This is a genomic window from Vibrio sp. vnigr-6D03 (assembly GCF_002835515.1).
GTDB classification, from domain to species: domain Bacteria; phylum Pseudomonadota; class Gammaproteobacteria; order Enterobacterales; family Vibrionaceae; genus Vibrio; species Vibrio penaeicida.
On sequence record NZ_PIZL01000024.1, the window covers coordinates 96,758 to 154,428 of the forward strand.

Genomic DNA, 57,671 nt, shown 5'->3' on the forward strand with positions numbered 1-57,671 from the left:
AATATCGAGCTTAACGAGCAAGGGTGCCTAACCACACTCACAAACGGTGACACTATTCAGTCTCGATACCTCATTGGTGCTGATGGTTCACAATCTTACGTACGTCGCTTTTTCGATGTGCCTTTCGAAATCATCAGACCACAAATTGTGTGGGCGGTTATCGATGGGATTTTGGATACCGATTTCCCGAAAGTGCCTGAAATTATTGTCTTTCAAGCCGAAACGTCCGACGTGGCTTGGATCCCAAGAGAGGGGGATATTGACCGATTCTACATCCGTATGGATACCCAAGATTTTACCATGGAAGAAGCCATCGAAAAAATCAATCGGGCAATGCACCCACATACGTTGAGTTTCAAAGAAGTGGAGTGGTTCTCGCAGTTCTCCGTTAAAGAGTCGGTAGCTGAAAATTTCTTTGTACAAGACAGAGTTTTCCTTGCTGGCGACGCAAGCCATATTCATTCTGTAAACGGGGGGCAGGGGCTTAATACCGGTCTTGCGGATGCATTTAACTTAATGTGGAAGCTTAATATGGTGGTCAACCATGATGCTGACGAAAGCCTATTGAAAGCGTATGAAGACGAGCGACAACCTGTGGCAAGAAGTGTGATTGACAGTTCAGGGGAGTTGGTGCGCTCTACTAAGTATTCTGAAACGGGTACACACGCACAAGACTACGTAAAGATTGTCGAGAAGCGAGCAGGCAATATTACAGGGATGGGAATTCGATATAGCGAAGAAGGGCTTGTGGGTTCGCGCGTATTTGATTTCGGTATTCATCATGCTGGTGCTGATACACGCCTGTACAGCCTTTTGGACTACACCAAGTTTACGCTACTGATTGTCGGTGAATGTGAGCCTCCAAAAGCGTTGCCTGATTTTGTACAACTGCTTCACTTACACAAAAATGGCTCGCAAGGTATGCCTTGTGAAGATGACTCTCCATATGAGAATCGAGTGGTACTCATTCGCCCAGATGCGTACATCGAAGAAATAGTATCACTAGAAAACATTCATTCTGTGTTGGGTAAATTTAAACACTAGAGAATGAATTCTTCATTCTGTTCTTATTATACAGTCAATATTCAAGATGAACCTTTTTGTTTGAACTTATTTATTATTACAAAATTGAGATATTGGTGCATGTTCACTATTTGAAATTGTAATAATGGATTCGATATTTTTAATGATTTAAACATAGTCGGTTTTATCTTTATTAATTCAATTAAATTCTCTTTTAAGAGTATCTAATAAATAATTGAAGGGATAATCATGCTCGATATTCAACGTGAACAATGTGTAGAGAATATTTCTTTTATATTGCTCAACCAACTTCTTGCTCAAACGAACGCCAGTTTTGATGGTTTAGTAAAGCTAAAAAATCAGATACGCAATTTTGTTTCTAATGAAAGCCAAATTCAGCTCTTACTGCCTGCTTTCCCATGCAAAACCAATAATCTGGATAAAGTCTTGGGTCATAAGCCTGATATGGGGGAGTACTTAGTATTAAGAAAATTCGTGAAAGCCATTCGGGATATCCAAGCGGTCTATGAGCCTGGTGTGACCTTCTATGTCTTTTCGGATTATCACACATTCTCCGATTACATTTCTGTCGATTTAGAGCATCACTACGACTACTCCGATGATTTGAGGAAAATGGTCGAGAATATGAACTGTAGCGACAGCTTGAAAGTCGTGAACTTTGAGCATTTTCCTGCATTCGATGACTTGAGTGATGAGCAATATTTCCAAGGGCTGAAACACAAGTTCGGGGATAGCCACTACGAGGATAATTTCTCAGAACTGAAAAAACGCAATAACAAGATGAACAGTACCTATCTAGGCTTAAAGAAGTTTATGAATCAGGATCAGAAGCATATCTTGTCTTCGTTTTCTTACAAAGATAGGCGCAAACGCCTAGCGGACATCGCCAAGGGAATGATGGTTCAGGGAAAAGCGCTGGATAACTTTTTGCAGCAGAATTTTGGTGAATGTATCCGTCTGAGTATTCACGAGCACCCTATGGTCGGGAAAAAATATTCACTGTTTCTCTTTGATGAGCGCCAGTTCAAAACGCCTTGGCACAGTACTCTCATGTTTGATGCACTTAGCGGAAAATACGTGATCGACTCGCGAGAAAATCATCTCAACGGTAAAGGTGCGGTTTTGTCGGTAACTTACGAGGGTACTCCATGGTGCTACATTAAGCTAACGGCTCGAACAGACGCGACAGAACAAGCACTGAGACAGATGAAAGCAACATTAAGCCGAGAGAAATCAGGGCTCATTTTAGAGTGCATTAATGGCAGTTGCTCAGTGTCAGATCTTTTAAATAAAGAGCTGAATAACTTGGTGAAGGAGTTTGGTACTGTCACGCTTAAAGGCTTTACACAATTTAATGAGCCGGCGGAAATGGAAAACTGGTATTGCGAACGAGGCGCCGTTATTCCATGGCAATTTGGTAACGTGCAGATTATGACGTCGCTTCAAAAAGCGCAAACCACCTTGCCTTTACACTGGAATCTAATGTGTCCCCCTGCCTACATGAAAGTGAGCCAGACTAAATACAATTATGAAGACTATACGCCAAATGAATTTGCGCTGTATTGCCATCAGAACACGGCAACTAAAGATTCAATGATTGCCGTTGATGCAGCCCTGGCGACACTCACTATCGATGGAAAGGAACGTGAGGCACTGAGAAATACTCATCTTGGGTATACGCCTGAGGCTCATTATTCAAACGGTGAAAAGATGGTTCACCCAGTCGTTTTCCGGTGTCCGGCAAGCCAGCAAGATATTGTTCGTTGGGCGCAAAATGGCGAGCATACGATGTCGGAGGTACTTGCTCCTATCAATGCAACCATTGAGTCGTCTAAGTCTTATGACTGCGTTGATGAACTCAGCGAAAGGTTGAACCAAATCTGTTTTGATTCGCGGATTCTTACCGAGATTGAAATGGACAAAGGCGATATCGTGCTGGTTAATAATCACTCCACGTTGATTAGTGTGCCAGCGACAAGTGGTAAGCGAGAACTGTGGCGAATGCAGCAGCAGCCCAGATCGGTCAATTCACCATGGCAGCCACACAACATGGCAACGCTCAACCAAGCGAGCTAGTAAAGTTAGGCATAAAGTCAGCGCAATGCTGGCTTTATGCTTTCTATCTAAGCACCTTGAGGTCACTTGGGGATATACCACTTTTCATTCTTACCAATCTATTTCCTGCAAACATAATTAAAAACAAAGAAATACGTTTCGAATTCGTTAACGCTGACGTTAAATTTGTTCTATTTCAGAGTATTTTGTTTATAGGATTTCTAGTACATATACAAAAGAGTGATATGCCTCAGAATCTTATGAATTGCCATTCTCTCCTAATACATCCGTTCAGAATTATAAGATAGCATAAGCGCATTGGTTGGTATGCGTGCTGACTTATATATCAATATCACTGCCGTTCCCATCTTTATATTTATAAACAACGTTTGAGACTCGTCTCAATAATTTTTCAGTGGATAGCTTCTGAGTGAACCGAAAGGCACTTGCCATTCATCGAAGTTTGTTAACAGCGTACATAGGTTTAGAAATGAAACATAAGTTATTACTAGCACTGACATTATCTGTATTTGGAAATGCTTCATTTGCGCAAAGTCTTCCTCCGGTACTCATTCAAAGCTTAGGGTGCGACCAAGCAACAGACAGCTGTTCCCTAACGATTGCCAATGAGCAATTTGGTTCTTCAGAGTGTGCATCCAACAAAATTGGCTGGGATTCGAGCAGTGACCAAGGAAAGCTGGCATTAGCACTGCTTTCATCTGCAATGATGACAGAGCATCAGGTTGAACTGACCGTTACCGAAGGCTGCTATAACTCTTTGCCTGAACTTGCTTCGTTTAGCGTGCTGTCGCGTTCAGCTAAGAAATAGGAGCAGCACAATGACATTCAAAACTTTATTTGGATTGGCCTTTGTTTCATTAGGAGCAAGCGCAGGTGGCACACATGTCAGTGAAATCCACAATATTCAATGTTCGATGGACAGCGATTTTTGTCAGGTAGTCCTACCAAGCACGATTAATACCGAAAGCGACTGCACTGGGAATCAAGTCTTAGTTGATGTATCTCAGCAGCAAACACTGTCTGTACTCGCGTCGGCAATGTTTACTAAAACCAAAGTGAAATTCCATGTCTCTGAGAAGTGCGAACAAGGAAGTCCTGTCGTTCAGAGTTATCAAATGCTTAAGGGGTAAGCTAGGAAATGAAACTATCTAACATATACCTTGCCGTCGGTGCGGTACTATCAGCAGTGTCTTTCACTAGCGCTGCCAATACCTGTTCGCTCACGTCTAATGAATATCCTGCCCACGCCCAGTGGTCTTGTAGTTTGGAAGATTGGGTGAGTGGTCATACGTTACCTACCAAGCGTAAAACATTGTCTTCGAGTCAAACTTCCGTTGTTTTATACCCAGAAGGGTTAGAGTTAGCGGGTGACCTAAGTGTTAGGCAAAACAGAGCAACATTTTCTGTCAGTAAAAAGCTTCAAAACTGTTCGGCTGTTTACGAATCCTTCAATGGTCAAATTGGAAAATTTGCCAATGTGGTGACATGTGAAAGTGGACCGTATCAATTTGAAAAGGCAACGTATTATCACAGAAACGCGCATTGTAGCGTCTCTGGTAATATCGAAACCTGCGTAAGTAATAATTTAGTGGTTACTCCGTTTCAAGCAGACCTAAATTACAAAGTGCCGAAAGCTCATTATCAAGGTGAACTGAAAGAAGTTATTAAGAAAAATCGTATTTCTAAAAACCTAGGATTGGTGCCGATCCGAGTTGGCGATATCACAACGTTTATTCCTGCAGAGGTAACAAACTTGTCACCGTTCCCTCCGGTTGTGAATCACAAGTGGTCTGGGCAATTTAAATCGGATGTTAAACCGTCTACCTACTACGAAATGAGTTGTGTTGAAAACACAACAGTGCCATCGGTTAAAATTCCACTGCTATACAAAGATGCGCAATTGTCTCAAATCGGAGTTGCATCCGATTCAGGTGTCGGTGGTTTTGAGCCTAAAGTGCTTGATACCTTCATGAAGCGATGTGCAGCAAGCCCAGTAAGGTTTGCTGTGGTTAATAGCCAAGATCTGAATGAACCGTATTGGAGAGTAAACCTCGATATCACAGGGGGTACTGATTACATCGGTGAACTAGAGAAACTTGCCGACGTATTGGTAGCAGAAGCTAACGGTCTCATCGTGGAAAGGCAATCTCTAAACACGTTGTTACGTAACAGTAACGATTTGAATAATCAGATAAACACTGAGCTTTCAGTTATCTGGGATATTATCGCCAATTCTGTCTATGTATCCGACTTCTTTACCGCAGGCTATGTGCCAGCAGAGTTTGATGTGGGCGGACTGGAATACATCTTAGTCAGTGAAACCGCGCTCCATGACTCCGTTAACTCAAAACCTAATTTCAATAAGCTTCGTCAATTAGCCCAAGAAACGGGTGTCGAAGGTATCGAAAACTTGTTTAACTTTGATTTCGACTATCTCTATGACGAATGGGGATACAAGAAATATGAAACGGTTCATTACGCGCATTGGAATTTCTTGGTGTCTTTGGCTCAAATTACAGGGGATATCAGCTATTCAGACAACGCAACAACAGATTTAAAACCTATTATTGTGAACATGAAAAATGCCAATGATAAAAAGGTATTAGCTCTTATTAGCGTTATCGAGCACACGCTAAACGTTGCCAGAAATGCGAGCAGTATTGAGCGCGATAAAATCAAGGCACTTCAAGCTAAGTTAACGCAACTATAAGCAACTCAGCCACCTATACGAACGTTAGGTGGCTTTTTTATTTCTTATAAATCACTTCTTACTGGGTATAACATGAAAGTTAGGCTAGTTGGAGTCGCTCTGCTATTGGCTTTATTTCAGAGTAATGTTGGCGCGTCGAATATTACCTCCGAGCAATTAGATAATCAGCAGAAGTCACTCAATCAAATTAATTACCGTATAGACGAATTATTACAATCATTAAGCCAATATAAATTGGCAAGAGACGAACATTATCTTGGGCAGCAAGGCGTAGCAGATCGCGTAGGGAAGTGGTATAGCAACCATAATACGTGGATGAATCAGATGAACGAACTGCGCCGTCAGTTAAGTGACTATCAAACGTTAGCTAAATCAGATGCTGGTGCATTTAAAAGCAAAATGTCGTCACTGCTTACTGAGTTATATCGTTCGATGGATGAAGCAACCGTCATTCGCCAACGTGCACTTAGAGGGATGAGCCTACTCACGAACATACCAGAGTATCCTAACAACTATGTTCAAGAATTCAGTGCCGCCATTCCTGCATTGAATAGCAATGTCGTGATGACCCACGGTGCATTTGAAGATATACATCAAAATTTCACACACGAAAAAATGCAAAGAATCGAAAGCGCTCTGTTACTGAGCAGTGACGTCTTGCAGTCCATTATCAATCTATCAAAGCTAGAATTTCCTGAACTGGTTCAATCGCTCACGAACTTAAAGCAGTTGTTTGCTGTTGAAGCCCTAGTGTCTGAGCCTGTGGATAGAGCATCTAAATACGCTTCTTTGGTGCTATCCAAATCGCGTAGAGATTGGTTCTTAGCAGACGCTTATTTCACAGAGTTTGAAAAAAAATATCAGTTAGACAGAAGTCGCATTTTAAGCAGCCCATTAGAAGCATCGCTGAAACAACCAAGTTTGAACTTCATGGACAAAAAGTATCAGGATGCAAAGCGTGCATTGGCAACCAGTAAGCGCCGCAATTACATTACTTTGTATGATGTCTATCGCCGCACGGCTTCCACATACGCACCAAGATGTAAGGTGTCGGATAACCACCGTAAATACAATTGTGCGTTATTAAAAACGCTTATCGGTTTAGACCGTACCGCCATTCAAAAAATGACGCTTGATCAGCAGCGTTATCTGCACGCGCAGCTTTCTCGTGTTCCACAAGCACCTTTCTCGGAGGTGACGCAATGATTCCCTTAATGAAGAAATTATTCGGCGCACTGATTCTATTCTCCCTGTTTAGCTCAGTGAATGTGTACGCCCAAAATGCAGGTGAGTCGCCGGGGCAAGAAATCATTAAGTTGATTCTTGGTGATAGAACACCAAAAGAGTTTATCCCGTTTACCGAAAGCGAAATTAAGGAGTTAGCTGAAAAAGATCCGAACGATGCATTGGAGCTCGATGTTCAAAGTGGTAAAACGTACCTGCTGCTGGATATTGTTTCTCAAGCTGAGCCAGAACGTATCGAAATTAACGAATACATTGGCATGGCGAATGAGCTAGAAGCACAGATTACTCCTTATGGTTATAGCATGAGGGATGATTCTTTTGAGCAACTGCCCGTCGATATTTATGAGCTGTTTAACGATCCAGAAATGATGCAAAAAAGGCTTCTGGATGCGTTAGAAGTTTATGCTCAACGCGAGTTAATGCGTCGTCTCGATGCCATCGACCCTGGCATGTGTCCGCAAATCAATGTCGACAGAATAGTTGAAAAGGTTAATGGACACATTGCTGATAAGGTCGACGATAAAGTTAGCGAGTTCACCGATAAGCCTCTTCGCCTAAAATCCGGTGATTTGGCTAAATTTGATGAATACATTCGTGCGGCAAACAACACCAACAAGATATTGTGTGCACTAGGCTACAGCATCTATGAAGCCATGGGTTTACCAATGAAAACGGTGAACGGTGTTACCGAAGTCGACATAGACAAACTGATTGCTTCTGTTGGCGGCGGTACTGGAAATGGCACCGCTCAGGCTGTGATTTCATACATTGAAGACAGAATCAATCAAGCGTTGGTGAGCATTGGTTTTGATATGCCTGCCATCGATAGCATTCTGACTTGGTCGCCTTTAGTTAAAGCCATGGAGTGGGGCTCTGAGTTTTTAGAGCTGGATGGGTTGAACATAAAACTGACCATGCCATCACCTGAATTCATCAAACAAACGATTGAGGATTTAGGGTTGGCTGTACCGGCGAATTGGGATATCCCAGATATTCCAACCATCAGCTTCAATGAATCCTTTAAGCCGCCGACAAGAGAAGATCTCGTACTCAAAAAGCGTAAAGATTGGGTTGGGTTCGATCTTGGAAAGCGCAGCGTGGCAGGTACGAAAGCTTCTGCTTACTACGAAATTAGGGGGTCTGAAGAAGTTCAATGGGCGATAGCGGTTGGGCGAGCCGACGTGTATATCTTCAATAAAGAAAACAACGCGATCGGAGCGTATGCTCAAGCCGAAGTAGGACCACAAAAACTCGAAGGCAATGTGGATATCCAAGTTCTCGGTATGCAGCTGTATAAAAAACACTGGCTAAAAAATGATGGCATCATCAAAGACAGTATCGAGCTACTTGGCAATGGGGATGGTTACAGTTACTCCTACGATTACACACAACAATTTGCAATAGGGCCTATTCCTGTTTACGTCTCTGTCGGTGTGTATGCCAGTGCGAATGCGAAGTTGAATTGGGGTCTTTACCTCACGCAGGTGTATGCCGAGCTACAACCTATGGCGAAAGCCGGTGCGTTTGGTGAAGGTGCTGTTGGCATTAAGAAAGTGTTGTCAGCCGGTGTTCGTGGAACCATTGACGTGCTTAATTTCTCCGTGCCTCTTCGAGGGAAGGCTGGTGTCTTCTTTGCGCAATCTGGCGAGCCGTACCTCAAATTGGGGCTGACATCGGATGCGATAGTCAGAGCCATGAGTGGTGGCATCAGTGCGTATGTGGAATACCCTTGGATTAAGATCTGTAAAAAGAAAATTGGTTTCATTAAAATCCCTTACCCTTGTATTCGATCTAAGCGTAAATCGAAGAACTTATACAGTTACAGCGGCTATTCGTGGTCTAAATCCATCATGAACTGGCAACTGGTCTACGGCTATCATGGCGTGCATATGACGGGTTCTTTGATTGACCAAACCGACAGACGTGAAGCGGCGGCTTTGAAAGGGCAAGTGAACCTTTACCAAAGACATGTTGCTCTGAATGACTACAGTGCGAAAACACAAGTTAGGGTTCAAAATACGTTTGCCAAACTGAAAGAAGAACTGGAAAGTGCTTCCGTTGCATTGGTTCCACAAAAACGAACCGCCTTGCAATTGAACGCCAATACCGCGGATAAAAACCTGACGCAATACGAATCTTGGTTAGCGGCAACGATAGATCACAACTTGGCGCAATCGCGCAGTCAAAATGTGATGCTGAGAAACTCTGCCGATTGGCGATTGGATGCGGTGAGTTCACCAGCATACGCTTCAAGCCCGTTAGTCTCAGAGGTTGCGGCTGGAACAGATGCTGAGTATTCAGAAGAAGTAGATAACTCAAATGTGCTGCGAAGCCTACACGGGTTCTTGCACTAAAAACGGCTAGGTTGGTAGAAAATGACTAAAAAGGTAACGCTGTATTTTGTCGTATTTTCGGCATTGGTTGCTTTAATTTTACTGGGGTATGTAAAAGGTACCGAAGAGGAATATCGAGTTCGCTATGAACCAGGTGAAACCTATACTTACCAGTTAGAGTACGTCAGTGAGGCATCTGGGCACGCATCAGGCTATGCCGAAGCTGCCAACCTTATCGCCGCACAAGTGAATGTTCATTATGAATTCAAAGGCAAAATGAACATTCACGTGCTGGAGGAGACGATTTCAGGGTACAAGCTTGAATTCACGTTTGACGCTGAATCGTTCAAAGCCAGCCTGAATGAGGAGACCAATTGGGTTTGGCCAAGTGATATTGTGGTGAAAGGCCATCTGAATCGAGCGGGTCAGTTGTCTGACTTGCAGTTTCAAGAACAATATTTTTTGGAATATGCACAAGTTCTGAAAGAGTGGATGAGCCAGTTTCAGGTGTCGCTGTCTAATCGCGGTAAAGTACGTTGGCAAACCAAAGAAGAAGACTTTACGTCACCTTACGATGTGTCGTATTCGATTGCCGCGCACTCTATCCCTTCTGTTGATTTAATGCTGACGAAGCAATTCATTCCAACAAACCCTCAAGTTCGTATGGATCAAACAACAGACATCACCATCAATCGGTTGTTTGAGCGTATTGAAACAATAGAAACTCACCGAGATAGAAGCACATTCTCTGCTAATCGTTTAATGGCGAAAGAAAATATGCATCTGACTTTGCATTTTGTCTCAACGTCTAAAACAGGGCTTTCTAAGCCTGAACTTTTAGGTGCGGTGATTGAGGATACGCTGTCTGGGGAATATCAAAAGCAGGCGTTGAAACAGCAAATGTACGCGAATACGTTGGCAAACACCGATCCAGATGGCTTTAGTGGTCGGCTGCGTTCAACTCCTTCTATGGGGAACCAAGCTCTTTCGAAACTCTTCTTTGAGCTTCGGGCTTGGGTGTCGCTTAACCCTAGCGAGCTAAACCAAATAGAAAGTTGGCTCCGTTTATACAATGCAAATCACCCTTCATTTCAGATGTTGAGTGCACTGTTGGTGAACATTGGCACACCGGAAGCGCAAAACATCTTACTGAGAGTGCTCGATACTTCTTCGATCTCTAAGCAGCAAGCCATCATGCTTAAACTGGCTTTCTTAGCCAATCCAACCAAAGAGAGCGTTGCTGCTGTTTCAGCAATGGCGAACTCGCTATATAAAAGGGAAGATCAAGTTCAGGCAAAATTGGTGCTAGGCAGTATGGCTAACCATCTTCTGGACTCAGACCAAGTCAGAGGGGATGAAATTTACCAAAAGCTAAGCCAAGAACTGGATGGAGCAACCGATGCCAGCCAGATTGCCGAAAGCCTAAGTGTGATAGGGAACATTGGTTCTCCGAAACAAACAGAGAAGGTTAAATCTTATCTAAATCACGAAGAAAAATCGGTCAGGCATGCTGCCGTAAACGCACTTCGATTCGTCAATACACTGGAGGCTCAATCGGTGTTGCTGGATTCTTTAAAAGCAGAAGATGAGAGAGTACGAGAGCTGGCATCCTCTGGTTTGGGATATACAACACCTCAGAAAGAATTCATTAGTGTCTACAGGAAAAGGCTGTTTGAAGAGACGAACCAGCAAGTGATCAAGCAGCTTATGGACCTCCTCGGTAATATGTCCACTCAGTACCCTAGCGCGATTGCGGTACTTGAAGAATATGTGCCCACCATTGGTATCACTAGCTTAAAAAATTATGGGGAAAGCGTTTTAGAGCAAGTTAAAAGCTGACGTTAACTCTGAATTTAATACTCCCCATAAAAAAACAGAAGCGACTTAGCTTCTGTTTTTTTACGCATCGTATGCTCTGGCTATATACCCAAGTAACCTCAAGATGCTTGGTTCAGCGAGAATTAACTGGCTTTCAGGCAAGGCACCGAGATGAAGATCTAGTCATTCTAAATCAAGAATCGGTAACGCAGTATGAAAGCCAGTTAAACTCGCCCTTGGGAGCCCATATTCTGCCTCACTTCCTCGTCATAGAACTTGGAAAGGACTCGTCATTCCACTGCGTTCTTTTCCTTGAATTGAAACAGAATATGAGGCTCTGAATCCTGCACCTTGAGGCCACTTGGGTATATCAATTACTTTTTCTCAGACGCCTCAACTTTTGTTGTCTTTCTCGTCGACTCGATGCATTGTTTTTTGCCGAACGAGCAGGTGTATCAGTATCGTTTCCGAGCAATAAACGGCTTTGCTGGGATACGGTGGGGCACTCAAAAACTGTGATTGTTGAAACTGGAGTAGGGCTTACCTCTGACAACATGGTGGACAGTCGAGTTGCGAGTAAAGAATTCCCGCCCACACTGAAAAAGTTACTTTCAGGATCATCAACGTCGTGGCCAAGCAATTCGCTCCAGATAGCCATGACTTTCTGTTCTTCTTCGCCTGCCGCACGATGGTTTTGCGACCTTTTCCCCAGATCCTTTTGGACATGGATAAGCAATGATTTACGATCGATCTTGCCGTTAGGGTTTAAAGGAAACTCATCCAAAAAGAGGATCACCCCAGGCACAAACGAAGGCAGTAAATGGCTGGACAGCCAGTTTTGCAGGTCGGCTTCGGTCAATGATGGTGTTTGTCGTCGGGCAAACCCCACTAATCGGTCGCCTTTGCTTCCATCGCTTACCACAAGAGCACACGCCATATCGACCTCTGAGTGACGTGTCATCAGTGTTTCAACTTCCCCTAATTCTAAGCGCAGTCCATTGAGTTTAACCTGACCATCAGAGCGCCCAAGAAATTCGATCCAGCCTTTTTCCTTATCCCACCGTCCCCAGTCTCCACTTCGATATAAGCGTTCACCAGAGATGGGATGAGTAATGAAAGTCGCGTCCGTCTTTTCTTTATCATTACAATAACCACGCCCTACCCCAAGACCGCTGATATACATTTCACCCGGTACCCCATCAGGACGAGGATTCAGAGCGTGGTCTAGGATGTGGATTTGGTGATTTGACAGAGGAACTCCGTAAGGAATCGATGTCCACGCGGGATCAATGTCTTTGACCACGTGCTCGACACACCAAATAGATGTTTCGGTCGGTCCTCCCATAGAGACGAGATTGCATTGAGGTGCGTGTGTTTTGACACTTCGACACAGTTCCAGCGGAATGCGATCCCCAGAAAGGAACACATGGCTTAAGCTCGTTAAGTTATTTAACGTATTCTTTCCTTTCAAAAAGTCGACGTAAAGCTGCAATAACGCGGGCACGGAGTTCCACACGGTCACTTCTTTTTGAACAATCAGCTCATGCCAGTGTTCTGGGTCCGTGGCGCGTTCATTGGTAGGAATCACCACGGCTCCGCCGACACCTAAAATGCCAAACACATCGTACACAGAAAGATCAAAAGATAGCGACGAAACCATCAAGCAACGATCGAGTGAGCGCAATTGATTTCGTTCACATACATCTGTAACGGTATTTAGCGCTGAACGATGCTCAATCATGACGCCTTTCGGGGTTCCCGTAGAACCGGAAGTGAACAACACATAAGCCAGATCTTCAGAGGTAGCCGAGTTGACTGGCTTGGCGCTGGGTTTTAATTCCAGCATCGATTTGGTAACGGTGATGGATTCCAGTCCGTGTGTATCAATGTTTGTGTCAGCGACCAGCATTGTTTGGGCAGTGGTCTGCTTGAGAATTTCTGAAACGCGCTGCGGTGGCAGTTTGGGATCCACGGGCACGTAAGTCGCGCCTGTTTTTAGTATCGCCAATACAGCGACTATCTGCTGCCAGCCTTTTGGCATATGGACAACAATAAAGTCACCCGATTTCGCTCCCATTTCTTGCAGCTGTAAACCCAATGCATCACTGGCTCGATCGAGAGCCTGATAACTGATCGACACATCTTCATTAATCACCGCAATGGCATCTGGTGTTCGGGTTGCGCTTTCAATGAATGGTCCGTGTAAATACTGGTGCTGAACGGTAGGTTGCCAGTCGGTCGAGTTCTGTTCAATTCGCTGCCATTTACTTGCGGTTGATGCAAAGAGTTCGGAAGTCTCCCAAGCATCGCTTTCCGCGAGCGCTGTTAACCAACTCAGTTGAACTTGTGTCATGCTCGCAACTTGATCCTCAGAAAAAGCCTGAGAAACATAATCCCAGTTCAATACTAAGTCGCCGTTCTCTTCCAACGCTTGGTGATCGACAAGTAATTGAGGTGTTTGCACGGCAGCATCGACCACCTTGCCAAATTGACCAAAAGCATCCAAATAACTTCGTCCAGTACCGAGGGCACTAGTGAACACAAACGGCGATTCAAGTGCTCGCCCTGGGGTATTTTCTCGTGCTGCTAGCTTGGCTAGCACTTCCACACCGCTTAAGGCTCGATGATCTAAATCACGCCAAAGTTGCGACTGCACGCCCTTGGCTAATTCACTCATGTTTGATGCCGCTGCGCAGTCGATTTCTAGGAGCATCAGGGAAGTAAAATCACCAATCACGCTTAACATGTCTTCACTTGCATGGTCGCGCGAAAACAGGGTTGTTACCAAACAAAAATGAGGCTGTGTTGCCCATACTGCCAGCAACCTACCATACACGGCCATGAGTAGTGCGGAAGCGGTCAAGCCACGTTTGTTTGCTTGTTCCTGCACTTTTAACCAGGTTTCTTTTTGTAATCGAATTTGCTTGCGTTCAAATTGAGGAATACCGAATTCTGCTGGGCTTGCCAGTAACGGAAGTTCGGGACCCACTGGAAAGTTTTTTAATCGCTCTTCCCAGTACGCTTCGGCAGCCTGATATTTTGGACTTTCTCGTAATGCGACTAAGTGCTCGACATGATCGCTGAATTGGGATTGTGTGGTCGGAATGGGTGCCGTCGGATCCTTGTACGCATTCCACCATTGGTCGACCCATATTTCTAGCGACCAAAGGTCGAACACGAGTATGTCGAAACTAATGTGTATCACCCAGCGGTTTTGGGGCATACGGTTGAGCTGGATTTCAAATAGTGGCCAGCGATCAGCGGGCAGCACTTGTTGCCAAAGATCTGCGCGAATATCTTCCCGCTTTTCATGTGCTGTCGCATCATCTAAGTGAGTATGGTCATGTAAAGGAATCTGGTAGGCGTCTACCTGCTCAAGCACTTTTTGTTCACCATCTTCAGTAATGATGGCACGAAGCATCGGGTTCGCTGTAATGACTCTATTGAGCGCATCCTGCAGTGGTTCTGGCGAAATCGACTCAGCCTCAATCTCCAGATAGCCGTGGGCGGCGACACCACCTAATTCAAAGTGAGGGTTTCTACCCAACCAGTAAGCACGCTGTACATGGGTGAGTGGGAAGGTATCGGTGGTCGTCTTTGTTGATGGAACGACAGTGGGTACTTGTTCGGTTTCGTAGGCTTTTTCCAATGATGCTTCGATGACTTTTTGCCAACCTTCAATGGAACCGGCTTCTGCCATTGCACTAAAACTGACGTGAATACCGTCTTGCTCTAGTTGGCTGCATAGGCGCATTAGGGTAAGGGAGCTCAACCCTAATTCGATAAGGTTTTCTGTCGTACTGAACTCGTCGGGTTCCGCTTCCAACACTTCTGCCGCAAAGCCAATCAAGCGATTCTGGCTCCAACTGTGTAATTCCGTTTGGTTAGTCATTTTATTCCTCATACTATTTGTGCCAGAAATGGGTTTGTTGTTGGATAAACCACTGAATGATTTGTGCGTATAAGGGCACGATGAAATCTTCGGACAACTCGGCCTCTTTACTCCAGCATTGGCGAGCCTTCAACATCGCCGCTACTCGCTCTGGAGCGGGTATTGCTTCGGCTGTTTCTTTGAATTGCGCGGCACTTAAAACATACCCTTTACGCATACCAAGCAACTGGATGACTTGTTTGTCTATCGTGTCGATGGCTTGGCGAACATCGCCCAAAGACTTGCAGTCATCAGGAGTCTCTGCGTCAATTCCGATGTCACGTGATGTGAGTTTGATGGTCATGTTCATACCTCTTCGCTTAGCTTTTTACGCAGGACCACTTTGTTTACCTTGCCGACCCCTGTTTCAGGGAATCGTTCGATAAAGCGAAATTCATCAGGCATTTTGAAGGCTGCGACACCTTGTTCTTTGAGGTGGCGTTTTAATTTTAAGGTGCTCAACGCTTCTATTTTTGGGATCACAAAAGCGCAAATCCGCTCACCCAGTAGTGTGTCTGGCAAGCCGACGACAACGGCATCAAGCACACCGTCATGACCGAGCAGGACATTTTCTAACTCTTCACCAGACAACTTTTCTCCGCCTCGGTTAATTTGTTCTTTCTGGCGACCCACAACCGTAATCGCACCATCCTCGCCTTGTTCAACTAAATCACCAGAAACGTAAAAACCGTCTGCCGTGAAGGACTCGGCATTTTTGTCCGGCATGCCAAAATAACCTCGCATGGTATAAGGTCCCCGAACTTGTATTAGCCCCTTCTCTCCAGGTGCAACGAGATTTCCTTCGTTATCTACGACTCTTACTTCATCGCCCGGACTCATCGGGTAGCCTTGTGTTTTACAGATATGATCCGCGCTGCCATCCAGTTTAGTGAAGCACACCAAACCTTCTGCCATGCCAAACACTTGCTGCAAGGTGCACCCAAGCGCAGGCGAAATTCGACGGGCAGCCTCTTCCGCCAATTTAGCGCCACCCACTTGCAATACCTGCAAGCTTTGCAGCTTTTGTGGTTGCGCATTGGCTACCCAGACTTGAGCGAGAGGGGGAACAAGTGAGGTCACAGTGACGTTATGGCGCTGAATCAAATCAAAGCAATGTTCGGGCTCTGGGCTGTTTGTAATGATGACGTGACCACCTTCAAGCAGAGTTGCCATGATGCCCGGACAAGCAAAGGTAAAGTTGTGCGCAATAGGGAGAACGCAAAGGTACACACTGCCTGAGTGGATATTGCTCGCCTTAGCCGCGCAGCGCATGTTGTGCAGATATTCTTGGTGTCGGCGAGGTATCAGCTTTGGAATACCCGTTGTGCCACCGGAAATTTGAAAGACAGCCACTTGATGGGGCGTTGGCGCTTCAGGTAAATCAGTGGGGGTAGTATTGAGCTGACTGAATCCTATTTGATGGCTATCTGGAATTCCGTCAACCACGACATGTGCTAGTTCGGGAAGTTCTGCCTGCAATTCGGCGGCGAGCTTACGAAAGTCAAATCCCCCGAATTGATCGGAAACAATGTAAGCTTTTGCACCAGTAAATCGACAGAATTGCTCAATTTCCAGCTTGCGGTATGCCGTCAGTGCAAGAACCGGTACAACGCCGATTCGAGTAAGCGCGAAAAGGCTTTCCACGAAACGAATACTATTGGGAAGCTGCACGACGACAACATCACCCGGCTGCAAACCTAGCTGGAGGTAACCGTGGGTCAAGCTCTCTACTCGAGCCGACAATTCTGCGTACGATATCGTTACATCGCCTTCAGTGAGCGCTGGTCTGTCACCGTATTTTTTCGCAATCTCTTTGAGAGAAACGTCAAACGTATCGTTTAACCAATATCCTTCAGAGCGATAATGCTCAATTAACTCAGGAGGAAAGTCTGGGCATTTTTGTTCCAGCAATTGACGCTTTTTAGAATACATGATGGTCTACGTCCTCAAATTCAGAGATCTTGATTGGAAAGGCGAGAGTGGATTGGGCTGCTTTTAACACTCCCAGCGGCGGCAAAAACGTGTGTTTATTCATGCGGGCTGACCTAATGAGTGCTGTTCAACTAAGGTTGCGATGTGCGCGTCTAAGGCACTGACCGTCGTATGGGTGAAAAGATCCGTGACCGGTACATCGAACGGCAGCTCTGCATTTAATTGACCATGAGCCTCGACTAAATCGACAGAAGATAAGCCAAGCTCAAAGAAATTCATTTGGGGATCGAGATTTTTAATGCCCAATTTTCTTTTAAGGATTTTTGCAACCAAGCTATCTTTTCGAGAGCGGCTTTTGGCGGGTTTTATCGATTTGGCTGATATCGATTTGGCTGATAGAGCGGGGAGCGCTTTTGTATCCACTTTGCCATTTGCGGAGAGTGGCAGTTTGGTGAGCGTACCGATGCGTTTAGGCAGCATGTAGTTTGGTAATAAACGGGCACAATGTTGCTGAAGTGACGTTTCATTCACGCTGGTCACCGCATAGGCCAACAACGTGCCATCTCGAACAATTGCAATGGCTCGCGAAACGTCAGGGTGACTTTCTAGGGCGTGGATGATTTCACCCAGCTCAATTCGATGCCCTCCAATCTTCACTTGCTGATCGCGGCGCCCAAGGAATTCCAAGGTCACATCTTGCCAGAATCGGCCGTAGTCCCCAGTCTTGTATAGCCGTTCTGATGGATACTCACTGGATGGATTGAGTATGAAAGAAGACGATGTCTTTTCTTCATCTTGCCAATACTCGCGAGCCAATCCTAGACCGCCGATATACAGCGCTCCTGGCACAAGGTTTGGTCTGTCTGCGCCATAGGTATCCAGTACACGATAATATTGCCCAGATAATGGTTGTCCGTAGGGCACCGTTAGCCAGTCTTCTGTTTGCTCAGCCACGTCCTGCCAGTTCGACCAGATGGCGGCTTCAGTGGCACCGCCCAATGCGATTAACTTTGCTTCTGACAGCGCTTTCAGCTCTGCTCCCTGAGTCATTGGAACCCAGTCACCACTAACAAGCGCCAACCTGAGGCTCGGCGGCATTTTGCGGTTAGCGTTACGCAACCAAACGATCAGCATTTGCAACAGCGCGGGAACCGAATTCCAAATGCTAACGCCATATTGGCTCATCATGTCTGCCCAGTGTTCCGGATTCCGCTCTTGGTCAGGAGCAGGCAGCACCAATGCAGCGCCAAAGTTTAAGGTAGCGAAGATGTCGTAAACTGAAAGGTCAAAGCTAAGGTTGGATAACGCAAACACTCGATCTGAGGGCTGAAAACCAAAGCGTTGCTGCATATCATGGAGTGTATTCAACACCGCGCCATGCTGCATACAGACGCCTTTGGGTATGCCTGTCGAGCCTGATGTGAAAATGATATAAGCGGGTTGCTCTGCCTGTAATGGGCAGCGTTGCCTTACCAGATTGTCTAGTGGCTGAGAGGTGTCATCGCTAGGGGGCGACACAACAATTTCTGGGACGGTGTCGAGTTCTAAAGAGGCGCTGCAAAGTACCGCTTTCGGGGCGGATTGTTCGCATATGGCCTGCATACGTGCTCGGGGTTGGTCTGGAGATACGGGCACGTAGACTCCGCCCAGGTAAAGAACGGACAACACGGCGGCGATTTGCTTTGGGCTTTTCTCCATAGCAATAAGTACACGGTCACCTTGTGACACCCCGCAAGCTTTCAATTTCTCGCTGATGGATACCGCCCAGCAAGCCAATTGCTCGTAACTCAACGTACCCTCTGGGCTAAAAATGGCAGGCTGTGTGGCTGTTTTGGGTAAATTCAACCAAAAATCATCAGTGAGTCCACCCGTGGGGAGAACGCCATTTTTAGCGTGGATACGATTTCGCGCCTTTGACTGAGATACTGGCAGAGCTCTGGATAACGGTTGTCGCCAAGATTCTGGTTGATTGGCTAAAGCATCAATCTGCAAACGATAGTGATTGAACGCCTCTTCTGCGGCATCTAAATCAATCGCTGATTCAGCCACATCCCAATTCAGGTTTATCCCACCATGCTCTTCGTATATCTGGTGATCGAGTGTGACTTGTGGTGTTTGGCTGATACCATAAACCTGTTCCCAACCTAGGGATTTTTGTGGTGCGCCATCTTCTCCGATAAGCAAGCTTGTAAAAACAACAGGCATCAGGGATTTACTGTAGTCCGCTCGTTGTCTTGCCAACTCACGAACAATCTCCACACCAGATAAGTCACTGTGTTCAAGACGCTCAAGTAGCTGGTTTTGCGTCCTGCCTACCTGTGCTTCGAAACTAAGGTTCATTTTGTCGAAGCTGAGCAATGTGGTGTTGGTAAACTCACCCAATACGCGATTAATGTCTTCGTCTCCAGGCGGGCGGTTAAACAAGGTGACATTAAGTGTTAGGTCTTCATTGGCACTCCAACAGGACAAGCTGTTCGCAAATACCGTGGCCAGTGCGCTGGTGGGCGTTAATTTGTGCTCGCGGCAAGTTGCTTGAAATGCTGCCCACTCCTTTTCAGGTAGGTGATAATGGAAGCGTTTGAATTGCCCTGTGCTGCGCCTTCCCTTAAAGGGGGCAGGTAGGTTAGGGGCATCTGGCAGGGTGGTCAGCGCTTTTTTCCAATAATGAATTGCGTCACTTTTGTCACTCGCATATTGGCTGACCATCAGATCGCGAAAACGCAGTTTCGGTGCAGGGCTAGGCTCTTGCCCTTCAATACGTTGAAACCATTCTTGGAAGAACAGTTGGCAACTCCACGCATCCAGTACGATTAAGTCAACGCAAGAGTGCAGTCGAATGCCTTGATCAGTGCGGCTAATATGCAGATCGAATAGAGGCCACTGCTCAGGATCTCGGACTTTCTCTGAGAGAGCTTTGCGTATGCGTTGGAGCTCCGCTTCCTGCTGCTCAGGGCTGTGACCAATTAAATCGGTCACTGGAATGCCATAACTCGGTACTTCTTGGAGCACTTTTTGTTGGCGATCGGGAAGGAGTACAGTCCTTAACATGTCATGAGATGCGATGACTTGGTTCAGTGCCGCTTCCGCGAATTCAATATTTAAGTCTGTGCGTTCAAATTCAATGTAGCTGTTTGCGGCAATTCCGCCATGGCTTAACGCGTCGGTCCGACCAATCATATAAGCTTGCTGAATCGGTGTTTGAGGAAACGGTTCGAATCGCTCGGCGTCATTGCCTTTGTCATTGTCGCTAAGTCGCTGCAATAATACGGGTTTCATTTCTATCAAACGAGCGCGAAGGTGCTCATTCAGTGCCCCGGGAGGCGCTCGGAATTTTAGTTGTCCTTCTTCTACCCAAATCTGTATGGCAGCAGCATCCAAATCATCGAGGAGTTGTTCCAGGCTCATAGCGTTTCCTCAGTTAATTCAATATTGAAAGTGGCATTGTTGGCATCACGTTGCGTCAGCATTTCGTCTGTTAAGGTACCGCCCACTAATCCGTGAACGTAAATTTGCTCTTTTTCCAGACCGCATAATTGATTGATTTGCGAAGGAGATAAATCGCCGATATGACAAGTTCCAATCCCTGCGTTTGCCGCATAGTTGTCGACCAACTGCGCCATTGAACCCGCTTCAATGAGCCCAAACGGTAGGCTTGAACCTTCATAAAGCGGTACGATATCTGGCAAATTGAGGGCAAAAGCCAAAACAAAATGCGCGTCTCCAATCCATTCCTTATTGCCAGCGCTGAGGTTTTCTATCTGAGGCAAGGGGGTATTTCCCCGAGGCAGCAATTTATGTGAATGGGGATCGTATAAATACGTGCCTTTTTCTAGCCCCTCGACTTGGTAAGCAAGAAGGTATGTTTGAATTGGATACATTCCGCCAGCAGAAGCATAAGGGCGGTATTGGTTGTTGTTACACCAGTAAACTCGAAGCGCATCGAGCATTTGGGAAAGTGCGAGTTGAGTGACAGGCGTCGAACTAAATGCACGTGCACTGCGTCTTGAAGCGTCAGGTACGTTGCCAGTATCGGGTAGATTGATGGCATGTTTGTCATCGAGAGCGCGATGACGCGTTTTGAACAAGCGACGCTCAAGAGCATCCAAAATGACTGGGGTTTCCTCCAAGTAATCTTGAACCTGCTCTTCACCCGGCCAAATTGATTTCCCTTTTGTATTACCACTGGAAGAAGGCAGCAGCTCAGCAACCAGTTCAATTAGATCCGGTATGGCAACAGTACGAGCTAGTGTGGTTAATTGTGGGCGCGTGCCTGAAAATTTTTGTATTCGGCTGGCTAATGCAATCAGCTCTAGTGATGTCACACCAAGGGCGACAAGGTTGTCATCTGGCAGAACCTGCTCGCGCTTGAGAACTTCCGCCACCATATTGCAGACCTGTTCACTTAGGTCATTGTTTGGTTTGAATGAGCGGTGCGTAGGAGCTTTTTCCGTGAGTGCCAGTAGCGCTTTGTTGTCAATTTTCCCGTTGGAGGTGAGTGGGAAACTTTCGACTTGGTGCCATATGCTCGGCACCATGTAATGGGGCAGGTACTCTGCTAACGTTTCCTTTAATGACTCTAAACAAAGCGTCTCACTTTCTGCTTTCACAAATGCCGCTAAGCTCTTTCGAGTCCCTTCCCCTTTGGGTAACACGCGGCAATCTTGAATGCCATCTAATCCGTTGATCGCCTGACTTACTTCACCTATTTCCAGACGGAACCCGTTAATTTTCAACTGTCCATCGGCTCGACCATGAAACTGAATCACGCCATCTTTATCATAGGCACCAAGATCACCAGTACAGTAAAGAGGAAGCCCACTGCGAGGGTGGTTGAAAAAGGCGGCGGCGGTTTTTTCTGAGTCTTTGAAATACCCATTCGCTAGCCCTTTTCCTGCAATGTATATCCCGCCTATACATCCTGGCTGCGCGATTTCAAGATCTTGTGTCAGTACGAAAACTTGCTGACCACCCAGCCCGTTTCCGTATGGGATACTTTGCCATTCACTATCGACTTCATTAACTTCAAAATAGATAGACCAAATGGACGCTTCGGTGGCACCACCAAGTGAGTAAAAGCGGGCTTTAGGCCAGAAGCTTTTAGCGCGTTGCGGTGACGTAAGACCTATCCAATCACCACTGAGCATAATGTTTTTCAACTCATGTTGTGGCGGCACTTGGTTGGTTTCCAAGTAATCGAGATAAATCTCAAATAAACCGGGTACGGTATTCCAGATTGTGACTTGATGGCGGTGGCATAATTGTGCCCAATGTGACGGGTCGTGCTTACCTGATATTTCCGGTAATACTATCGCGCCACCACACCCTAACGTACCGAAAATGTCTTGAATAGAGAGATCAAAATGAAGCTCTGACAGGGCAAGGACTCGATCAGTCGATGTTATGTTAAAGCGTTGATTGATATCGAGTACGGTGTTCAGTGCCGCATCGTGCTGAATCATGACCCCTTTTGGCATACCCGTGGAGCCAGACGTATAGAGTATGTAGGCAAGAGAATCAGGCTTCGCTCCTGAACAGTGATGAAGAATATCGCTACTGGCGATTTCATGCTGACTGATATCCCAAGATGGATGTTCTGAAAGTACGGCTGGATCGACGCCGCTATGCAAGATCAGAGTTGGCTCCAAATCCTGCAAAATTTGTATCTGACGAGAATTGGGCTGATTACCATCGATTGGTACAAACGTTACCCCATACGTACTGCATGCTAAGGTCGCTGCAATTTGATTGATTGATTTATTAAAAATCAGAGCGACCTTACTGCCTTCTTCGACATATCGAGCCTTCAACCCTTCGATTAATCCAGCTACTTTCTCCGCAAGATCGTGATGGGTAATGCTCTCATTGCCTTGAATAACGGCGGGTTTGGATGCCGTGGAACTTAGGTTCTCCAACCATAAGTCACTCAAACGTTGCGCTTGGCTTACCTTTGGTAAATTGGGCTCTAGATGTGCATCACTTGGATCATTAAATGAAAATGGATTTTTGAGAACTTCCGGATTATCGATGATGACATCAATCTGAGTGCAGTAATCTTGCATCAGTGCATTGGCTACTGACAGAGACATCACATTGACGGAAATATCCCAGTGAATTGCCAATTGGCCGTTTTCTTCAATAAGAAGGTTATCCAATATCACCTGAGGTGTTTGAGCCGTACTTAAAACGGGTCTGCCGGGAAGGTCATCCATTACCGTCATTAGTGAACTGGCGTCTTGTGACAGCGTAGACGTAACTACGACTGGCATCAGAGGAATATCAAGGTGCCCTTGTGCTTGCGCCATCATAGACATGACTTCAACGCCACTCACGGCGTTAAATTCTAGATCACGCCATAACGACTTCTGGATGTCGGTTATTCGGCTCTCTCGAGTTTGGTTATCTGCTGTCATATCCATATCAAACAGCATGGTAGTGGTGAAATCGCCCACGACTCGAGGTACGTCATTGTGTATCGCTTCACGGTTGAAAAGCGTCATATTTAGCGTGAAATGAGAAGATTCACTCCAACGTGCCAAAGATTGACCAAAGCACTCTAGCAACAGGCAGGATATGGTGATCCCACTCTCTTGCGCGATGTTTTTCAGAATGGACCAGCGTTCGTTTGGTATGTATTTAGAGATACGCTCATATTGCGGTACTCCCGCTTCCTCTACACTGTTAATCAGAGGTAATACAGGGGCCGGCGGTAGGTCTTTGGCGCGTGAACGCCAGTGATTTTTCGACGCTTCAAGTTTTTCTGAAGAAGGTGCCGACATCGCCAGGTATTGAGGAAAAGTAAGCTCAGGAGCAGCAATATGTGTATCCGGATCTTCATAGAGCGCGGCGATGTCTTTAAGTACTAAGAGTATGCTTTGTTGGTCAGTATTGATGAGATCAAAACGAAAATGAATGTGGGTTTCCCCAGACGGCATGTGTGTGAACTCTAAGTCGAATAGCGGCCATTTATCCAGTTCTGGCAGATCTCGAGACAGCCTCTGGCGCGTATCTGAAAGGTGTTCCTGCGCAACCTCTTCAGAGGCACTTTTCAGATCGTGCTCGGGTGCGGACAATGCTTCCGTCAGCGGCCGAATAACTTGGCTCTCACTAGAGAGTATTTCAACCCGCATCATGGGATGACGATGAGTAGTGTCTTGCACGGCTTTTATAAATCGCGGTACATCCAATTCGTCGCAAACTCGCTCATAGTAGAACTGACAAGCCGCACCACCGAGGGTGAGTTGTGAGCTTCGACCCATGAAGTAAGCGCGTTGAATATCGGTCAACGGAAAGCTTGTTCCTTCAGGTATGTCTGGAAGCTCAACAAGTTCGTTATCTTCATCCAAAGCCATTAATTCGGCCATTAGATCTGTATCAAAATCATCGTCTAGTGTGTTCATTCGTTTTACTCAGGGTTACAGGCGTTTTTGCAAAGCGTTTCGCTTTTCGGATGACATCGTTTGCACTTTTATATAGGTCCGAGCAATACGTTCCATGTTTGGATAGCTCGTCAGTAAATCTGCGAGTTCTTTTGGTGTTCTTGCGCTCATGAAGTCGGCCTGACCAATATCCGCCTTGGTGATCTTTCTCAGGCGAGACAGCAAGCGCACTGCGGTAATGGAATCTCCGCCAAGTAAGATGAAATCATCGGCGGGGTCGACCTCGGTTTGGCCAAGGATCTCGGTAAACAACAGTTGAGAAAACTGCACGAGTAGAGGTTGGTCGCTGGCTATTTTGATGCTTTCTTTTGAAGCGCTGGGCTCGGCATCCGCAGTGGTTAAACGCTCAGTTGAACTATCAGACGCTTCTTGCAGCAGCAAATCTAATGAGTTTGGAGTCACAATGGCATGTGAGATCCCCGAAGAAAGGACATCCCATAAACTGGACAAGCCTTTTTGAACAGAAATGGCTTTCTTGCGATTTGATGTGAAAAGATCGTCGTTGTCATTCAATCCTCCCACTTGATCCCAGAAGTCCCATGCAATGACGTGCTTCGGTATCTGAGAGCGTTGTTGTGCCAACATTTCGCAATACAAATTGGAGGCGATGTAATCTGAACCACCGTATCCCGAAACTTCGGTGATGATAGAGCCGAAAATCGCCAAGAATTCTGGTTGATGTTTTTCAAATGCAGAGGCGAGTGCATCAGTACCTTGAACTTTCGCGTGATGGTTCGGGCCCAAGTCGGTATCTGTTGTATCCGCAACCGTCTGCGACACATACCGACCCGCTAAGTTAAAGATACCGCCTACTTTATTGCCTTCTTGATCGAGCTGGCTGGCAAGTGCCGTCATGGCATTGACATCATCAACATTGGCGGCGTGCAAACGTATCGTTGAGCCTGCAGCGATAATGCCTGCGAGATCGGCGTCTTGCTCAGGTGAATCGACCAGTTCTGCTGAAATGTTTCTGCTGACCAAAACAAGGTGGACACCAAGCGGAGCGATGGTACGTGCAAGGCTACGCCCCAGAGCACCAAGCCCGCCAACGATGATGTAAGTTTTGCCCGCCGTGATTACGTCACCCGCGTCAGCGTTGGGTAGTGATAATGATGTGATTTGTCTGCGCCATAAAACCCCATCTCGTAAACCGAGTGAATCGGCTTGCAGTCTCTCGTGGCGGGTGCTGGCAGAGATTGCTCTTATTAGCTCTTGTTCATTTGGCGCATGATTACAATCCAACCAAATGGCTTTAACTTTCGCGATTTCGAACGGCAAGCTTCGAAGAATGCCGAGCGCTATTGATTGCTCCGCACATTGGGCTTCTTCTGAATGGATACTCGCCAGATTACGGGTAACCAAGGTGATGCTTTGGATGTTGTCGTTTGGCAGTAATTCTTGTGCAAGTTGGCGCAAGGTGTTTTCAGTATTTGAGTTCCAAGACAGCACCAAATGGCTTTTACCAAGTGTGTTTAATTGACCCGATAGAGTTTTGATATCAAGTGGTTTCTCGTCATCATCTATCCAAATAAATGAGGTATCTCTCGCTTCATCACATTTGAACTCGTGAACTCGATGCCATTGGGGAACGTGCGTCCAACAGCTTGATTCGGTGCTTGCTGGTCCTTTGGAAACTGGTAAACAGTGCTCGACTTTAGAGAATGGGTAGCCAGGAAGAGGCACTTTGTTCCATACCTCGGAGCCAGTATTAAAGAGCGTTTCTATTGGAGCGCCGTTTACCCAAAGTTGAGTAATCGCAGTGAGGCAATCATTGGTTTGTGACTGTGCTGTGAGCATTAATGGCAGAGCGCCCGGAATATTACCGGGTCCAACCGCAAGGCGCTGCGCGTTTGGATAATCACGCTCGATAGCCTCAAGGTTATCCGCAAAAAGCACGGTGTGGCGAAGATGTTCTCGCCAGTATTGAGGCGTTGAAATCTTGGCTGGGTCGGCAAGATCTCCAGTCAAATTGCTGTATACAGGAATCGTCGGTTCGTTTAATGAGATTTGATTGAACAAGGATTCAAAGTCGCCAAGAATGGGCTCAAGAAGGTGCGAATGAAAACCATGAGACACCGACAAGCGGCGGAAGCGCCATCCTTGCTGATGCGCTGTTTCCTCAAAATGTTCAAGAGCACTTTCTGTACCTGAGACAACCACCTGATTGGCTCCGTTGACGACTGCTAAGGAGAGATCGGGTGTGAGCTGCGCTTTGACATCTTCCGTTGAGGCATTGATTGCCAGCATGCCAGCATTCGGCAGTGATGCGACTAACCGGCCGCGAGCGGCAACCAAAGTCAGTGCATCTTTCAATGAGAAAATGCCAGCGACGGTAGCCGCGACGTACTCTCCAATACTGTGTCCAAGCAGTGCAACTGGATTTAGTCCACCCTCAATCAGCCATTGTGCGCTGGCATATTCGACAGCAAACAGAGCGACTTGTGTATTTTCGGTTGAGGAAAGCGTATTCAGGTCAGAATCAAAAATGAGGGGACGAATGTCTTCATGACCTTGGGAAATCAATAGTTCAGCCGCTTCATCCAGAGTGGCTTTGAAGGTAGGGGCGTTTTGATACAGGTTTAACCCCATCCCAACAAATTGCGTTCCCTGACCAGGAAAGACAAATACGGCTTCGTTGCTTTTTCCGGTTTTATTTACTGTGATCTGGTTTTTTAGCTTATTTGCTGCTTCTTCTGAATCCGAAGCGATGATTGCACAGCGTTCTGAGAAAGCGGTACGCCCCCATAATAGGCTCTTCGAAACATCCGATAAATTGTATTCTGCCGATGCCAGCTTTTCTGCCAACTCGTTTCTCATCGTGTCTAATGCAACGTCTGTTTTGGCCGAAAGAGGGATGATCGTGGCGTCTTGGTTTTGCTGGTTTTCGGATTTTTGAGCAGGGCTTCGTGCCAAAATTTGATGGACATTGGTGCCTCCAAAACCGAAAGAGCTCAGTGCCGCGAAGTCGTGGGTTTCTCCTGATACCGCAGTCGGTGTGAGCGATAAATGTGTACCACTCATGCCTAATTCTGGGTTTTCCCCATATTCTTTCAATCGAAGTGTTGGCGGGATAACCTGACGTTCTAATACGCCAATCACTTTGGTTAAGCCAGCAAGTCCGGCGGCGGCATTTAAGTGCCCCACGTTCCCTTTAACAGAGCCAACATGGCAGTGGGTATTACGGTTGCCGTAGACGCGTCGTATTGATTCGGTCTCAATGGGGTCACCAAGTGGTGTGCCTGTGCCATGAGCTTCAATATAGGTAACGTCGTCAGAACTTACGCCACTTAAATCTAACGCTTCTTGAAGCACATCGGATTGTCCAGACACACTTGGCGCTGTAAAAGCGGCGCGGGCTGTACCGTCGTTATTGGCGGCGCTGCCAGCAATAGTGGCGTAGATATAGTCGTGATCAGCCAGTGCGTCTTCCAAACGTTTTAGTACGAATACGGCTGCGCCATTACCACCGACAATTCCATTAGCGGATTGGCTGAAGGGCGACATGGTTGCATTAGGCGACATCACGCCGCCGGAGTCCGGGAAATAGCCGTCTTCTAAGCTCACGGATATCGACGCTGCACCAGCCAAGGCCATATTAACTTCACCTTGTAAGAGAGCTTGAGTGGCCTGATGCACGCAAAGCAACCCGCTGGAACAGGCGCTTTGAGTCACAATGGCTGGACCGGTCAAGTTCAGCAAGTGGGCGACTCGAGTGGCGAGGTAATCTTTGTCGTTGCCAATCATCATGGCGAACATTTCGGCGGCGCTGTCACTGAAGTCTCGCATGCCGACGTGTCTCAATACGTAATCGTTAAAACCACACGCAGCGTATACCCCTGTACGATCATCGGAAGAGCGATCACCATACCCTGCGTTTTCTAGAGCGTGCCATGCGCATTCTAGAAAGACCCTATGCTGAGGGTCCATCAACGCCGCTTCGTTAGGAGAAAATCCAAAGAAATCAGCATCGAAAGCAAAACGTTCAGGCATAGAAAAACACGCTTTTATTACGTCATTCTCAGAGGTTTTTCTGACCAAGCCGTCGTTAGCCGATTCCAACATATTCCAGAAGACATCAACGTCTTTCGCTCCGGGGAAACGGGCGGATAACCCAATAATCGCTATTTGATCTAGGTTATCGGACAGGTTGTCGTTGGGGACGTTGTTTGTCATATCGATTCTGCTCCGCGTAAGGGGAAGGATTTCTATTAAGTAACGTTCGATTCTAATTCAGCTGTTTTATCTGGTGCTGCTCGTGAAGGGAGACTCTACTGCCTAAGCCGGAGAAATGAGTAAAGTTGGGGAGAGAACAGGAAAATCAGAAACAGGCAGGAAATAACCGGGTCAATGCAATGCGTGTAGCGATATGCTTGTGAATAAGTGAATAAGTGAATAAGTGAATAAGTGAAGAAAAGTTTTCGCCTGATTCTGAAAACAGAATCAGGCGAAATATTTACCCTTAAGTTGAATACTCAAGCGCTTTTAGCTGATTAACCACGTGGCATTTTCTTGCTGTAAGGTCCACATCTGAGCGTAAATACCTTGATTCTGCATTAACTCTGAATGGGTCCCTTGCTCGTGAATGCCCGATTTGTCCAAAACAATAATATTGTCGACGGATTGAATCGTTTTTAGCTTATGTGCCACAACAATAACCGTTTTGTTTTGGCTGAGAGTATGTATGGCTTGCTGAATAGATAATTCGTTTTCAGGATCTAGAGACGCTGTTGCTTCGTCTAGCAACAAGATAGGTGCATTTTTAAGTAACGCACGAGCAATGGCGATACGCTGTTTTTCACCACCGCTGAGCCTTGCTCCCCCTTCGCCGACTCGACTAAAAATACCGTTACTGAGACGGTCTATAAATTCCATACACTGTGCTTGCTCACACGCTTTAATCACCTCTGCATCTGTGGCGTCAGGTTTGCCAATTCGAACATTGTTGGCAATGGTGTCGTCGTACAAATAGACATCCTGAAATACCTCACTCATACACGTATAAAGCGTGTGTAGGTTGAGTTCTCTGATGTCGGTACCACCGATAGAGACTTTGCCTTGTTTCACATCGTAAAATCGGGCAATCAGGCTAAGTATTGTCGACTTGCCTGTTCCACTGTAACCCACTAGAGCGGTAATCGAATTTTGTGGGAAATTCAGATGGATGTTATTCAGAACATTGTCGTTTTGATAGCCAAACGTCACATTGTCAAACCTAACGTCGAAGGTGCTAGGAGGCGTTGAAATGGTGCCAGTGTCGATGGATTCAATGCTGAGTACTTGCTGAATACGCTTCAAAGATTCATTGAGGTAACGTAGGTGCAGAATATCAATCAGTAACGCCTTGAGTGGGCTAAATGCTAAATAGCCAATAACGAGGAAAACCAGCACCGTCAGGGAAGATAACCCCGATTCCGCGAAGCGCTCCAGTGAGCCCCATACCATGGCGAGATAAGCGAGATCGCAGAAAACAAAAGATATCAGCACCATAGGAGCACTTAGCATTTCTGTTCGGTAACACGCTTTGCGATATTCATTCAAGCTATTCTCCAGACTTTTGAAACGCAATCCGGTTAGGTTGAATGCTTTCAGGTGCTTCATTCCCATGTAAAATTCTAAGAATTTGCTCGCCATTTCTCCGCGTAGTTTTATTTGCTTATGACCCAACCATCCCACTAGGCGGTCTGAAGCAAAGACAAAAGGAAACAGTAGGAAGATACCCAGCAGCAGTATGGAAGCTAAGTAGAAATCAAGCCAAAACAGAAAGCCCATCAGTATGATGGCTGAGAATACGCTAGTAACGACATTGGTGATGGCCTGAGAAAACAAAGATTCTACGACTCGGACATCCTGAGATATTACGGAAGAAAGAGTGCTGGGTTCATGCTTTACAAACACCCCCAAACTGATTCGGTATAAATGGGTGCCAATATCCATTCGCAACTTTTCTGACAACTTAAAGCTGAGACGATGGTTACTTAAATTGGCGTACCACGACACAAACAGTTGAACCACGAAAGATGCCGCCATGACTGCAACCAATAGCCATACGGTGGAAGTGTCGGTGGAGGGGGCGAGTAACTCTCGAAGAATAGCGACCAGCAATACCACCGGAATAGACAGCAGTAATGCGTGGCAAAAGTGAAGGGCGAGCGAAGAAGCAAAGTGCTTTTCGTGACCCTTAATTGCAAAAGTAATATTTTTTAGCAATTTCATTAGTTTTGTCCTCCACCGAGGCTGAACTCTCGAGCGCTTTGATGCGCTTCCCACATTGAAGCATACAGATTTGACGACTCTAACAATGAGGTATGAGTACCTGCAGCGACAGTTTTGCCCTGATCAAACACGACGATTTGAGCAGCGTTAACAATGGTTGAAAGACGATGCGCGATGACGATAATGGTTTTATCCGGAATGATCTGACTTAGCGCTTTTTGGATGGCGGATTCATTGAGTGCATCAGCAAACGCAGTGGCTTCATCTAGGATAAAAATGGGGGCATCTTTTAAAATGATTCGAGCAAGTTGGATGCGCTGAGCCTGACCGCCACTTAGTCGCAATCCATCTTGACCGTACTGAGTATCATAGCCAGATGGAAGGCTTTGAATGAACTCGTGTGCTTGAGCTAACTTTGCCGCGCGCTCTATCTCTTCTCGTGAATGTCCTGCGCCCATATCAATGTTCGCCGCGATGGTATCAGCAAACAAGAAGTTGTCTTGAAATACAAACGATACGATACTCATAAGATCGTCGTATTGAATGTTCTGTATGTTGACGCCACCGATTTCAATCGCCCCTTGGGAAGCATCGTGAAAGCGGGCCAATAATTCTGCGCATGTACTTTTACCAGCACCACTAGGTCCAACTAAAGCTGTTACTTTTCCAGCAGGAATGGATAGGTTTATTCCTTTCAATGCGGAGTTCACTTCTTCATCCGAATCGCCTTTGTAGTCAAAATGCACATCTTTGTATGTGATGCTGTAATCCTGAGGTACTTGGCTAGGAGCAAGAGCGTGGTGCATGTCTTTCTGGTTGATAAGATTGCTAATCCGCTTAGTGCATTCAAGGGTGTCTGAAAGTGAAGATGCGAAACCCGAAAGACCCAAGACGGGCTTCAAGTAAGCCATCCCGACGATGAAGAATAATAATAGGACTGGCAGCTCAACGGTGTTTTCGAAGTACAACAACAAGCCAACCGTGACAATTGGCAATAAACTGTTTGAAATGAAAGAAGTTAAAGCCGAGTACATGGGAGCGACGCGTCGGTAACTCACTGATGAAAAGAGAGTCAGGTCTTCAACGGTATCTCGATAATTCGCAAATGACTTTGCTTCTTGCCCAAAGAGCTTCATGACGTTCAGTGCTCTTACGTATTCAACAATGACACTGTCCATTTTTTCGACTTTTTGGTGAAACTCGCGCGTCATTTCAGCCGTACCTTTAGTCATTACGGCTAACATCATCCACAACAAAAACAGAACAAATGGAGCAAGACTTGCCAATGCTAATCGGTAATCCACCGTAAACATAAAGACCAAAACGACGATAGGCAAAACGATGGCTTTAACGAGGTCGGGGATATTGTGAGCGATAAACACTTCAAGCTTTTCAACGTCATCCACAAGAAGTTTTTTCAATGCACCTGACGTACGCTTTTGTAGGTTTCCAAGTGACATAGAACTCATTTTGTTGGCGATTAAAACGCGAAAGCGAAACAAAATTTCGTAAGCAGCCATATGAGCGGTGACTGCTGATAAGTAAAACGAGAAATAGGCAATGACCATGACCCATGCGGTAGAAGCGACCTGATTTCGCAGTTCATCCATAACTGGGCGTGTACTGCCAGTCATGGGTTTGATGATTTCCAGCATTAACAAGTAAGGCGCAATGCTGAGAATGCCGTAGATTGCGGCTAATACGGCGGCAGCAATCAGTAAAAATCGTTTTTGTAAGACGACTTGCTTAAAATGATTCATACCTGTTTCACGTTCCATTTCTTTCCTACAAATATGTCGTGGCATTGATATGGGTTGGGTGTTCATGCAAGTTAAAAATGCAGTGACAAAGACACCAACCCACACGAGTAATCGATTCATTTGGGTGTCAAAATCGCTTACCCCTCAGTTAAAATGTTGCGATTAGAGCAATTCAATTTTTAACGTCGAGCTAAGCGATTTATCCCATACAAATGTGGAACAATTACCGATTCGGATTGGTATCAGAAGCGGTATCTTGCGCCGATGCCCACTTCACGTGGTTTGCCGAATGTGATGATAGGACCGCCGTGAGGATAAACGGTGCCCGATGTTTTATAGCTGGTGTCCGCTAAGTTATTCACGTAGGCATACACTTCGCCTGCATAGATTTCATAACCGACTTTCAGATTTACAATGCTATAGCCATCTTCTTTTAGCTTATTGACCGAATCGAAGTACATATCACCGTAATTAACTAAGTCAGCACGTCCATAAACGCCGGACGAATGGTTATATTGACCGCCGATATTGAGTGAATAAGAAGGTGTTCTCTCAATGCGATTGCCGACTTCAATCGTCTGGCCAAACATGTTGGTGAACTCACTGCCGTATTCGGCTCTTGTTACACCTAACGCGGCATTGAGCTGCCAACTTTCATTGATAATAAAGTCGGCTTCCGCTTCCAGGCCGTAAGATTGCGCTTTCTCTACATTGAAGGTTCTAAAGCTATTGTCTATGACTGAGTGTGAAAACGCGTGAATGTCTTTGATGTCCATATAGAATACGGCTGCAGACATCAGTAAGCGCTCATCCAGTAAAAGACCTTTTGTTCCTATTTCATAGCTCAATGATTGTTGTGGCTCGAACTTGTTTTTTTCTTTGTCGGTATTACTTGCCATCATGTTAAAGCCACCTGGCATGTAGCCAGCGCTGATACTGGTGTAGGCAGACCAGTCTCTATTGAAGCGGTAATTAAGTGCGGCTTTAGGGAGAAACGCTGTCCAAGTTTCTTCTGAATTCAACTCTGAGTAAGGCTTTCCATAAGTTACGTTGCCATTAACGACGGGCGTGAAATAGTAATCGAGATCAGTACTTTTCTTGATTTGCTGATAGCGGCTACCTAGAAGTAGTTCGAGGCTGTCTGTTAACGGAATGGTTGCCTGACCGAAGATAGCTTGGGTTTGGCTACTATTATTCGATAAATAGCTATGATCAAAACCGACGTATTGAGAGCCAATAGCGTCGTAATTTGTTTTCTCTTTTTCAAAGTACAGCCCAGTTACCCAACGTAAGCCAGATTCAAGTTGGTTTGACCAACGTAATTCTTGAGAGGTGGATTCAAGAGTCAAGTTTTCAAAAGAAAAGCCACCGTCTAGGCTAGCTGTAGTCCCGCCGAATATCGTCGTATTGCCTATACCATAATCAATATCGGTGCGGTAATTAATCTTCGTTTTACGGTGGGTGGTAATAGATTCAAATTCGCCATAATCATTCTGATATTTTAAGTTGATCCCTTGCGAATTGGTGTCGGTTCTAAAATAGGAATCTTGATCGTAATTCGTATTTTCAAAATCTGAACGCTTGGCGTTGTTAAAGCCATCGACCGTACCAGCGGTGCCGCCATCCAAGATGCCTTCACGGTCTTTTTCATTCACCAGTAAGAGTCTGGCACTAAAGTTTTCTGTTGGGGTGAGTAGTAGGTTCGCACCGAGTCGGTGGTTCTTTTTATGGTTGGCTTTATCATCCAAATTGGCATTGGTGTTTTTCATCCAGCCATCGTTATTCGTGAGTTCGCCCCATAAGCCAACAGAAAATAAGTCGGGGCTAACAGCTCCCGCTGTACTGAATGCCAATCGGTGTGAATTATAGCTTCCAATTTCAGCGTCGGCTTGGCTCTCCCAATCTTGCCCGGGTTGTTTTGTCACGACATTGATAACGCCACCAATGCTGTCTTTTCCATACAAAGTACCTTGAGGACCGCGCAACACTTCAATGCGTTCAATATTGACGAATGGGAAGTTGTACGCATAGCGGCTGCTGGTAGGAATACCGTCTACGTATATCACCACTGGGTTGTTGCGAGTAAACATGGAAGCGTTAATACCTCTAACATTCACTTCTGCGCCAGTGATCCCCTGCACGCTATGCATATTTGGAATTTGTCGGATAAGCTCGCTGACATCTGTAATGCCTCGCTCTTCCAACATCACCTCGTCGATTACCGTAATGCTCTGCGCAACGTCATTAATATCTTCATTAAACTTATTGGCGGTAACAACGATCTTTTCTTGCGTTGGGGCTTCTTGAGCTTGGAGCTGCAAAGATAGGACGCAAGCCGCAGTAAGTAACGGGACTCTATATATAGAATGAATCTGCATTTTTTATTTCCTTTAAAGATTAGCGACTAGCAGAGTAATTTAGATGAAAAGCTCTAATTCGAGCAATATGTTAAATCTGGCTTATAAGCCGCTTAATAATGTCTTGAATCTGTCTTTCATTTTTCAAAGTTAATTCGAAGTCAGGCTCTAGCTTCCAATTGACTTTATTGTTCTTCGATATTTAGCGCATGATGCGCCAATAAAATCATTGAAAATAATACAACCATCCTTTATCAGACCACTTTATGAGGTGAGCCTGCCTTATAAGGATGTTTTGATTTTATTGGTTTTCTTATTTCTTGGGACGTAATCTGATATATCAAAAATTAAAATATATCGATGTTTTGCAGTGTATTTATTGTTACACAAATGTATGTTTATTTAATTCCTCATTAACATATTTTTAGTGCTGGTAAAATTTCATATTCAGCTTAGGTTTCATATTAAACATATATTGCGTGTCATTGATCGCAATACATCATGTGAAATCGGGAAACATAGTAATGGGAATGAGAATGACTATCAACTAAATTATAACCAATTATTATTAGTCATGATTCTTGTATTGACATCAACTTAGTCTCCGTTTATAAATCTAAATGATTATCATTACAATTTTTATCAGTTAAGTTAGAGAAATAGGCTATCGTCGTAGCTTACGGAGTGGCGATACGTTTGTCTCTAGCGGCTAGCACTATAGAGTTGAAGCAGGGGATATATTCTAGCTAAGGGTGTACCTCTGAGTTAAATAATATTTAGGATTCAAAATTTAAGTATATTCACCTTAAATAAGGTGAGATTTAGTGTGATATCGATCCAGTTTTTTTGAGTATTCGAATTTTCATATATTATTATTTAGTTAATGCAAATATAAGAAAATTATCTTGTTTTAGACCTGCTGGTTTACATGGTTTTCAAATGATGCGCTTAAATGATGTCAATATTATTTATTAGATTGAATTCATTATTATTAAAGTGAATTAAGTGGTCTATAGAGACCAATATATATCTTCGTCAGAGAATGTCGGGTACTACTGTGACCATTTTCTTGTGATCAGGTGGGTGCCAGCCTAAGGGTAAATAAATGTTATTTAATACGTATTTTTGTGATTGGCGCAAAGGTGACGTCATGCCTGTTGATATTGAAGAAAATAAGTCGACGAAAAGGCAGAAAACACGCTGCCTAAGAATAGATCAGCGCATACTCATGATAAAAACGGAGGGTGCACCAAATTATTTGGACTTTTTAGATATAGAACAAGACGATAGAGTTATTCTTGTTTATGTTGCCTCCGAAAGAAGTGAATCAAATAGTTATACTTCTAAGCACCCGCTGAAAGTTTTTATTGATGGAAGTGAAAATAAAGAGATTGAGCGACAACTGTCCTATATTGAAGACGATGATGTTGTCATAAGCCTTATCGTTGCCAGGGAGTATATCGAGCAATTAGTTTGCGTAAATTGCCTCAAAACTTTTTTTGGTGAGTTTGCCAGTTCAACTGAAAGTATCGCGTCATCGAGTTTTAACTTCCTTCCTCATGGTCATGTTTCGGCAATACTTCACCAGCTCGTAGAGACGAATTCCTATAACGAATTACAGACCTTATTTGCGCAAGCAAAAGTATATGAGCTGCTTAGCCTAACACTCGACAATATGGGTGCAGAACTGAATACGTGCAGTTTGTCTAAGAGCGATATTGCTCGCTTACATCAGGCACGTGATTTGCTGGAACAAAACCTAATCTCGCCTCCCTCTCTGATTGATTTGGCTCATGAAGTTGGAATCAATGATTTTAAGCTCAAAAAGGGGTTTCGGGAGCTGTTCCAAATCACTCCTTACGCTTACCTACGCCATTACCGAATGACCGTCGCACAGAATATGCTCGCGCGTCATGACATGTCCGTTTCTGCTGTTGCCAATGCCGTTGGATATAACAATCTAGGGCATTTTGCCAAAGCATTTCGCAAACAGTTTGGTCTGAAGCCAAAAGATTTTAAGCAACAACAACGCATGTTGAAGTCGCCTAGTCGAGAGATGCTTCAGATGAATTCTGCCTGTGAGAATTAAACATAATATGCAATTTTAAAGGATCTAATTAATGAAAATTACTGCCGAAACACTTGGTAATCCGGCATTCCAAGAATATTTTTCTACACAATATGCATATTATTGTGGCTCCATGTACAAAGGTATTGCCAGTAAAGAGATGGTCGTTGCACTGGCTAATTCTGGTTTTCTAGGTTTTCTGGGTACTGGGGGGATGCGCTTAGAGGAAATCGAGAGTTCTTTAGACTATATATCCAATTCTCTTTCTATGTTTGAACCTTACGGTGCAAATATCTTACCTTCATATAACAACCCTGAGCTTGAAAATAAAACGATTGATTTATTGCTTCAGTACGATGTTCGTGTTGTTGAAGCTTCTTCATACGTAGAGCTTTCTCCTGCACTCGTTCGATACGCTTTCAATGGGCTAAGACGCGGTACTGATGGTCGAGTAATACGTAAAAACAGAGTCATCGCTAAATTATCAAGATCCGAAGTAGCTCGAAGCTTTATTGAGCCCGTACCAGAGTCGGTACTTTCAAGCCTAGTCGAAACTAAGCTAATCAGCCGTGAAGAAGCTGAGTTAGCCGCAACGCTTCCTCTTGCTAGTGCAATATGCGTCGAATCTGACTCTGCTGGCCACACAGACAGCGGTATATCCTTTGCGCAATTCCCTGCGATTAAATCTTTGGCAATATCACTCACAAAAAGGAATGCCTCAGAAAAAATATTGGTTGGTTCCGCTGGAGGCCTTGGTTCTCCAGATGCAATCGCGGGTGCCTTTGCCATGGGAGCGGACTTTGTTGTAACGGGCTCGATTAACCAATGCTCTGCTGAAGCTAATATCAGCTACGAAGTGAAAGACATCTTACAAGCGCTCAGTGTTCAAGACACAACTTATGCCCCTTCGGGTGACCTTTTTGAAATGGGCGCTAAGGTACAAGTGGTCAAGAAAGGCAGCATGTTTGCACTACGAGCGAATAGGCTTTATGAGCTTTATACCCAATACGACAGTCTTGATGCCTTAACTCCTAGCATTATAGATGAGCTTGAAACGCAATATTTCGGCAAGTCGATCTCGGACATTTGGGAAGAGACGAGCAACCACTACCAAAAAGCAAATCCCGAGGTTCTAAAATCGGCTGCAAACAATCCAAAAACCAAAATGGCATTGGTATTTAAGTGGTACTTCGTGCACACAACGCGAGTTGCACTTGAGGGCAAAAAGAATGGTCGAGGGGATTACCAGGTCCACTGTGGGCCTGCGATGGGCGCATTTAATGAGATCGTTAAAGGCAGCTCTTTAGAAAGTTGGCAAAAGCGCGGTGTCGCTGAAATTGGGAAGTTTTTGATGGAAGGCGCTGCATCCGTCCTTAGCGATCTCTATGCAGAGCAATCAAATAAAGCGTTCGAGCAGACAAGAAAAAGTGCCACTCCAAAAAGCACAGCCAAAGTTGCTAAGACCGATGTTGAGGCGGCTATCAGCGAGCTTGAGGAAATCGTGGACGTTCAGCTAGATGCCTCTGATTGGGTGACGGTGACGCAGGAAATGATCAATCAATTTGCCGAAACCACATTGGATGAATATTGGCTTCATGTCGATCAAGAGCGTGCAAAGCAAGAGTCCCAATTCGGCGACACCATTGCTCACGGCTTGTTGGCACTTAGTCTCGTTAGCCATTTCCGCGAGCAGTGTTTTCCTGAATTCCCTAGTAACGCCACTGGCATGGTTTATGGCTTCGATAATGTCAGATTCATCAACCCAGTGCCAGTTAACAGTCGCGTTAGAGGGGTATTTACTCTGAAGGAAATCGTAAAGAACCCAGATAACTCACTGACCACTAAAGCCAAATTTTCTATCGAAATACATGGGAATCCAGTACCAGCATTAATCGGTGACCTACTTGGCTACATCACATTTTCTTCCGGAGAGTAATTAAAATGAAGCCCGATATGCCCATTGCTGTGATTGGAATGACTTGTCGTTTCCCTGATGCCCCCAGCGTTAAAGCATTCAGAGAAAACCTTCTTTTTGGTCACGATTCTATTCATCCGTTAACACCTGAAGAAATAGAGCGTGAAGGGATAGATCCTTCACTGCTCGAAGATGATGATTTTATTAATGCTGGCACGCTCATTGAGAATGTCGCGAACTTTGATTACGGCTTCTTTTCTCTTTCGCCTAAAGAAGCTTCATTGATGGACCCTCAGCACCGGTTATTTTTAGCGGAATGCCGCAAGTTGTTAGACGTATCTAACCTGACGCGAGATGAAGATAACATTGGTATTTTTGCGGGGTGTCGTCAGAGTACGTATCAAGCCTTTCTTTCACCAATACGTCCTGAGCAAATAACCGAGTCTGAATCCTTTCAACAATTGATGGGTAACGACAAAGATTACCTTGCCACAAGAGCGTCGTATTTTCTTAACTTAAACGGTCCAGCGCTGACAGTGCAATCGGCTTGCTCGACTTCACTGGTCGCGGTGCATCAAGCCTGTCAGTCTTTGCGCAGTGGTGAATGTGATAGTGCCTTTGCAGGTGGGGTAGCTATTTCGTTCCCGCAAGGGGTTGGATACCGAGCGTCGGAAGGCATGATATTTTCGAATGATGGGAAATGCCGTCCTTTCAGCGAAGAGGGCACAGGCATCGTCGCTGGGAATGGCTTAGGTATTGTCGCGCTCAAACGTTTGGATGATGCAATCAAAGACGGCGATAAAATTCACGCGGTGTTAAAGGGCTCTGCGATTTCCAATGATGGAAAAGCCAAGCTGGGGTATACCGCACCCGGTAAGACTGGACAGAAAAAAGCCATAGAAATGGCTTTGAAAAAAAGTGGCGTCGATCCAAAAGATATCGGCCTACTGGAGGCGCACGGTACAGGGACTCCCCTTGGTGATCCGATTGAAGTCCAAGCCATTTCAGAAGTTTACAGCACGTTCGATGTGCCCAACCAAAACTGCGCCATTGGCTCAGTAAAAGGTAACGTAGGTCATCTCGATACCGCTGCTGGGGTCGCCAGTCTGATCAAATCGATCTTGTCAGTAAGAGACGGTTTGATACTGCCAAGCCTACATTGCAGACCGGAAAATCCACGTATTCAGTTTGATACAACCCCATTCTATTTAGCGCATGACTGCAGTGTTTGGCCTAACCGTTTTCAGTCTCGAATTGCAGCGGTAAGTTCTTTTGGTATTGGGGGAACCAACTGCCATATGATCGTAGAACAGCCACCAAAGCAAGAACCTGTGGCGAGTGACACAAGCTCGGATGAATTTGAAATACTGGCGGTCAGCAACCATAAAGAAAGCAATGTGCTTGAACAGGCAAACCAATTTGTTTCTAGCCTTGAAAACGATCAACTTTCATCTCAATGTAAGACTGCTGCATTAAAGCGAACCCATTACCCCTCTAGAGTTGCACTTTACGGAAAAAGCAAAAAAGATTTTCGTAAAGCTCTGAAGAATGCCACTGTCCAAACGGTTAAAACGAATCCTACAGTCGCATGGGTTTTCTCGGGGCAGGGCAGCCAAAAACCGGGAATGGGAAAGGCATTTTATGAAAAGTATGCCGTATTCAGAGATGCGATTGATGATTGCGACCGCTTGTTTAGCGACGCAGGTATTGCCAACCTAAAAGAGGTTATGTTCGATGACCGCCTCGCTGAAAAGCTCAATCAAACACTGTATACACAACCCGCTTTATTCGCTTGGCAGTATGCGATGGGTTTACTGCTGATTGATTGGGAGGTAGAGCCGGACTTTGTTGCAGGGCATTCTATTGGTGAGTTTGCGGCTTGTGTCATGGCTGAACACTTTTCCGTCGAGTCTGTTGTTCGATTGGTGGCGCACCGAGCGCGATTGATGCAAGAGCAAACCGATGAAGGTCGAATGTTAGCGATAAAGTTGCCTGAAGCGCAGTTGCAAGATGTGTTAAGTGCACATGAAGCCATTTCTATTGCCTCTATCAACAGCGCTGACCGTTTCACTCTCAGCGGCCGTGATAGCGATGTTTCACGTCTTATTGAAAGTTTGGATGCATCGCAGATTGCTTACAAAGAACTGGACGTGCATCGAGCATTCCATTCTTCCACCATGGAAGCGATTCGTGACGACTTTCTCCAATTTACGTTGCAGCAAGAAGCGACTGCAGAAGAAGAGAGTGACGTCTGTATGTACTCCACACTGACTGGAGGAGAAGTCCAGTTCGGCGACCTTACGCTCGATTATTGGTTTCAGCAATTGCGCAGTCCAGTACTCTTTCATCCAGCATTAGAATCCATTGCCAAGGAAGAGCCTGATCTTGTGGTTGAGATAAGTCCAGATGGCAGCTTCTTATCGCTACTCAAACACTCTGACGTTTTTGACAGTGAGTGTGTCGTTGGCAAAGTGGGTTATGAGCATAGCCACGAATTGGTCGCGCAGTTGTTCAGTTTGGGTTACGAGCAACCTTTAGAAGCATACTACGAAAATGCAGCTGTCCCGTTCTCTGAAATGCCGCCGTTGGTCTTTTCGGACACGCATTGTTGGGCATCCACTCCGATCCATTATCCTGCGGCAAGGCAGCACAGTGGCTATGGGATACAAGAAAAAGAGCCAGTCCAAAGCATGGAGTTCTGGGGATGGCAATGGCAGCCCATTACTAACGATGTCGCACCAAAATCTGAATTTGATGATGAGCTTAAACTTCGTTGGGCGATCATCGGAAACAACAAATGGGCTGACAGCTTAAACGTTGAGATAAGTGCTTTAGGCCATCAATGTGACATTTACGACACCGTTCAGAGCGTGCAAGAGTGTGATCGGATAGTGGATACCCGATCTTTAACTTTGGACTGGGCGTTAGAGGCATCAGTACAAACGCTGACGGCTGCAAGAGAACAGCTCGTTCAGCTAGGGCAATACATTGAACAGCATCCTAAGTGCCGCATCATCACCTTGCTATCAAGTTCCGCTCAAAAAGTAAGTGCTGGTAATAGCCCACATAGTGATAACTTGCTTTGGCCTTTCCAAAACTTAAATCGCAGTTTAGCTAACGAAAAGCCTCAGCTCGCTCTCCATTGTTTGGATATTCATGATTGCACAGTGGATAGCACATTGGTGTCCATACTGTCGAACCTTGATGAACCTAGCCCTATCTTGAGCTTGAAAAATAATCAGCTCTACACTTTAGATGTTGTCAGCAAAGAGGTGGGAACACCTCAACAAACTATGGAGTGGCGCAGTGAACACTTTACGGTGATAGCCGGTTTGGGCGCCGTGGGGCTTGGGCTTGCGGAATGGTTGGTTGAGAAAGGCTGCGATAAGCTCGTTATTATTGTGCGACAGGCTTTAAACGAACAACAGAAAGCCTTAATTCAATCCCTGAAAAGCCAAGAAGTGACGGTGCATGTACTGCAAGCCAGTCTTGTGGAAGAGCACGCCTTGAGCGCCGCGTTCGACACATTGGACGTGACTGTAGATCGTGTGTTCCATACCGCGCATGCGGGGACGCATAAATTGCACCCTCTGGACGACGGCAGTGCGTTCGAGGGCTCTTTGCCTGTCAAACTTATCGGCAGTATGAACCTACACCGCGTGTTTGAGAATCAACCTCTTGAACTGTTTTGTATGTTTACGTCATTAAGCAGCATGATGGCTATTTCGGGTACCAGCGGTTACGCGACGGCAAATGCTTGGCAGGATTCATACGCAGCGTATTTGCGCCAACATGGTGTGCCTGCTCTCACAGTCTCATGGAGTCAGCTACAGCTATCAAGAGACGCCCAATATGTTGCCAGTGTTAATGACACGGGCATGGTAGCACTCTCAAAAGAACAGACGTTTTCCGTGATGGAGCAACTGATTCAGAACAATGAGTCGGGGCTTACTCCTATTCTTTATGATGCCAACGTATTAGGGCAAGTCGTCAGTAAACTTCCGGCGACATCTGTATATCTCAAAGATATCTTTACCATTGAATCAACCGATGCAGCGGCACCCGCGGCAACGGATGGGAATAACCTGATCAGCCTAGACAATCTCAGTACTGAAGAAGCCAAAAAAACGGTTGCTGAATTTTTGCATCAATTGATTTGTCAGCGGCTTCAATACAGTTCCGATCAACTGGATCCCGATGGCTCGCTGACTGGCCAAGGTGTGGACTCACTGATCTTTTTAGACATTGTTCAGGTGATCAACAAAACCTTCAGTATGGATCTGCCACCGACTGCTGGCTACGAGCACGGTACGATAACGGCACTAAGCCAATACATCGCGTCACAACTTAAAAAAGACGATATTGAATTCTCTCAAAGCACCACCAGCGGGGCAGAGAGTACCATTGTTGCGGATCCTGCCGCAGCATACGAACCCTTCCCTTTAACCGATTTGCAGCAAGCTTTTTGGTTAGGGCGTCGTAATGATCTGAACTTAGGCAGCGTGTCTTGTCATGAATATCTGGAACTTCAGTTCGATGAGTTGGATATAGACAAGTTAGAGACCGCTTGGAATCGACTGATCGCTCGACATGACATGATGCGTTGTGTGATCACTGGAGATGGTCTTCAACGAATATTGCCGCACAGCGACCAAACGCACTACCAAGTTGGAGTTACAGACTTGAGTAACGCTTCAGTTGAGGAGCGAGAAAGCCACTTGGCAAATACGCGCCAACGCATGAGTTATCAGGTCTTTAATCCACAGACATGGCCTCTGTTTGAGCTGAGTGTTTCAAAATGGGATGGAGGTATCCGTGTTCATTTGGATATGGACCTATTGGTGTTCGATATCCAAAGTTTACGTGTGATTTTTGGTGAATTAGATACGCTCTTGCTAAATCCAGATACTGAATTCCAACCGCTAACCTTGAGTTTCCGCGATTACATCATGGTAGAGAAGGCGCGCGAAGCTGAACCTCGCTGGTTAAGCGCCAAAGAGTATTGGCAAAATAAACTGAACGACATTCCACCTGCGCCAGAATTGCCAATGATTCGTGAGGAATCCACTTCCGAGCAGATGTCGTTTAGGACACTGGATCACGTACTTGAACGTGATACTTGGGAAGTCTTCAAGCAAAGAGCGCGTGATTTCGGGATAACACCAAGCGGAGCGATGTTGGCTGCGTATACGTATGCCATCGCGTCTTACGCCAAAAGCTCTGAATTCACCCTCAATATTACGTACTTCAACCGAAAAAATGTGCATCCTCAAGTCATGGATATATGTGGTGATTTCACTTCGTTGATGTTGCTCCCCGTTTCTGTCGATGCCACCGAAACGTTTATTGATGCCGCCAAACGCACGCAAGAATCGCTATGGAAAGCGCTTGAGCATCGCGACTACAACGGTATCCGCGTGATGCGAGATTTGGGACGTCATATGGGTGAAGGTGCCGATGCGATTCAAATGCCCGTTGTATTTACGTCGATGATCGGCATGGACTTTAATGACCCATCTCAACCTGGGTGGGAATTGCAGCGCCATCAAATCTTCGAGGTTAACCAGACGCCTCAAGTGTGGTTAGACTATCAGGCGAGGGAATCCAATGGCGCATTGTTCACACAGTGGTTCATTGCCGATGAGTTCTTTGAAAAGTCAATGATTGAAGGGCTCTTCGAAACGTACACTTCAATATTGGACAAGCTAGCAAAAGAGGAAGAGTTCTGGACAGCACAATTCCCTGATTTGCGTAGTGATCAGGCGAAAGCCATTTCTAGCTCGCTGAATCGAGTGGTCGACACTCAATTACCAACACTCATGCCTGAACCGTTCCATAAAAGTGCGGGGCAGATGGCTCAAAGAGCGGCATTACTCACCCACGATTCATCGCTCAGTTACCAAGAAGTGCAAGCCCGAGTCAATCAACTTGCCAACCACCTTATCCATATAGGTCTATCGGCGTCGGAACCTGTCGCGGTCGTCATGCCAAAAAGTGTTGAAGCCGTGATTACCGCACTGGCGATTCAAACGGCTGGTGGCTGCTATACGCCTATCAACGCCGATTTTGATAACCAGCGTCTAGAGCAGATCCTGATTGATCTCGAACCGTTTGCGATTCTTACTGTGGCGGATATTGAGTTGTCGGTGCCTTGTTCTGTGATCAACGTACAGCGATTGAATCTGACAGATGAATCAACAGAGAAACCGATAGCACGCCAAACAAGTAATCAGCTGTCGTACATTATCTACACATCGGGCAGTACAGGGGGTCCTAAAGGGGTCATGCTGGACCATGAAGCCCCTCTAAATACGTTGCAGCAACTGGCGAATATTCTGGACCTTGGTCCTGATGACCGTACCTTATCGATGTGTGCTTTCCACCACGATATGTCGGTGTTTGACTTGTTTGCGATGTTTGGGAGTGGTGGTGCCGTTGTTCTACCAGAAAGGGACAGAGCCTACGATGCCATGCATTGGCTGTCACTCATGCATGAACACAAGCCAAGCATTTTAAATGCTGTGCCAGCGTTCATCACCATGCTGCTTGACGCCATTGAACAACAAGATGCGGTCCCACCTTCACCTCGTCATATCATGATGGGAGGAGATTGGATTCCCGTAGAGTTAGTTCGTCGAATCCAAAAAGTTTGGCCGGAGGTCGACATTCACTCTATCGGAGGACCGACAGAGACGGCCATCGTGTCTACTCATTACCGAATTCAAAATATCGAAGAGGATTCGTCGCGTATTCCATATGGACGCCCTCTGCCAAATCAGACGTGTGTGTTGCTCAACTCGGCTGGAATTGAGTGTCCACCAAATGTTGTGGGCGAAATTTGTATGGGAGGGATGGCTCGCTCATTGGGTTATCTCAAAGATGCAGAACGCACAGCAGAAAAGTATCGACCACATCCTCTAACGGGTGAACCTCTGTTCTACACCGGTGACATGGGCGTGTTAAGACCGGATGGTCAATTGGATATCCTTGGCCGTATAGACAACCAAATAAAAATTAATGGCTTACGAGTCGAGCCGGGAGAAATTGAAGCCGCGATTGAACAACATCCACAGGTTAGTGAAGCGGTTGTTGTTTACGCGGGTGAGCCCACACGTCAGCTACACGGCTTTGTGAAATCAATCGAAGTCACAAGTACAGTCACTGACGAAGATTGGTATACAGCTTCCGATGATGGACACAATGCGATCGAACACCTCCCAGAGAATTTTGATTTGGCCGACTACGCTGAATATTATTCTGACATGGAACAGTTAGCTACATGGGTAATGCTACGTACTATCCAAGCTGTAGGCTTCTTCAAAACGGAGGGGGATACAGCCTCGTTTGTAACACTTGTGGATGCACTAAAGGTTTCCCCTCATTACCAAAAGCTTTTCGAAAGCTGGGTTCGAGTACTGACAGAGGATGGCTATCTTGTCCTTGAAAAGGATGAGTACAAGGCAACGCACCGCATTAAGGACGCGGAAGAATATGATCGCCAATTCGCTAAGATTGTTGCTCACACAGAGACGGGACCTGAGCATACTCAACGTATTTGGTCGCTAATATCGCGCTGCATTGAACGAAGTGGTGCCCTGCTCGATGGAAGTTTCAACCCGCTGGAATTAATGTTTGAGGACGGTAAAACCGATTTTGCTGAAAGTTGGTACCGAGAAAACCCCGTTTCCACACATTTCAACCGTGTTGCAGGTAAAGTCGCAGGAGGCTTTTTAAGCAATCGCTCAGGACCGTTGCGTATTCTAGAGTTTGGCGCAGGTATCGGAAGCGTGACCCACGAAATATTGGCCAACATGCCTAGCTCCGATTTCAGCTATGACTTTACCGATTTATCCACTTACTTTTTGGATAACGCCGCGGATGTCTTTAAGGCATATCCTCAGCTCAATTATGGCTTGTATAACATCAATGAAGAGCCAAGTTTGCAGGGGTATCAGTATGGTGAATATGACCTCGTCATCGGTGCCAACGTATTGCACGATGCCGAAGATCTGAATGCCGCGAGCCGACGTCTACGTGCCTTGCTCAAGCCCGATGGTGCACTCTTACTTGTCGAAGGAACAAATAACCCCCGTTTCCAGTTGGTAAGTCTAGGGTTTGTTGAAGGTTTGACGCATTACGCTGATGAAAGGCTGGAAACTTGCTTACCTATGATATCGGCACCGAGTTGGCAACAAGTCATGAATCGCGCTGGCTTTGCGAAAGCAACGTGCTTCCCTAAAGCGGGGCATGACACCGAAGTGATGAACTATCACGTGTTGCTTGGGCAAAACAGCGGCAGTGACTGTTCGTTGGATATTCAATCAATCCAAAGCTTGTTAAAGAACCAGTTGCCTGCACATATGCAGCCTGCGCATTGGCATCATTTGTTGGAACTGCCACTTACGCTTAACGGTAAGGTTGATCGCCAAAAACTCGCAACGGAAATCCAATCATCAAGTCACAATGAATCACTTGAATCAGGTGGTTTGGCACTGACGACAGAGCAGGAGCATTTGTTGGCAAGTGCTTGGTCTGACACTCTTAACATCCCTGTAGAAACGGCGGACGCCAACTTCTTCATGTTAGGGGGAGATAGCTTATTGTTGACTCGTCTTAGCGGTTTATTGCAAGACAAACACGGCATTTATCTGGACTTGGCGACGCTCGTCAAAACGCCCCGATTATGCGATCAGGCGGTGTTGATGGGGGATTTACCTGTAGAGCTCGATAATGAAGAAGAAGCGTTCGAAGAGGGGGTGATTTGATGGATACACTCAAAACACTATCCAAACAAGCGCAGTCTCTTCAAGATCTGCGCGAAGAGGCTCAAAAGCGTCAAATCCGACTTTGGGTTGAGAAAGGTCAATTACGTTTTAAAGCCCCGAAAGGGGCTATGGACGCCAATTTACTTGAAGCGATGAAAGCGCATAAAAGTGCCTTAATATCAGCGCTGAGTTCTGGAAGGCAAGCACCGCAAATAGCCTCAAATCCTCAGGAACGCTATGAACCATTTCCATTAACGGATTTGCAACAAGCTTATTGGGTCGGAGAGCATGGCGGGTATGTCCAGTCGGCAATTGCGTGCTACGTCCACCATGTAGAGTTTAAAGATCTGTCGGAGGAGCGTGTTCAGTCTGCGCTGCATCAGTTGCAAAGTGCGCACGAAGTTCTCCGTACACGCTTTAAAGACGACGGTACTCAGCAGATCATGCCAGTCGGTGAGCTGCCAATCCATCTTCAATGTCATTCACTTAGGTCGATGAGTCAGGAAGATTCCGAGGCTAAGTGTGTGGAGCTTGCAGACAATTTTCCCGAGCAAGTTTTGCCATCATTGCAAGATGGCCCACCCATGGCCGCCGCACTCTTACATTTGCCAGAAGGTGATAGATTAATATTTGCCGTGCGATTGATCGTTATGGACGGCCCTTCGCTTGCGCGACTCTTTCACGACTTATTGTCTGCGTTGTCTGGTCAACCCTTACTCACGAAACCTCAGCTTAGTTACCGAGACTATGTGCTGGCGTTACGCGCGCTAGACACAACGGAGGCAGAGTCATATTGGTCTAAGGCGTTGGAATCCTTGCCCGAAGCACCACAGTTGCCAATGAGAGGAGAAATGCCTAAACAATCGAAATTTGTTCGGTTGGGCGGCAGTTTGGGGCTTGAGGACTGGACTCAAATCAAAAAAAAGGCACAAGCGCACGGTACGACCCCGAACGCTGTCATGTTCGCGCTCTATGCTTCTGTGCTCCGATTGTGGTCCCAAGACGAACGTTTCGTTATCAACATGCTGACTAACTTTCGTCCCTTTGATCATGCAGAAATGGGATTGGTCGTCGGAAACCACAGTAATACGATTTTGATGACCAGCGACGGTCAGGGGCATTTCATCGAACAAGCGAAAGCCGTTCAAGCCATGTTTGCTGAGCGGTTGCCGCACGCGTCATTGTCTGGGGTTTCTCTACTAAGGCGATTACAACAAACCCGCGACCCAAACCAGCCTGCGGTGCCTTTTGTTTTTACGAGTGGGATATCGCAACAAGCCGCCGAAGGCATGCCGAACAAATTAAAAGAGATGTTCCGTCCAATATCCAGTGAACTCCGTACGCCACAAGTTTGGCTGGACCACCAAGTTGTCGAAGATCAGGATGGTCTTTTGTACTACTGGGATTACGTAGACGGCGTATTTGAAAAAGGGTTACCAGAGGCGCTATTCGAACGTTTTGAATGGGCACTGTCGGAACTGCTCAATAACGAACGAGCTTGGCTAAGTGTTAATCCAGCCGCTCTTAAGGAGAGCGATCTAAAACCTTTAGTCGAGCTACCTGAGGTTTCTGCAGAAAGTAACTTGGGGCAGGCGTTTTTAAATCAGGTTCAGCGATCGAGTAACGCTGTCGCGCTGATTGATTCGCAAGGGCGTGAAATGACCTATCGAGAGCTGGCGGAAAAAGCCCTATCGGTTGCTCAAGGCTTGGTTTTATCGGGGGTAAAGCAAGGTGACCTAGTGGGGGTTTCCTTGCCCAAAGGTTCTCAACAAATCATCAGTGTCATCGGTATTGTACTCGCTGGAGGTGCATGGTTGCCGATGGACATTCGCTTACCTGGTGCCCGTCGGAAGGCGATCATTGATCAAAGTGGTCTTCAATTCATTATTGGAGAACACACAGGTGATTTGAACGTTGATGATTTGCTCGATCATCCTGAACTTGAGAAGCCGAATATAAGCTCAAAAGAAGCATTGGCTTATGTCATTTACACATCCGGATCGACTGGTCAGCCTAAGGGGGTTGCCACTTCTCATGGCGCGATTTTAAACACCCTATATGAGATTAACCGCCGCTTTTCCATCTATTCGGAAGATAAGGTATTGGCACTGTCTGCGCTGAACTTTGACCTCAGTGTGTACGATATTTGGGGTACGCTCATTACAGGAGCATCTATCGTCATTCCTCCCGATGCTGAAGTTCCAGATCCGATGATCATACTTGAGCAATGTAAGCGAAATGGAGTCACCATTTGGAACTCTGTCCCCGCGTTACTCGAAATGGCGTTCTTACAAGGAAAAGAGTTCAGTCAGGAAGCGTTAACCAGCCTTAAAGTTATCATGCTTAGTGGTGACTGGATTCCAATGCCTCTTGCGAAGCAAGTATTGAATTATCTGCCGAAAACGCACTTTTACTCTCTCGGTGGCGCGACTGAGGCATCAATATGGTCAAACTATTTTTCTGTTACAGAAATCAGGGATGATTGGCGTTCTATTCCCTATGGTTATGGTCTTGCAGGTCAACAGTTACATGTGCTCGATAAGGATGGTACTCCTTGCTTACCTTGGGTTGTGGGGCAAATCTACATTGAAGGGTTGGGGCTCGCTGACGGTTATTACAATGATGTTCTGCGCACTGAATCCAGTTTTATTACGCATAAAAGTGGTCGACGACTCTATTCAACTGGCGATCTTGGAAGATGGCGTGATGATGGCTCGGTAGAGTTTCTTGGTCGACTGGATTTTCAACTTAAGCTACGTGGGCACCGGATAGAAGCTGGCGATGTGGAATCTCATCTGCTTGCCCAAGCGCCAATCAAGAGTGCTGTAGTAATGGTGGTTCAAAGCAATAGTGACCAACCTGTGCTGGTGGCACTGTGTACGGGAGATGGTTTTGATGCTGAGGAAATACGCCATACCTTACGTGGTGAGCTACCAGCTTATATGGTGCCAAGCCATGTGTTCCGAATCGATGCGATGCCATTGAATGTGAATGGAAAACGCGACCAAGCCGCATTACGAAAACTGGCTGAGCAAGCACTGACATCGGCGACAAACTGCAGTGAAACGTGCACCGAGAGCGCGACTCTAGATGATGAGGATCTTGCTCCGCTCGCAGCCCTATGGGCAGAAATTTTAGGTTCTAAGCCCTGCAACACTGAGGCGAACTTCTTCCTAGAAGGCGGAACATCCATGCTGGGGGTTCAATTGATCAGAGAGATAAAACTCAAGTTCGACATAAGCTTACCCTTGGCAACTCTATTTGAAAATCCAACATTGAGCGCCGTTTGGCGTGCTATTGAAATTGCTCGTAGTGAGCACAGTACAAAGGTGAATCCATGACCTGTTTACCCTTTCCGGACGTCAAAACCAATCCGGAAATTGATTTGTTTTGCTTACCCTATGCCGGCGGCAGCTCCGCTGTATTCAGTAAGTGGGACGCTATGTTTCCCGACTGGATCTCAGTCAGACCTGTTGAATTGCCAGGACGTGGTTCGCGTCTGAACTCTTCATTGATGACATGCCCAACTGAACTCAGCATACAATTAGCCGATGAATTGGCTGAACGCATTGAACGACCGTGGGCTATTTTTGGGCATAGCCTTGGGGCAGCTTTGGGCTATCGCATTGCTCACATCATAGAAAGCGAACACCCGTTACTTGGTTTTTTCCCGTCTGGGAGACATGCTCCAACGTGTGCAGACCCAGCTCCGTTGAGGGCACATCTCAGTGATGAAGCGTTAATTGAAGAGGTGCGTTCGCTTAATGGCGCGCCACCCGAATTGTTGGAAAACAGGGAATTTATGAACATGGTCTTACCGATTATTCGTGCGGACTTTGAACTTAGCGAGCGAGGTTCGTTACTCCCTCCACTTGGTTCTATGAAATGTGGAATGCAGGTGTTCGGTTCAACAGATGATCCGGAAGTACCCATTGCATCGCTCAAAAATTGGAAGGATGTTGCTGGCGCTGATTTTAGCCAGAAAATCCTGCCTGGCGATCATTTCTTCCTACATCATGAATCTCAGTGTCTTTCGATGCGCGATTCTATCTGCGACTTACTATCCAAAGCTTTAGCTGAATCAAAGAGCACGGTTTCGGCGATATAGAAGCAGATTATCTGTCTGCACTTGACCAACTGAGTCACATGTAAAAACTAAGGCCTTTTGCATGTGGCTCAAACTGTGATCTAGCCATATAAGTTAAGTTGTTTACCAAACCTGTGATTTTCTTGATTAGTTACTCAATTCCAATGTAGCAAGTTGGTGTGCGGTTTTCATATGGTAGAAGTGACTCGGAATAATCAATTGTACTTATACATTTCACTGCGATTAACTAAATAGGTGACTTATCATTCTGTCGATTCCCTACATTTTTATGGAGCGAGAGGAATAAGAATGAAAACCAAACGTTACCTTTCAGTATTAATTGGCGGTTTATTGTCGGCAAACGCATTCGCGGCAATGAACATCCAACCGGACCCTACAAATCCTACTGGCTACATCATTTCACGTGCAGATATTCAAGCGGTTGAAAACTCAATCACTGTCGATCCAATGTATGACATCTGGTCTAAAGCATTGGAGACGCGTCCAAATACGGTAGTTGAAGCTATCCTACCGGGACTAGCAAGCAACCCAGAAAACGTTAAGCGTGTAGAGCGCGTATTCCCTCAAGCCGAGTGGGATTTCCTAACGGGTATGGCTGCTCCAGAATACACTTACACGCGTTTCTTGCGTGCGATTGGTAAATTCCCTGCGTTCTGTGGCGAGTACACAGATGGTCGTGATTCTGATGCGATTTGTAAGAAATCCATCGTAACGGCGTTTGCTCACTTTGCTCAAGAAACCGGTGGTCACATTGCAATCGACAATGTTTCTGACAACCCTCTGGCGCTAGAAGAGTGGCAGCAGGCTTTGGTTCACGTACGTGAAATGGGCTGGGCTGAAGGTCAAGAAGGCTACACAACAGGTTGTGGTCAAAACGATTGGCAAAACGCGCGTTGGCCGTGTGAAGCGGGTCAGGGATACTTTGGTCGTGGTGCTAAACAGCTTTCTTACCACTTTAACTACGGCGCATTCTCTGAAGTAATGTTTGACGGTGATGCGACAGTATTACTGAAAAACCCAGCTCTAGTTGCCGATTCATGGTTGAACCTAGCTTCTGCTATCTGGTTCTTCCTTACTCCTCAAGCACCAAAACCAGCAATGTTGCATGTTATTGACCGTACTTGGGCTCCGTCTCAGCGTGAAGCAGCAGCAGGTATCGGCTATGGCTTTGGTACAACCATCAACGTTATTAATGGTGGTATTGAGTGTGGTGAGCAGAACAAGACAAAAGGTCAGCCTGTAAACCGTATTCGTTACTGGGAAGGTCTTGCTGCGCATTACCAAATCCCTGTCGAAGCTGATGAGAAAAACACGTGTTATCAGCAGACTCCGTACGGAAGCCTGAACCTAAATGGTGCCACTGATGTGCTTTACACCAACTGGGATGGTAACTGGAAATACCATGCAGATCGCCCTGGCGGTTTCTCATTTGAGTGTGAGCTAGTTGGTTTCCAAACGGCGTACTCAGCACTTGTACCGGGTGACTATGAGAAGTGTGTAACGAACTTCTACGGTTCACATGCGACATGGCCTCAAGTTCGTGTAACAGACAAGCCAATTCCGGTTGAACCAGGAACGGGCGTAGAGCCACCAGTTAACGGTGTTGCGGGATGGGAAGCCACTAAGGTTTACAACCGAAACGATAAAGCAGCTCGCAAAGGTGTGGTTTACCAAGCGAAGAACTGGTCACAAGGTGACGATCCTGCACTAGGTGGTCCATGGGTAGTTGCTGACGGAACAACAACACCGCCAACGACTCCTCCTACAAACCCAGGTGGTTTCATTCAGTGGGAAGCGGGTGTAAGTCAGGTTGCTGATGGCGACAAGGTGACTCACGCTGGTAAATGCTTTATTGCCAAAAATGGTCCAGGTGTGTGGGAAACGCCACTGACCTCTAACCATTTCTGGGATGAGATCGCGTGTAAGTAATCTTACCTGAATCTTTCAAAGCCTCAGCGTTTGCTGAGGCTTTTTTTATTCTTAGGAAGGAAGGGGTAATCGCGACCTGTTAATGTCGCTTTACAGCTTGAATATTGACAATTTCATCTTATGAACAATTTTCACTTGCCTTTCATCGCCTCTGCTGCACAATACCGCCCTTAAGTTACATAGCCAATCATCCATGTAAACGACGTTCCCTATGCTGTTAATCATCGATAATTACGACTCTTTTACCTACAACCTATACCAGTACTTCTGTGAACTGGGCGCGGATGTAAAAGTCGTGCGTAATGATGAAATCACTTTAGATGAAATCGAGTTAATGGCGCCGTCGCATTTGGTTATCTCCCCTGGCCCTTGTACCCCGAACGAAGCAGGAATTTCCTTGAGTGCAATAGAGCACTTTACAGGAAAGTTACCTATTTTAGGTGTATGTCTTGGTCATCAAGCTATTGCTCAAGTTTTTGGCGGCAATGTTGTTCGAGCCAAAAAAGTCATGCATGGAAAAACGTCCCCAATTCAGCATAGCGATATTGGTTTGTTCAAGCAGTTGAATTTGCCGTTAACAGTGACACGTTATCACTCACTTGTGGTTGAAACCGAAAGCCTGCCCGACTGCTTTGAAGTGACAGCATGGACACAGTCATCGGACGGGGAGTTTGATGAAATTATGGGCTTTCAACATAAGACGTTACCGATTGAAGGCGTTCAATTTCACCCGGAATCCATCAAAACGGAACAAGGTCACGAGTTACTGGCGAACTTTTTGCGACGATAAACCCTGCTTAGGGTCACTTTTCCTAACATTTTTCTGAATTATTTTTCTATCCGCAGTCTATGCAAAACTATTCGCAATACGATTCTCTTGTTTGCGTAACCCTACTATCTATATATGGTTAACCTCAGCTTATTTTACCCATAAGTATAAATTGCTTCATAAAAGCGGTTTGCTCGTGCATAAATAATCATGCGAGAGCTGGGGTGGCGTGTTGTTTGCTCAGTAAAAAGAACAAATCACTATTGAAATAGTTAAATTAATGTAAATACAATGTTTGAGCAGTAGAAAATGCCATTAGGTATTTGAACTTACTAATGCTGATTACATTGGGATCGAAATGGAGTATGTGATGACAATGGAAAATAAAGTAGAACGCAGCTGGTTTAACGACGTAATGGTACCTTGTTATAACCCGATGGAAATCATTCCGGTTCGAGGAGAGGGTGCCCGAGTTTGGGACCAAGCCGACAAAGAATATATCGACTTTGCTGGTGGTATTGCTGTGAGCTGCTTAGGGCATTGTCATCCAGCGATGGTTTCTGCACTAACAGAACAAGCGAATAAAATTTGGCATCTCAGTAATGTGATGACTAACGAGCCTGCGCTTCGCCTAGCAAAAAAACTGACCGAAGTCAGCTTTGCTGAAAAAGTGTTTTTTGCCAATTCAGGTGCAGAAGCAAACGAAGCCGCGCTGAAATTAGCGCGCCGTTGGGCAGTGGATACGCATGGTGAAGAAAAGTCTGAAATCATCGCATTCAAACAAGGCTTCCATGGCCGCACCTTCTTCACTGTAACAGTGGGTGGTCAAGCGGCGTATTCTGATGGATTCGGTCCTAAACCTGGTGATGTTACTCACTTGCCTTACAACGATGTAGAAGCGTTGGAAGCGCACATTTCATCGGAGCGTACTTGCGCCATCATGATGGAGCCATTGCAGGGCGAAGGTGGAATTATTTCGCCAACCCCTGAATTTGTGCAAGCGGTTCGCACCTTGTGTGACAAGCACAACGTATTGCTTATTCTCGATGAAGTACAGACGGGCAACGGTCGTACGGGTGACTTTTACGCTTACCAAGGTCTTGGTATCACGCCAGATATTCTTAGCACGGCGAAATCACTGGGTGGTGGTTTCCCTGTCGGTGCGATGCTTACAACAACAGAATTGTCTAAGCACATGAAAGTCGGCACGCACGGTTCAACCTATGGTGGTAACCCGTTGGCTTGTGCCGTAGCGGAAGCAGTGGTTGACGTTGTAAGCCAACCAGACGTTTTAGCGGGCGTAAAAGAGCGCGAAGCGCTATTCCGTGAAGGTTTGACTAGAATTAACAATAAGTACCCGATTTTCTCTGAAGTTCGTGGTAAAGGTTTACTGCTTGGTGCAGCGCTGAACGAAGAGTGGCAAGGTCGCGCTCGTGATGTGCTTGTAGCAGCAGGAAATGAAGGGCTGATGGTTCTGGTTGCTGGTGCCAACGTCGTTCGATTCACACCATCTTTAGTGATTTCAAAAGAAGAAATCGAAGAAGGATTAGCGAGACTAGAAAAAGCCATCGCAAGCTTAGTTTAGGTTAAGTCGCTCGGTTCGAGTCAAGGTCGGGTGTTTATCACCCGACCTTTTCACTTCGAATAGGGTCTTACCATAGCATCTGGAGGGAGTTGTGATGCTTGTAGTTCGTCCGATAACAAAACAAGATTATGAGGCACTGCATACGTGTGCCGTCGAATCAGGACATGGATTTACTTCTCTTCCTGTCAACGAAGAATTACTGACCAATCGAATAGATCACTCTGTTTACAGCTTTGATAAGCCTGAAGTTAAAGATCCCGGAGATGAAGGGTATTTGATGGTTGGTTTTGACAGCGAAACTGGGGAAGTGGCTGGGACAACCGGCATCGAGGCTTCGATTGGCTGGGATGTGCCGTTTTATACCTATCACATCAGTAAAGTGGTGCATTCCTCACCCAAGCTTGGCGTCAATAATGTAGTGAAGCTGCTGACATTTGGTAATAACTACACGGGTTGCAGTGAGATTTGTACCCTGTTTTTACGCCCCCAATTCCGCAAAGGACTCAATGGACGGCTCATGTCCAAGTGTCGTTTCTTAATGATGGCGGAACACCCGCATCGATTCTCCGAAACTGTCTTTGCAGAAATGCGCGGTGTTTCCGATGACGAAGGTAATTCGCCATTTTGGCAATGGCTGCAAGAGCACTTCTTCTCTATTGAATTCACCATGGCGGACTATCTCACTGGGATAGGAAAGAAAGGCTTCATTGCCGATCTTATGCCTAAGCTACCAATTTACATCAATCTACTGTCGCCAGAAGCGCAAGCCGTGATTGGTAAAGTACATGACAACACACGTCCAGCGCTTCGCTTATTGGAGCAAGAAGGGTTCTCGTGTCGTGGTTATGTCGACATCTTTGATGCGGGTCCATCGGTCGAGTGTGACTTGCGAAATATTGACTCGGTACGTCGCTCTTTCAGAGCCAAAGTGAGTGTTCAAGAACATTCTAGTGCCCAACAATATTTGATGTGTAATTCGTCATTTGAAGATTTTAGAGCCGTTGCAGGCACAGCGGCATACGACAAAGCGTCGGACACCGTTTTACTGACACAAGACATTGCCAATGCATTGGAAGTCAAAGACGGCGAATACGTGCGTTTGCTCGCACAGTAACGTGAACATGAAAAAAGGAAAAGCAGTATGAGCACGCACTGGATAAATGGATCTTGGGTTGATGGTTCAGGTGAAGAGCTGGCGTCAACTAGCCCCTACAATGGGGAAACGATTTGGCAAGGTAAAGGCGCAACAGAAGAGCAGGTTGAATCCGCAGTAAGCGCTGCCCGTGCTGCTTTCTTGCAGTGGAAGAAATTGCCTTTTGTCGAACGCGAAACCGTCGTGCTGAAATTTGCTGAGTTGGTTAAAGAAAACAGCGAAGAAATCGCAACCATCATCGCGAAAGAAACCGGAAAGCCAATTTGGGAAACCCGAACAGAAGCGGGTGCTATGGCAGGGAAAATTGCCATTTCCATTCGTGCTTATCACGATCGTACTGGTGAAGCGCAAAGAGAAGCCGCAGGCAACCAAATTGTACTTCGACATCGCCCATTGGGTGTGATGGCGGTCTTTGGCCCTTATAACTTCCCTGGTCACTTGCCTAATGGACATATTGTGCCTGCACTATTGTCTGGTAATACCGTAGTGTTCAAACCATCGGAGCAAACCCCTTGGACGGGCGA

Annotated in this window: 27 protein-coding genes (2 of these 27 running past the window's edge); 18 read left to right on the forward strand and 9 right to left on the reverse strand. The window is 45.9% G+C overall.

Annotated elements, in window-relative coordinates; translation table 11 throughout:
• The 8 genes from CW749_RS20050 to CW749_RS20085 form a co-directional block, all read left to right on the forward strand.
• Positions 1-1,044: the 3' portion of an FAD-binding protein gene (locus CW749_RS20050; protein WP_101114108.1), read on the forward strand. The gene continues 414 nt to the left of window position 1, outside the view; the window shows 1,044 of its 1,458 coding nt (coding positions 415-1,458); the start codon falls outside the window, past its left edge; its stop codon occupies positions 1,042-1,044.
• A gap of 228 nt (positions 1,045-1,272) precedes the next feature.
• The gene (locus CW749_RS20055) at positions 1,273-3,120 is read left to right on the forward strand and encodes an L-tyrosine/L-tryptophan isonitrile synthase family protein (protein ID WP_101114110.1); all 1,848 of its coding nucleotides are present in this window, start codon (positions 1,273-1,275) and stop codon (positions 3,118-3,120) included.
• A gap of 469 nt (positions 3,121-3,589) precedes the next feature.
• Positions 3,590-3,928 (forward strand): hypothetical protein, encoded by a 339-nt coding sequence (locus CW749_RS20060; protein WP_145997866.1) that lies wholly within the window; start codon positions 3,590-3,592, stop codon positions 3,926-3,928.
• A gap of 10 nt (positions 3,929-3,938) precedes the next feature.
• A complete protein-coding gene (locus CW749_RS20065; protein ID WP_101114113.1) occupies positions 3,939-4,250 on the forward strand; it encodes a hypothetical protein in 312 nt (103 codons plus the stop codon).
• Positions 4,251-4,258: 8 nt separating this feature from the next.
• Complete coding sequence (locus CW749_RS20070; protein ID WP_101114115.1) at positions 4,259-5,830, forward strand: hypothetical protein; 1,572 nt, start codon at positions 4,259-4,261, stop codon at positions 5,828-5,830.
• 72 nt (positions 5,831-5,902) lie between these two features.
• On the forward strand, positions 5,903-7,036 hold the full coding sequence (locus CW749_RS20075; RefSeq protein WP_101114117.1) for a hypothetical protein: 1,134 nt from the start codon (positions 5,903-5,905) through the stop codon (positions 7,034-7,036).
• Between the two features lie 8 nt (positions 7,037-7,044).
• Positions 7,045-9,429, forward strand: coding sequence for a hypothetical protein (locus tag CW749_RS20080; protein WP_145997867.1), 2,385 nt, complete (start codon positions 7,045-7,047; stop codon positions 9,427-9,429).
• A 21-nt stretch (positions 9,430-9,450) separates the two neighbouring features.
• Positions 9,451-11,247, forward strand: a complete 1,797-nt coding sequence (locus CW749_RS20085) for a HEAT repeat domain-containing protein (RefSeq protein WP_101114120.1) — start codon at positions 9,451-9,453, stop codon at positions 11,245-11,247.
• 349 nt (positions 11,248-11,596) lie between these two features.
• Here CW749_RS20085 and CW749_RS20090 read toward each other — a convergent pair whose 3' ends face one another.
• From CW749_RS20090 to CW749_RS20130, 9 genes are all read right to left on the reverse strand, one after another.
• Positions 11,597-15,118, reverse strand: a complete 3,522-nt coding sequence (locus CW749_RS20090; protein WP_180958453.1) for a non-ribosomal peptide synthetase — start codon at positions 15,116-15,118, stop codon at positions 11,597-11,599.
• A 13-nt stretch (positions 15,119-15,131) separates the two neighbouring features.
• Positions 15,132-15,461, reverse strand: coding sequence for an isochorismate lyase (locus CW749_RS20095; RefSeq protein ID WP_101114124.1), 330 nt, complete (start codon positions 15,459-15,461; stop codon positions 15,132-15,134).
• Between the two features lie 2 nt (positions 15,462-15,463).
• Positions 15,464-17,089 carry an AMP-binding protein gene (locus tag CW749_RS20100; protein ID WP_101114125.1) on the reverse strand — a complete coding sequence of 542 codons (1,626 nt, stop codon included), beginning with the start codon at positions 17,087-17,089 and terminating at the stop codon, positions 15,464-15,466.
• 99 nt (positions 17,090-17,188) lie between these two features.
• A complete protein-coding gene (locus tag CW749_RS20105) occupies positions 17,189-20,494 on the reverse strand; it encodes a non-ribosomal peptide synthetase (protein ID WP_101114126.1) in 3,306 nt (1,101 codons plus the stop codon).
• Positions 20,491-24,486 (reverse strand): non-ribosomal peptide synthetase, encoded by a 3,996-nt coding sequence (locus tag CW749_RS20110; protein WP_101114128.1) that lies wholly within the window; start codon positions 24,484-24,486, stop codon positions 20,491-20,493. Before CW749_RS20110 ends, CW749_RS20105 begins: the two co-directional genes overlap by 4 nt.
• Before the next feature lie 15 nt (positions 24,487-24,501).
• Positions 24,502-28,698 (reverse strand): type I polyketide synthase, encoded by a 4,197-nt coding sequence (locus CW749_RS20115; RefSeq protein ID WP_101114130.1) that lies wholly within the window; start codon positions 28,696-28,698, stop codon positions 24,502-24,504.
• A 309-nt stretch (positions 28,699-29,007) separates the two neighbouring features.
• Positions 29,008-30,738 carry an ABC transporter ATP-binding protein gene (locus tag CW749_RS20120; protein ID WP_101114132.1) on the reverse strand — a complete coding sequence of 577 codons (1,731 nt, stop codon included), beginning with the start codon at positions 30,736-30,738 and terminating at the stop codon, positions 29,008-29,010.
• Entirely contained in the window at positions 30,738-32,516 is a 1,779-nt protein-coding gene (locus CW749_RS20125; RefSeq protein WP_180958454.1) for an ABC transporter ATP-binding protein, read from the reverse strand. The genes CW749_RS20120 and CW749_RS20125 overlap by 1 nt, the downstream gene beginning before the upstream one ends.
• A gap of 224 nt (positions 32,517-32,740) precedes the next feature.
• A complete protein-coding gene (locus CW749_RS20130) occupies positions 32,741-34,876 on the reverse strand; it encodes a TonB-dependent receptor (RefSeq protein WP_101114136.1) in 2,136 nt (711 codons plus the stop codon).
• A 1,084-nt stretch (positions 34,877-35,960) separates the two neighbouring features.
• On the opposite strand from CW749_RS20130, the gene CW749_RS20135 reads away from it, so the two are divergent.
• The 10 genes from CW749_RS20135 to astD form a co-directional block, all read left to right on the forward strand.
• Positions 35,961-36,944 (forward strand): AraC family transcriptional regulator, encoded by a 984-nt coding sequence (locus CW749_RS20135; protein WP_101114138.1) that lies wholly within the window; start codon positions 35,961-35,963, stop codon positions 36,942-36,944.
• Positions 36,945-36,975: 31 nt separating this feature from the next.
• Positions 36,976-38,859 carry a PfaD family polyunsaturated fatty acid/polyketide biosynthesis protein gene (locus CW749_RS20140; protein ID WP_101114140.1) on the forward strand — a complete coding sequence of 628 codons (1,884 nt, stop codon included), beginning with the start codon at positions 36,976-36,978 and terminating at the stop codon, positions 38,857-38,859.
• A gap of 5 nt (positions 38,860-38,864) precedes the next feature.
• Positions 38,865-47,603 (forward strand): hybrid non-ribosomal peptide synthetase/type I polyketide synthase, encoded by an 8,739-nt coding sequence (locus tag CW749_RS20145; protein WP_101114142.1) that lies wholly within the window; start codon positions 38,865-38,867, stop codon positions 47,601-47,603.
• Entirely contained in the window at positions 47,603-50,944 is a 3,342-nt protein-coding gene (locus tag CW749_RS20150; RefSeq protein ID WP_101114144.1) for a non-ribosomal peptide synthetase, read from the forward strand. The genes CW749_RS20145 and CW749_RS20150 overlap by 1 nt, the downstream gene beginning before the upstream one ends.
• Positions 50,941-51,711 (forward strand): alpha/beta fold hydrolase, encoded by a 771-nt coding sequence (locus CW749_RS20155; RefSeq protein WP_101114146.1) that lies wholly within the window; start codon positions 50,941-50,943, stop codon positions 51,709-51,711. The genes CW749_RS20150 and CW749_RS20155 overlap by 4 nt, the downstream gene beginning before the upstream one ends.
• 288 nt (positions 51,712-51,999) lie before the next feature.
• A complete protein-coding gene (locus CW749_RS20160) occupies positions 52,000-53,640 on the forward strand; it encodes a chitinase (RefSeq protein WP_101114148.1) in 1,641 nt (546 codons plus the stop codon).
• A gap of 211 nt (positions 53,641-53,851) precedes the next feature.
• On the forward strand, positions 53,852-54,430 hold the full coding sequence (locus tag CW749_RS20165; protein ID WP_101114150.1) for an aminodeoxychorismate/anthranilate synthase component II: 579 nt from the start codon (positions 53,852-53,854) through the stop codon (positions 54,428-54,430).
• Positions 54,431-54,779: 349 nt separating this feature from the next.
• Positions 54,780-55,994 carry an aspartate aminotransferase family protein gene (locus CW749_RS20170; protein WP_101114151.1) on the forward strand — a complete coding sequence of 405 codons (1,215 nt, stop codon included), beginning with the start codon at positions 54,780-54,782 and terminating at the stop codon, positions 55,992-55,994.
• Positions 55,995-56,088: 94 nt separating this feature from the next.
• A complete protein-coding gene (gene astA, locus CW749_RS20175) occupies positions 56,089-57,108 on the forward strand; it encodes an arginine N-succinyltransferase (protein WP_101114153.1) in 1,020 nt (339 codons plus the stop codon).
• Positions 57,109-57,135: 27 nt separating this feature from the next.
• Positions 57,136-57,671, forward strand: the start of a protein-coding gene (gene astD, locus CW749_RS20180) for a succinylglutamate-semialdehyde dehydrogenase (RefSeq protein WP_101114155.1). The gene runs 925 nt beyond the window's last position; 536 of the gene's 1,461 nt are visible here — the first part of the coding sequence; the start codon lies at positions 57,136-57,138; its stop codon lies off the right edge, out of view.

Bases quoted from the DNA above. Each gene is read 5' to 3' on its own strand.
- CW749_RS20055 (WP_101114110.1), top strand. From the start codon at position 1,273: ATGCTCGATATTCAACGTGAACAATGTGTAGAGAATATTTCTTTTATA.
- CW749_RS20060 (WP_145997866.1), top strand. From the start codon at position 3,590: ATGAAACATAAGTTATTACTAGCACTGACATTATCTGTATTTGGAAAT.
- CW749_RS20065 (WP_101114113.1), top strand. From the start codon at position 3,939: ATGACATTCAAAACTTTATTTGGATTGGCCTTTGTTTCATTAGGAGCA.
- CW749_RS20070 (WP_101114115.1), top strand. From the start codon at position 4,259: ATGAAACTATCTAACATATACCTTGCCGTCGGTGCGGTACTATCAGCA.
- CW749_RS20075 (WP_101114117.1), top strand. From the start codon at position 5,903: ATGAAAGTTAGGCTAGTTGGAGTCGCTCTGCTATTGGCTTTATTTCAG.
- CW749_RS20080 (WP_145997867.1), top strand. From the start codon at position 7,045: ATGAAGAAATTATTCGGCGCACTGATTCTATTCTCCCTGTTTAGCTCA.
- CW749_RS20085 (WP_101114120.1), top strand. From the start codon at position 9,451: ATGACTAAAAAGGTAACGCTGTATTTTGTCGTATTTTCGGCATTGGTT.
- CW749_RS20090 (WP_180958453.1), bottom strand. From the start codon at position 15,118: ATGACTAACCAAACGGAATTACACAGTTGGAGCCAGAATCGCTTGATT.
- CW749_RS20095 (WP_101114124.1), bottom strand. From the start codon at position 15,461: ATGACCATCAAACTCACATCACGTGACATCGGAATTGACGCAGAGACT.
- CW749_RS20100 (WP_101114125.1), bottom strand. From the start codon at position 17,089: ATGTATTCTAAAAAGCGTCAATTGCTGGAACAAAAATGCCCAGACTTT.
- CW749_RS20105 (WP_101114126.1), bottom strand. From the start codon at position 20,494: ATGAGCCTGGAACAACTCCTCGATGATTTGGATGCTGCTGCCATACAG.
- CW749_RS20110 (WP_101114128.1), bottom strand. From the start codon at position 24,486: ATGAACACACTAGACGATGATTTTGATACAGATCTAATGGCCGAATTA.
- CW749_RS20115 (WP_101114130.1), bottom strand. From the start codon at position 28,698: ATGACAAACAACGTCCCCAACGACAACCTGTCCGATAACCTAGATCAA.
- CW749_RS20120 (WP_101114132.1), bottom strand. From the start codon at position 30,738: ATGAAATTGCTAAAAAATATTACTTTTGCAATTAAGGGTCACGAAAAG.
- CW749_RS20125 (WP_180958454.1), bottom strand. From the start codon at position 32,516: ATGGAACGTGAAACAGGTATGAATCATTTTAAGCAAGTCGTCTTACAA.
- CW749_RS20130 (WP_101114136.1), bottom strand. From the start codon at position 34,876: ATGCAGATTCATTCTATATATAGAGTCCCGTTACTTACTGCGGCTTGC.
- CW749_RS20135 (WP_101114138.1), top strand. From the start codon at position 35,961: ATGTTATTTAATACGTATTTTTGTGATTGGCGCAAAGGTGACGTCATG.
- CW749_RS20140 (WP_101114140.1), top strand. From the start codon at position 36,976: ATGAAAATTACTGCCGAAACACTTGGTAATCCGGCATTCCAAGAATAT.
- CW749_RS20145 (WP_101114142.1), top strand. From the start codon at position 38,865: ATGAAGCCCGATATGCCCATTGCTGTGATTGGAATGACTTGTCGTTTC.
- CW749_RS20150 (WP_101114144.1), top strand. From the start codon at position 47,603: ATGGATACACTCAAAACACTATCCAAACAAGCGCAGTCTCTTCAAGAT.
- CW749_RS20155 (WP_101114146.1), top strand. From the start codon at position 50,941: ATGACCTGTTTACCCTTTCCGGACGTCAAAACCAATCCGGAAATTGAT.
- CW749_RS20160 (WP_101114148.1), top strand. From the start codon at position 52,000: ATGAAAACCAAACGTTACCTTTCAGTATTAATTGGCGGTTTATTGTCG.
- CW749_RS20165 (WP_101114150.1), top strand. From the start codon at position 53,852: ATGCTGTTAATCATCGATAATTACGACTCTTTTACCTACAACCTATAC.
- CW749_RS20170 (WP_101114151.1), top strand. From the start codon at position 54,780: ATGACAATGGAAAATAAAGTAGAACGCAGCTGGTTTAACGACGTAATG.
- astA (WP_101114153.1), top strand. From the start codon at position 56,089: ATGCTTGTAGTTCGTCCGATAACAAAACAAGATTATGAGGCACTGCAT.